At 71.4% G+C, this 56,466-nt stretch carries 48 protein-coding genes and 1 pseudogene (1 of these 49 only partly in view); 22 read left to right on the plus strand and 27 right to left on the minus strand.

Features of this window, described 5'->3' with window-relative positions; genetic code table 11:
• Nucleotides 1-94 precede the first annotated feature (94 nt).
• The 4 genes from ACTMTU_RS05450 to ACTMTU_RS05465 form a co-directional block, all read right to left on the minus strand.
• Nucleotides 95-343: a hypothetical protein gene (locus ACTMTU_RS05450; RefSeq protein WP_441262300.1), complete on the minus strand. Its 249-nt coding sequence runs from the start codon at nucleotides 341-343 to the stop codon at nucleotides 95-97.
• Between the two features lie 192 nt (nucleotides 344-535).
• Nucleotides 536-1,747: an acyltransferase family protein gene (locus ACTMTU_RS05455; protein ID WP_441262301.1), complete on the minus strand. Its 1,212-nt coding sequence runs from the start codon at nucleotides 1,745-1,747 to the stop codon at nucleotides 536-538.
• Nucleotides 1,748-1,906: 159 nt separating this feature from the next.
• The gene (locus ACTMTU_RS05460; RefSeq protein WP_441262302.1) at nucleotides 1,907-2,239 is read right to left on the minus strand and encodes a hypothetical protein; all 333 of its coding nucleotides are present in this window, start codon (nucleotides 2,237-2,239) and stop codon (nucleotides 1,907-1,909) included.
• 87 nt (nucleotides 2,240-2,326) lie between these two features.
• The gene (locus ACTMTU_RS05465) at nucleotides 2,327-3,526 is read right to left on the minus strand and encodes a hypothetical protein (protein ID WP_441262303.1); all 1,200 of its coding nucleotides are present in this window, start codon (nucleotides 3,524-3,526) and stop codon (nucleotides 2,327-2,329) included.
• Between the two features lie 287 nt (nucleotides 3,527-3,813).
• Between ACTMTU_RS05465 and ACTMTU_RS05470 the strand changes: the two genes are divergently transcribed.
• Nucleotides 3,814-4,932: a PP2C family protein-serine/threonine phosphatase gene (locus tag ACTMTU_RS05470; RefSeq protein WP_441262304.1), complete on the plus strand. Its 1,119-nt coding sequence runs from the start codon at nucleotides 3,814-3,816 to the stop codon at nucleotides 4,930-4,932.
• A gap of 49 nt (nucleotides 4,933-4,981) precedes the next feature.
• On the opposite strand, the gene ACTMTU_RS05475 is transcribed toward ACTMTU_RS05470, so the two are convergent.
• Nucleotides 4,982-5,284, minus strand: coding sequence for a hypothetical protein (locus ACTMTU_RS05475; RefSeq protein WP_441262305.1), 303 nt, complete (start codon nucleotides 5,282-5,284; stop codon nucleotides 4,982-4,984).
• A 288-nt stretch (nucleotides 5,285-5,572) separates the two neighbouring features.
• Between ACTMTU_RS05475 and ACTMTU_RS05480 the strand changes: the two genes are divergently transcribed.
• The 3 genes from ACTMTU_RS05480 to ACTMTU_RS05490 all read left to right on the plus strand — a co-directional run bounded on the left by ACTMTU_RS05480 (nucleotide 5,573) and on the right by ACTMTU_RS05490 (nucleotide 9,513).
• Entirely contained in the window at nucleotides 5,573-6,931 is a 1,359-nt protein-coding gene (locus ACTMTU_RS05480) for an alkaline phosphatase PhoX (RefSeq protein ID WP_441262306.1), read from the plus strand.
• Between the two features lie 393 nt (nucleotides 6,932-7,324).
• A complete protein-coding gene (locus ACTMTU_RS05485; RefSeq protein ID WP_441262307.1) occupies nucleotides 7,325-8,056 on the plus strand; it encodes a peptidoglycan recognition protein family protein in 732 nt (243 codons plus the stop codon).
• 299 nt (nucleotides 8,057-8,355) lie between these two features.
• A complete protein-coding gene (locus ACTMTU_RS05490) occupies nucleotides 8,356-9,513 on the plus strand; it encodes an FAD-dependent oxidoreductase (protein ID WP_441262308.1) in 1,158 nt (385 codons plus the stop codon).
• Between the two features lie 123 nt (nucleotides 9,514-9,636).
• Here ACTMTU_RS05490 and katG read toward each other — a convergent pair whose 3' ends face one another.
• Nucleotides 9,637-11,862 carry a catalase/peroxidase HPI gene (gene katG, locus ACTMTU_RS05495; protein WP_441262309.1) on the minus strand — a complete coding sequence of 742 codons (2,226 nt, stop codon included), beginning with the start codon at nucleotides 11,860-11,862 and terminating at the stop codon, nucleotides 9,637-9,639.
• Between the two features lie 358 nt (nucleotides 11,863-12,220).
• On the opposite strand from katG, the gene ACTMTU_RS05500 reads away from it, so the two are divergent.
• Nucleotides 12,221-12,631, plus strand: coding sequence for a Fur family transcriptional regulator (locus ACTMTU_RS05500; RefSeq protein ID WP_441262310.1), 411 nt, complete (start codon nucleotides 12,221-12,223; stop codon nucleotides 12,629-12,631).
• 195 nt (nucleotides 12,632-12,826) lie between these two features.
• Here the strand turns inward: ACTMTU_RS05500 and ACTMTU_RS05505 are convergent, their stop codons facing one another.
• Nucleotides 12,827-14,080: a cytochrome P450 gene (locus tag ACTMTU_RS05505; protein WP_441262311.1), complete on the minus strand. Its 1,254-nt coding sequence runs from the start codon at nucleotides 14,078-14,080 to the stop codon at nucleotides 12,827-12,829.
• 388 nt (nucleotides 14,081-14,468) lie between these two features.
• Here ACTMTU_RS05505 and ACTMTU_RS05510 point away from each other — a divergent pair, with 388 nt between their 5' ends.
• Nucleotides 14,469-15,656, plus strand: a complete 1,188-nt coding sequence (locus ACTMTU_RS05510; protein WP_441262312.1) for a barstar family protein — start codon at nucleotides 14,469-14,471, stop codon at nucleotides 15,654-15,656.
• Here ACTMTU_RS05510 and sigJ read toward each other — a convergent pair.
• Complete coding sequence (gene sigJ / locus ACTMTU_RS05515) at nucleotides 15,637-16,659, minus strand: RNA polymerase sigma factor SigJ (RefSeq protein ID WP_441262313.1); 1,023 nt, start codon at nucleotides 16,657-16,659, stop codon at nucleotides 15,637-15,639. The genes ACTMTU_RS05510 and sigJ overlap by 20 nt on opposite strands.
• A gap of 160 nt (nucleotides 16,660-16,819) precedes the next feature.
• Here sigJ and ACTMTU_RS05520 point away from each other — a divergent pair, with 160 nt between their 5' ends.
• Entirely contained in the window at nucleotides 16,820-17,920 is a 1,101-nt protein-coding gene (locus ACTMTU_RS05520; protein WP_441262314.1) for an LUD domain-containing protein, read from the plus strand.
• 57 nt (nucleotides 17,921-17,977) lie between these two features.
• Here ACTMTU_RS05520 and ACTMTU_RS05525 read toward each other — a convergent pair whose 3' ends face one another.
• Together ACTMTU_RS05525 and ACTMTU_RS05530 are read right to left on the minus strand one after the other, a co-directional pair.
• Nucleotides 17,978-20,098, minus strand: coding sequence for a SpoIIE family protein phosphatase (locus ACTMTU_RS05525; protein WP_441262315.1), 2,121 nt, complete (start codon nucleotides 20,096-20,098; stop codon nucleotides 17,978-17,980).
• 165 nt (nucleotides 20,099-20,263) lie between these two features.
• Nucleotides 20,264-20,602 carry a winged helix-turn-helix transcriptional regulator gene (locus tag ACTMTU_RS05530; RefSeq protein ID WP_441262595.1) on the minus strand — a complete coding sequence of 113 codons (339 nt, stop codon included), beginning with the start codon at nucleotides 20,600-20,602 and terminating at the stop codon, nucleotides 20,264-20,266.
• 2 nt (nucleotides 20,603-20,604) lie between these two features.
• Between ACTMTU_RS05530 and ACTMTU_RS05535 the strand changes: the two are divergent.
• A pseudogene (locus ACTMTU_RS05535) lies at nucleotides 20,605-20,724 on the plus strand (RidA family protein); the annotation flags it as partial.
• A gap of 61 nt (nucleotides 20,725-20,785) precedes the next feature.
• Here the strand turns inward: ACTMTU_RS05535 and ACTMTU_RS05540 are convergent.
• A complete protein-coding gene (locus ACTMTU_RS05540; protein WP_441262316.1) occupies nucleotides 20,786-21,289 on the minus strand; it encodes a GNAT family N-acetyltransferase in 504 nt (167 codons plus the stop codon).
• Between the two features lie 171 nt (nucleotides 21,290-21,460).
• Here ACTMTU_RS05540 and ACTMTU_RS05545 point away from each other — a divergent pair, with 171 nt between their 5' ends.
• Nucleotides 21,461-22,165, plus strand: coding sequence for a hypothetical protein (locus tag ACTMTU_RS05545; RefSeq protein ID WP_441262317.1), 705 nt, complete (start codon nucleotides 21,461-21,463; stop codon nucleotides 22,163-22,165).
• 66 nt (nucleotides 22,166-22,231) lie between these two features.
• Here ACTMTU_RS05545 and ACTMTU_RS05550 read toward each other — a convergent pair whose 3' ends face one another.
• The gene (locus tag ACTMTU_RS05550; RefSeq protein WP_441262318.1) at nucleotides 22,232-23,959 is read right to left on the minus strand and encodes a SpoIIE family protein phosphatase; all 1,728 of its coding nucleotides are present in this window, start codon (nucleotides 23,957-23,959) and stop codon (nucleotides 22,232-22,234) included.
• Between the two features lie 691 nt (nucleotides 23,960-24,650).
• Here ACTMTU_RS05550 and ACTMTU_RS05555 point away from each other — a divergent pair.
• The 4 genes from ACTMTU_RS05555 (at nucleotide 24,651) to ACTMTU_RS05570 (ending at nucleotide 29,437) form a co-directional block, all read left to right on the plus strand.
• Nucleotides 24,651-26,750, plus strand: a complete 2,100-nt coding sequence (locus ACTMTU_RS05555) for a SpoIIE family protein phosphatase (RefSeq protein WP_441262319.1) — start codon at nucleotides 24,651-24,653, stop codon at nucleotides 26,748-26,750.
• Between the two features lie 96 nt (nucleotides 26,751-26,846).
• Nucleotides 26,847-27,665 carry an isocitrate lyase/PEP mutase family protein gene (locus tag ACTMTU_RS05560; RefSeq protein ID WP_441262320.1) on the plus strand — a complete coding sequence of 273 codons (819 nt, stop codon included), beginning with the start codon at nucleotides 26,847-26,849 and terminating at the stop codon, nucleotides 27,663-27,665.
• Nucleotides 27,666-28,138: 473 nt separating this feature from the next.
• The gene (locus tag ACTMTU_RS05565; protein ID WP_441262321.1) at nucleotides 28,139-28,501 is read left to right on the plus strand and encodes a hypothetical protein; all 363 of its coding nucleotides are present in this window, start codon (nucleotides 28,139-28,141) and stop codon (nucleotides 28,499-28,501) included.
• A 243-nt stretch (nucleotides 28,502-28,744) separates the two neighbouring features.
• Entirely contained in the window at nucleotides 28,745-29,437 is a 693-nt protein-coding gene (locus ACTMTU_RS05570) for a ribonuclease H family protein (protein ID WP_441262322.1), read from the plus strand.
• A 278-nt stretch (nucleotides 29,438-29,715) separates the two neighbouring features.
• Here ACTMTU_RS05570 and ACTMTU_RS05575 read toward each other — a convergent pair whose 3' ends face one another.
• Nucleotides 29,716-30,759, minus strand: a complete 1,044-nt coding sequence (locus ACTMTU_RS05575) for a S66 family peptidase (RefSeq protein WP_441262323.1) — start codon at nucleotides 30,757-30,759, stop codon at nucleotides 29,716-29,718.
• 372 nt (nucleotides 30,760-31,131) lie between these two features.
• On the opposite strand from ACTMTU_RS05575, the gene ACTMTU_RS05580 reads away from it, so the two are divergent.
• A complete protein-coding gene (locus ACTMTU_RS05580; RefSeq protein WP_441262324.1) occupies nucleotides 31,132-31,989 on the plus strand; it encodes a universal stress protein in 858 nt (285 codons plus the stop codon).
• 145 nt (nucleotides 31,990-32,134) lie between these two features.
• Here ACTMTU_RS05580 and ACTMTU_RS05585 read toward each other — a convergent pair whose 3' ends face one another.
• Together ACTMTU_RS05585 and ACTMTU_RS05590 are read right to left on the minus strand one after the other, a co-directional pair.
• Nucleotides 32,135-32,683, minus strand: coding sequence for a hypothetical protein (locus ACTMTU_RS05585; protein ID WP_441262325.1), 549 nt, complete (start codon nucleotides 32,681-32,683; stop codon nucleotides 32,135-32,137).
• Nucleotides 32,684-32,871: 188 nt separating this feature from the next.
• A complete protein-coding gene (locus ACTMTU_RS05590; RefSeq protein WP_441262326.1) occupies nucleotides 32,872-33,429 on the minus strand; it encodes a M23 family metallopeptidase in 558 nt (185 codons plus the stop codon).
• 242 nt (nucleotides 33,430-33,671) lie between these two features.
• Here ACTMTU_RS05590 and ACTMTU_RS05595 point away from each other — a divergent pair, with 242 nt between their 5' ends.
• Entirely contained in the window at nucleotides 33,672-34,193 is a 522-nt protein-coding gene (locus tag ACTMTU_RS05595) for a nucleotide triphosphate diphosphatase NUDT15 (RefSeq protein WP_441262327.1), read from the plus strand.
• Nucleotides 34,194-34,315: 122 nt separating this feature from the next.
• Complete coding sequence (locus ACTMTU_RS05600; RefSeq protein WP_441262328.1) at nucleotides 34,316-34,891, plus strand: SMI1/KNR4 family protein; 576 nt, start codon at nucleotides 34,316-34,318, stop codon at nucleotides 34,889-34,891.
• A 50-nt stretch (nucleotides 34,892-34,941) separates the two neighbouring features.
• Here the strand turns inward: ACTMTU_RS05600 and ACTMTU_RS05605 are convergent, their stop codons facing one another.
• Both ACTMTU_RS05605 and ACTMTU_RS05610 read right to left on the minus strand, forming a co-directional pair.
• Entirely contained in the window at nucleotides 34,942-36,567 is a 1,626-nt protein-coding gene (locus tag ACTMTU_RS05605; RefSeq protein ID WP_441262329.1) for an amidohydrolase, read from the minus strand.
• A gap of 20 nt (nucleotides 36,568-36,587) precedes the next feature.
• Nucleotides 36,588-37,229, minus strand: a complete 642-nt coding sequence (locus ACTMTU_RS05610) for a TetR/AcrR family transcriptional regulator (protein WP_441262330.1) — start codon at nucleotides 37,227-37,229, stop codon at nucleotides 36,588-36,590.
• Nucleotides 37,230-37,297: 68 nt separating this feature from the next.
• Here ACTMTU_RS05610 and ACTMTU_RS05615 point away from each other — a divergent pair, with 68 nt between their 5' ends.
• A complete protein-coding gene (locus tag ACTMTU_RS05615; protein ID WP_441262331.1) occupies nucleotides 37,298-38,764 on the plus strand; it encodes a purine-cytosine permease family protein in 1,467 nt (488 codons plus the stop codon).
• A 125-nt stretch (nucleotides 38,765-38,889) separates the two neighbouring features.
• On the opposite strand, the gene ACTMTU_RS05620 is transcribed toward ACTMTU_RS05615, so the two are convergent.
• A complete protein-coding gene (locus ACTMTU_RS05620) occupies nucleotides 38,890-40,002 on the minus strand; it encodes a CapA family protein (RefSeq protein WP_441262332.1) in 1,113 nt (370 codons plus the stop codon).
• A gap of 126 nt (nucleotides 40,003-40,128) precedes the next feature.
• On the opposite strand from ACTMTU_RS05620, the gene ACTMTU_RS05625 reads away from it, so the two are divergent.
• Nucleotides 40,129-40,890: an SDR family NAD(P)-dependent oxidoreductase gene (locus tag ACTMTU_RS05625; RefSeq protein WP_441262333.1), complete on the plus strand. Its 762-nt coding sequence runs from the start codon at nucleotides 40,129-40,131 to the stop codon at nucleotides 40,888-40,890.
• 209 nt (nucleotides 40,891-41,099) lie between these two features.
• On the opposite strand, the gene ACTMTU_RS05630 is transcribed toward ACTMTU_RS05625, so the two are convergent.
• The gene (locus ACTMTU_RS05630; RefSeq protein ID WP_441262334.1) at nucleotides 41,100-41,924 is read right to left on the minus strand and encodes a nucleotidyltransferase domain-containing protein; all 825 of its coding nucleotides are present in this window, start codon (nucleotides 41,922-41,924) and stop codon (nucleotides 41,100-41,102) included.
• A gap of 379 nt (nucleotides 41,925-42,303) precedes the next feature.
• On the opposite strand from ACTMTU_RS05630, the gene ACTMTU_RS05635 reads away from it, so the two are divergent.
• Nucleotides 42,304-42,807: a nucleoside deaminase gene (locus tag ACTMTU_RS05635; RefSeq protein ID WP_441262335.1), complete on the plus strand. Its 504-nt coding sequence runs from the start codon at nucleotides 42,304-42,306 to the stop codon at nucleotides 42,805-42,807.
• A gap of 300 nt (nucleotides 42,808-43,107) precedes the next feature.
• Here ACTMTU_RS05635 and ACTMTU_RS05640 read toward each other — a convergent pair whose 3' ends face one another.
• The 8 genes from ACTMTU_RS05640 to ACTMTU_RS05675 form a co-directional block, all read right to left on the minus strand.
• Nucleotides 43,108-44,469: an LLM class flavin-dependent oxidoreductase gene (locus ACTMTU_RS05640; protein WP_441262336.1), complete on the minus strand. Its 1,362-nt coding sequence runs from the start codon at nucleotides 44,467-44,469 to the stop codon at nucleotides 43,108-43,110.
• Nucleotides 44,470-44,570: 101 nt separating this feature from the next.
• A complete protein-coding gene (locus ACTMTU_RS05645) occupies nucleotides 44,571-45,476 on the minus strand; it encodes an ABC transporter permease (RefSeq protein ID WP_441262337.1) in 906 nt (301 codons plus the stop codon).
• Entirely contained in the window at nucleotides 45,473-46,312 is an 840-nt protein-coding gene (locus tag ACTMTU_RS05650; protein WP_441262338.1) for an ABC transporter ATP-binding protein, read from the minus strand. The genes ACTMTU_RS05645 and ACTMTU_RS05650 overlap by 4 nt, the downstream gene beginning before the upstream one ends.
• A gap of 8 nt (nucleotides 46,313-46,320) precedes the next feature.
• Nucleotides 46,321-47,397, minus strand: coding sequence for an ABC transporter substrate-binding protein (locus ACTMTU_RS05655; RefSeq protein ID WP_441262339.1), 1,077 nt, complete (start codon nucleotides 47,395-47,397; stop codon nucleotides 46,321-46,323).
• A 77-nt stretch (nucleotides 47,398-47,474) separates the two neighbouring features.
• Entirely contained in the window at nucleotides 47,475-48,035 is a 561-nt protein-coding gene (ssuE, locus tag ACTMTU_RS05660; protein WP_441262340.1) for an NADPH-dependent FMN reductase, read from the minus strand.
• A 204-nt stretch (nucleotides 48,036-48,239) separates the two neighbouring features.
• The gene (locus ACTMTU_RS05665) at nucleotides 48,240-48,410 is read right to left on the minus strand and encodes a putative leader peptide (RefSeq protein WP_441262341.1); all 171 of its coding nucleotides are present in this window, start codon (nucleotides 48,408-48,410) and stop codon (nucleotides 48,240-48,242) included.
• A gap of 287 nt (nucleotides 48,411-48,697) precedes the next feature.
• On the minus strand, nucleotides 48,698-49,162 hold the full coding sequence (locus ACTMTU_RS05670; RefSeq protein WP_189476751.1) for an SRPBCC family protein: 465 nt from the start codon (nucleotides 49,160-49,162) through the stop codon (nucleotides 48,698-48,700).
• Between the two features lie 317 nt (nucleotides 49,163-49,479).
• Nucleotides 49,480-52,884: a CARDB domain-containing protein gene (locus tag ACTMTU_RS05675; protein ID WP_441262342.1), complete on the minus strand. Its 3,405-nt coding sequence runs from the start codon at nucleotides 52,882-52,884 to the stop codon at nucleotides 49,480-49,482.
• A gap of 369 nt (nucleotides 52,885-53,253) precedes the next feature.
• On the opposite strand from ACTMTU_RS05675, the gene ACTMTU_RS05680 reads away from it, so the two are divergent.
• The 3 genes from ACTMTU_RS05680 to ACTMTU_RS05690 all read left to right on the plus strand — a co-directional run.
• Nucleotides 53,254-54,669, plus strand: a complete 1,416-nt coding sequence (locus ACTMTU_RS05680; RefSeq protein ID WP_441262343.1) for an extracellular solute-binding protein — start codon at nucleotides 53,254-53,256, stop codon at nucleotides 54,667-54,669.
• A gap of 109 nt (nucleotides 54,670-54,778) precedes the next feature.
• Nucleotides 54,779-55,738, plus strand: a complete 960-nt coding sequence (locus tag ACTMTU_RS05685; protein ID WP_441262344.1) for a carbohydrate ABC transporter permease — start codon at nucleotides 54,779-54,781, stop codon at nucleotides 55,736-55,738.
• Nucleotides 55,739-55,753: 15 nt separating this feature from the next.
• Nucleotides 55,754-56,466: the 5' portion of a carbohydrate ABC transporter permease gene (locus tag ACTMTU_RS05690; protein ID WP_441262345.1), read on the plus strand. The gene runs 163 nt beyond the window's last position; 713 of the gene's 876 nt are visible here — the first part of the coding sequence; its start codon is at nucleotides 55,754-55,756; its stop codon lies beyond the right edge, outside the window.

Genomic DNA, 56,466 nt, shown 5'->3' on the forward strand with positions numbered 1-56,466 from the left:
CTTCCGCCGCAGCGCCGGCCCAAGCCGCACCCGCCCGGTTCACGCGGCGCCCGGGGCTTCGCCCCGTACGGAGGTCGTGGTGCGGTGAGTGTTCTCAGGCGCCGAGTTTGCCGACGGCGTCGCGCAATGACGCTGCTACGCGCGCCACGTCCTCCTGGGTGGGGGACGAGGTGCCCAGCCGGTCCACGAGCTCCGCGCGCGACAGGAGCACCGCTGCGCCGCGAAACGCGTCGCTGCCGAGGGCGGTCCGGTCGACCACCTGCGCCGTCCCTCCCAGCAGCACCAGGGCAGCGTCGTCATCGGTCGCATCCAACAGTTCGTGGACGACAGCTTCGTCGATCACCGCGTGTTCCCTTCCCGTGGTCCGCCCGGTCCGCAAGGCGCTCGTCCGGCACATGCTTCGCCCCCTCGGACGCGCCCGCGAGCGCACACGCCCGGGCGGGCGCAGCCGCGGCCCGAACGGCGCAGGCGGGGGTGGGCTCCGTGGGGGGCCCCGGGGCGGATGTCCTCCGGCCGAACATCGCGCTCGCGGAGCTCACCGAGAGGTGATCCCGGTCCCGCCGGGGGCGTTTCCGGGGCGCATGCCGAACAAGAACCGCGTCACCCGGGTCCTGCGCACCGCGTACTCGTACACGACGAGGATCATCGCCAGTGAACCCGCCACGATCACCGCGTACTTGACCAGCATCGGCGCGGGCCATCCGACCACCGCGTACGCGAAGGCGACCACGACCGGCTGGTGCAACACGTACAACGGCAGTGCGGCGAGCGTGAGATACCCCCACACCCGTCCGCCCCTGCCCGAGGAGAGGCCACCTTCACGCGGCCTGTCCAGCAGTCCCAGGATCGCCACGACCCAGCACCACCCTGCCGCCCCGAACAGCGCCCGGGTGGCCAGCGCGAGCGGGCTCCAGGCGGTGAACGGGTCGTCCCCCGCCACGAATCCGGGCGCGGACGCGGCGAACAGGGCGAGCCCGAGCAGGCCGACCGGTACGGCGAGGCGGCGCAGGGCGGCGCGGAACCGGACATCGTCGGCCAAGGCGTAGCCGCAGAGGAAGAACAGTAGGTAGGCCCAGCGGTTCCAGCCCGCGTAGTCCTCCTCCATGCCCAGCAGCGCGTTGAGCAGGGCCAGTGGCAGCGCGGGCAGCAGGAGCAGCACGGGCCGACGGGTCATCGCCGCCGCCGCGCGCCCGCCGGCGACCGCGACCACGCGCGCGATCGGCACGAGGAGCAGACAGAAGGCGAGGAGGAGTACGACGAACCACAGGTGCCCGGTCTCGAAGTAGCGGCCGTCGAGGACGAACGGGAAGTCACCGGGATCCGGGTGAACGGTGAGGAAGCGGGGCCAGAAACGCCAGTACGACTCGTGGTAGCCGGGGTCCGCCGCCCGCAGCCGCAGCCACTGCGGGAGGGGGTTGAGGACGAGGGAGGCAAGGACCAGCGGGACACCGAGGCGCAGCAGGCGTTCGCGGGCGAACCTGCCCGGGCCGCGGCGGCGCATCGAATGCCGGGTGCCGAGGCCGGCGACGAGGAACAGCATGGGCATCGCCCACACCACGCCGAACCCCGCGAGCACCGTGACGGCGTCGGCCGTCTCCGCGTTCTTGACGTAGAAGTCGTCGTCCGGCGCGAAGACGAGGGCGGCATGGAAGAAGACCAGGCCGAGAACGATCAGGGCGCGCAGCGCGTCCAGTTCGCGGCGCCGAGGAGCGGGCGCCTGTGGCTCGGTCTCCGTCTCCGCTGTCATGTCCCCCCTGCCCTCGGACCAGTATGGGAGAGGACGTGCACGGAGGACAGCGTTCCTCCGGGAGCGGCCCGGCCGCGGTCATCGTCCGACGACGGGCCGGAAGGCGTCCCGTACGTCGGACTTGGACTTGGCCGCTCCGGTGACCGGCCGCGGATGGGATCAGCGCGGTGCCGCAGCGTTCAGCAGGCACTCGCGGTCGTCCGCACTGATCAGTCCGGGCGGAAGGGTCTCGTCGTCCAGCAGCTCACGCAGCAGGGGCGCGTGGTGGAGGAACGCGGCCCCGCACTGTTCGCGTTCCGGGTGGTCCTCGTCCTTGCCGAGGAGCAGCACCGCGCGTTCGTCGTCCGCGTCGACGGGCTGAGAGAGGTCCGCGGCGACGACCACGAGGCCGAGCAGGCCGTCCCGCACCGCGATGCCCGGGTCGGCTGCGAGACGGATCAGGAACGGCAGGGCCGTCGGCATCGCCGCACTCGTGTGGAAGACGCTGTCCATCAAGCGCAGCAGGCCCGTATCGAGCGGAGAACCCCTCGCGTCCGGTTGCCGGCGGCGAGGGGTCCGCTGTTTCCGAGGGCGCATCCGCTACTTCTGAGGGTGCTGCCTCGACGTGTCCTTGAAGCGCCCCAGTGCCTTGATCAGGGCACTTCGCGGGGAGCCTGCGGGCCTGGCGGCCGTGCCGCCCGGGGCCGGGCGCGGCACGCTGTCGGAGCCGGTCGCCTCGGCCAGCGCGGCCTGCGCGAGTTCGGCTGCTTCCCGGTACAGGTCCCGGGACCTGGTCATGGCCTCGAGCGCCTCCGCGTACTTGGTGACGAGCCGGCGGGTGTGGGCCAACTCCTCCTCCATGGTGAGCAGGTGCCACCGGTGGCGCAGGCTGTCGAGGGCCTGTTCCGCCTCGGTGGTCAAGGTCCGCGGCAGCTCGGCGAAGGCGGTGACCTTGTCGACGAGTTCCGTCGGCTCCGAGCCGTCCAGGAAGACACTGCGGACGGCGAAGCGTTCCGCGTCGTACTCCGGGCCCGCCGACGCCGTGGGCAGGACCACCGCCCCGCCGCGTGGCAGCCGTACGTGCAGGTCCCTCATCGCCCAGTTGACGATCTGGAACTGTTCCGGCGATGCCCGGTGCTCCACCACCCGATGGCGCAGGCTCGGCGGCAGGAAGGGTGTCAGGGGCCGGCGGCCGGGCGCGTCGGGGGTCATCGCCTCGTGGACGACGATGTGGATGTTCCAGCTGACGCGGCTGCAGTCCTTGAGGAGACGGCGCATCTCCTTGTCGTCGTCCGGCAGCCGATTGCTGGTCCGCAGCCGCAGACCGGGGACGGTGTCGTGGTCCCAGTCGACGCGGTCGCTGTCCGGCCAGAACATCGTCGCTGGGGAGGGCCACCGCTGGTCCCAGGTCCGTTCCGCCTTCGCGGCCAGCACCCATCCGACCGCCTCGCCGTCACGTTGCCTGCCGTGGGGGTCGAAGCAGGTCAGCTGGGCGCGCACGGTCACATCGCCGTCCACGCGCCAGCGGGCCTCGAAGAGGCGGCGTGCGGCGGGGTCCGGCGGGGCGGCGCTCTCGTCCGTGCCGAGTGGGTGGGGGAGGCCACCGACGCCCGCACCGGCCGTGAAGGTGTCAGCGGCATCGGCGGGAGCGAGGTCGAGGAAGTCGTCTATGACCCCGGCGGCCTTGAGCGCGATGAGGTTGCGCCGGACGTCCTGCTCGGGCGTCGGCCCGAGGTGGCGCCCGTGCCCGAGCCACGTCGTGGCGGGGGCGGTGGTCGAGGAGGTACTGGTCTTCGGCATGGAGTCGTTCTGTCAGGGGGTCGCGGGCAGCTCCAGTATGGTCCCGTCGGCCAGCGGAAACACAGGAGGGTGAGGCCCGACACCCCTGGTTCATGGAGCGTTCTGTTCGTTTACGGGTCGCGGGAGGCTGCTGACGGCGGCCGGCTCAGGGTGGTCCACGCGGCGTGGGCGTCGACGATCCGCCGGCACGGTCAGCCGCGCCTCGCCACCCGTCGGAGCGGGTGACGCTGCTGTGTCGCCCGCCACCGAACGGCGTAGTCCCAGATGCCTTTTGCGCGGAACGGTCCATGCATGAACAGATGCGTGACCACAGCACTGCCCAAGACGATCTGTCGTGGAAGGCGGATGCCGGATACATCGTCGGCCGTCTTCTTCCGTTCCTGGTGATCGCCCTGTCCGTCGTGGCCGATGAGCTCACTTCCGACCGTGAACCCTTCGACCGTGTGCTCTTCGCGGCTCCGGCACTGGCGGCCGTGACCTGGGGAAGCCGTGGCACCGTGGTCGTCGGACTGCTGTCCATGGTGGCCTCGGCGGGACTGGCCGCACGGCGGGCCGAGGACGTGCCCGGCGTGCTGATCAACCTGACGGTGCTCCTGGCCGTGACGGTTGCCGCCGTATGGTCGAGCCGCCTCCGGCGGAACCGGGAGATGGAGCTCCGCCAGATGCACTCCGTCGCCGAAGCCGCGCAGACGGCCCTGCAGCGCCCGATGCCGTCACACCTGGGACCCGTCGACCTCCACCTCCTCTACGAGGCGTCAGCGGCGGGAGCACACGTCGGCGGGGACTTCTACAAAGCTCTCGAAGTGCGCGGCGCGGTACGGATCATGCTGGGAGACGTCCAGGGCAAAGGCCTTGGCGCGCTGGAGACGGCATCCATCCTCCTCGGCTCGTTCCGCGAGTCCGCCTATACGGCCCCCGACCTCGCCGTTGTGGCCGAGCGTCTGGAATTCAGCATGGCCCGCTACGCGGAGCGGACTCAGGACTCGGACGTGGCCAGCCGGTTCGCGACCGTGCTGCTCGCCGAGATCCCCCACGACGAACCGGTCGTCCGGATCCTCAGCTGTGGGCATCCGGCACCCGTCATCCAGCATCAGGATGTCCTGACCATGGCCGAGCTGCCCTCCCCGTCGCTCCCCGTCAACCTCTCCGGACTCGGGCTCGGGAACGGCGACTACGACGTCCAGGAAGTGCTCTTCGAGCCAGGGGACCGGCTCTTGATGTTCACGGACGGCGTGAGCGAGACCCGTGATCACACCGGGGCCTTCTACCCTCTGGAGGACCGGATGCGCGGCTGGATCGGGGAACCCGCGGACCGGATGATCAGCCTTCTGCGTGAGGACCTCGTCCGCTACAGCGGCCACGGCTTCGACGACGACACCGCAGCGGTACTCGTCGTCCGCCGCTGACGACGTGCCGCCGGCCCGGCCGGCAGCAGGCGTCACGCAGCCCGCTGCTTCAGTCGGACACCGGGTGGGGAGGGAGCTCGCCGTGGAGGAGCGCGGTGCCCAACGGGGTGAGCGTGTGGATCACTTGGGCGCGGGCGCGTTGGCTGTGCGCGAGGTCGGCCTCCCTCAGGGCGGTGATGTGTTCGCTCGCGGAGGAGGCGGAGATCTTCAGGCGTAGGGCGAGCTCTCCCGTGGTCGCGGTGGTGACCAGGGCCGCCGGCACGCGTGCGCGGGTACGGCCCAGCAGGGCGGCCAGCGCCTGGGGACGGCGGTCGCGGGTGACCGCCGGGGCCCAGGACGGGGGATGGGCCACCGGGTAGGCATTGAGCGCGGAGTTGCACTTCTTCGGGACGGTGAAGTGGCGGGGCGAATGCTGAGCCGTACGAACACGACCGTCTGATCCTCAGGGTCCCTCCTCGGGCCGCGATCGAAGCCGCGTCGCCCCGGACGCCGGGCAGGCAGGCCGGGGCGGCAGCAGTGGTCCCCGCTTCCGGAAGGAACGGTTCTCCCAACGCTCACTTCCTGTTGGGAAAAGGGCGCGGTGTTCGCTCCTAGGGTGACCGGTGCCGCTCCCCAGATCGTTGCATTCGAGAGGACTCCCATGACAGGCACGTCCGCAGGAAGACCGACCGGTCCCGGTTTCGAGCGACGCACCCTCTTGCGCGGGGCCGCCGTTGCCGCGGCGGCTTCCCTTCCCTTCCAGGCACTGGCCGCGCGGACGGCGGCAGCCGCGCCGGTCAAGCTCGGATCCGACGCCGGGTACGGCCCGCTCGGCCCGGTCAAGGACCAGGCGACGGGCCTGGAACTGCTCCAGCTGCCCCGGGGCTTCGAGTACATCTCCTACGGCTGGACCAACGACCTCATGGACGACGGCGTGCGCACCCCCGGTGCCCACGACGGCATGGCGGCCTTCCGCTACGGCGACAAGGTCCACCTCGTCCGCAACCACGAGCTCGGCGCCGGGCCCGCCTTCACCGCCCCGGCCTACAACCCAGCCGCCGGCGGCGGGACGACCACCCTGGTCTTCGACCCGGACGCCGGCCAGTGGCTGGAGTCCTACGGCAGCCTCGGCGGTACGATGCGCAACTGCGCCGGCGGGCCCACCCCGTGGAACACCTGGCTCACCTGCGAGGAGACCTTCTCCACGACGGCCGGCAAGCGTCACGGCTACATCTTCGAGGTGGCCTCGGAAGGCAAGGGCAACCCCGAGCCCTACAAGGCCATGGGCCGGTTCAACCACGAGGCCGTCGCCGTCGACCCGGCGACCGGCTACGTCTACGAGACCGAGGACCGCGGCGACGCGTCGCTGTACCGCTTCGTCCCGGCCGTGCCGGGCGACCTGTCCAAGGGCGGCCGGCTCGAGGCCCTGCGCATCGGAACGACGACGTACGACACCCGGTCCGACGGTGAGAAGGCGTACGGCACCGTCTCCTGGGTGCCCGTCGACGACGTCGACCCCGCGGCGGACACAGTACGAATCCAGGCACAGGCGAACGGCGCCGCGGTGTTCAGCCGCCTCGAGGGCGCCTGGTACGGCAACGACCGCATCTACGTCATCACGACCGACGGTGGACCCGCCCGCCAGGGCCAGGTGTTCGAACTCGACCCGGCCACCGACGACTTCCGGGTGCTCTTCGCCTCCCCCGGCTCCGAGGTGCTCAACGCGCCGGACAACATGTGCGTCAGTCCCCGCGGCGGTCTGGTGCTGTGCGAGGACGGTGGCGGCACCGAGTACGTCCACGGGCTGACCCCGGACGGCGAGATCTTCCGCTTCGCCGCCAACGACGTGGATCTCCGCGGCGGGACGGCGGGCAAGAACGTCCCGGCGGCCGACCACAGGGGTTCGGAGTGGGCCGGCTCGGTGTTCGAACCGAAGAACGGGAACTGGCTGTTCGTGAACATCCAGACTCCGGGTATCACGTTCGCGATCACCGGCCCCTGGCGCCGGGGCGCGCTCTGATCCGTCGGCAGGGCCGCGGTGCCGTGCTGCCGCCGTGCCCTGCCGCCGCCGCGTCGCGGACGCTTCCGGCCGGGCGCTGCTCCGGCTGAACCGGCCCGCCGCGATCCGGCCGCCGGGCCGACCCGTCGCCAGGCACTGTCCTGACGGCGGGTCGGCCGGCGTCCACCGCCCGCGCTGAGTCGGTGCGCGTCCGGGCGCCGGTTTCCGTCGTCCGGCCCGGCACCGACCTGCCCGGTCGGCGTCGGCGGGCCTTCCGTTCCGGCAGGCCGCTGAAGTCGGGCAGCCTGGCGCGTCCCTTCACCCGTGCACCTCGTTCGATCACGGACTCCGCCGCGTTCACTCGAATGGCTTGCTCACCTGTGAGAGTGGAGGGCCGGGGCGCAGGGTGGTCCCATGTGGTCCCGTCGGATCGTCCTGGGTGCCGGGGTCGTGGCGCTGGCTCTGCTCGTGCCGCGGGACGCCCCGTTCCGGCCCGCCCGGCCCGAGCCCGTGGCGGTCGGCCCGGTGGTCCCGCGACCCCCGATCGTGAGCCGGGAGGCGTGGCGGGCGGACGAGGGGATGGTCAGGGAGCGGGCGACGTACACGGGCGCCGTGAGCGCGGTCTTCCTCCACCACACCGGTCATCTGAACGGTTACGACTGCGCCGACGTCCCCCGCATGTTGCGGGAGATGCAGAGGGACCACGTCGAGAGCGACGGTTGGGACGACATCGGCTACAACTTCGTGGTGGACCGCTGCGGAACCATCTACGAAGGCCGGGCCGGCGGCGTCGGGCGTCCCGTACAAGGGGCGCACACCAAGGGCTTCAACGGCGACAGCATCGGCATCGCGGCGCTCGGCACCTTCGGTCCGGGTGCGACGGTCCCGCAGGCGCTCGAGGCCGGGATCGTGAAAGTGGCCGCCTGGAAGCTCCGGCCGGGAGCCGATCCCCGTGGCACCGTTCGGCTCGTCTCGACGAACGACGAGAGCACCTACAAGAAGGGCGAAGTGGCCCGGCTCCACGTCGTCTCGGGCCATCGCGACGCCTTCCGCACTGACTGCCCCGGCGACGTGCTGTACGAGCGGTTGCCGGTGATCAGGGAGGCCGTGGCCCGGCTGCGCAAGAGCGCGGAGTCCGTTCGGTAGACCGTCCGTACGCACCACGGTCCAGGCCCCGACGGGTGCCGCCCTGTGCGCCCCCCGCGCAGCGTCCGCCGGTGCCGATCGGTGTGCCGGCCGTGGAGGCACTGGGTCGCACGTCTGCGCACGAGCCGCTCGATGGCGGACCCGTCTTGCCGTTCCTATCGAATATCGATAGATTTCCATCGTCATTCGACCGGTTTCCGGCGGTGCCCCGCCGGTCTGCGCCCTCGCAGCATTGCCGACGGCCGGCGTCCACCCGCGTACCGGTGTGACCGATGACGGACCCTCATGAGGAGCAGAGCATGACGACAGCCGATCACCCCTACCGCCTCCCGGCCACGGACAGTGCCGACGTACTGGTGGTCGGCGGCGGACTGGCCGGGCTGCACACCGCCACGCTGCTCGCCCGCCGGGGTCATGACGTCCTCCTGGTGGAACGGCGAGCCGGTCTCGCCGGCGCGATCCGCACCACGGGGATCTTCGTACGGAAGACGCTCGACGACTTTCCCCTGCCTCCCGAATGTCTCGGGCCGCCCATCCGGCGCGTGGTGCTCTACCCGCCGAACCTCCGCCGCCCCGTCGACCTGGTCAGTCCGCGCGACGAGTACCGCGTGGGCGACATGGGGCCGCTCTACGAAGCGTCGGCCGCCTCCGCCGCCGACGCCGGCGTGCGGATAGCGCTGGGCACCCGTTACCACGGCCGGCACGGCGACACCTTCCACCTGGCCGGACGCGACGGGACGACGACGGTCCGCGCGCGGTTCGTCGTCGGCGCCGACGGCGCACGGTCGAGAGTCGCCCGCGACCTCGGCCTCGACCGCAACCACCATCTGCTCGTCGGTGCCGAGGAGGTCTTCGAGCTGCCCGGGAGCGACGAGCCGCCGACCTTCCACTGCGTGCTCGACCCCTCGCTCGCCCCCGGATACCTGGCCTGGGTCGTCAACGACGGGCAGCACGCCCATGTCGGCGTCGCCGGCTATGCCGACCGCTATCCGGAGGGCCTTCGCCGGGCGGTGGCGCAGTTCAGCGCATCAGCGCCCGGGCTGGCGGGAGTCGACCGTCCGGAGGCCGTGGAGCGGCGCGGGGGCCTCATTCCCGTCGGTGGCCTGCTGCGTCGGATCAGCTGCCCCGACGGTCTTCTCGTGGGGGACGCGGCAGGCGCGGTCTCTCCCCTCACCGCCGGCGGCCTGGACCCCTGCCTTCGGCAGTCCGAGCTCGCGGCCGAGGTCCTCGACGACGCGCTGCGGGCCGGGAAGCCGGACGCGATGCGCACCTACGACGGGGCCGCTCTGCGCCCCCACTTCAGGGGACGGCTCATGCTGCGCAGGGGACTTGCCCAGGTACGGACGCCGGCTGCAGCGGCGGCGGCGTTCACGCTGCTGCGCACACCGTTCGGCCGGGCCGCGGCCGGCCGGGTCCTGTTCGGCGACAGATCCTTCCCCGACGCGGTACGCGGGTGAGTCCGCCCCACCGACGCCTCGCTGCCCCGGGTGCGCGGATGTCCGGGCCGGCCGGTTCGGCCGGCCCGGACATCACGGTCGGGCCAGGGAGGTCGCGTCGGACGTCAGATCCCGGGGATAACGTCAGGCGATGTCGAACCGGTCGAGGTTCATGACCTTGTCCCACGCCGCGACGAAGTCCTTCACGAACTTCTCCTTCGCGTCGTCGCTCGCGTACACCTCCGCGAGCGCGCGCAGCTCGGAGTTCGAGCCGAAGACGAGGTCGGCACGGCTGCCGGCCCACTTCACCTCGCCCGTGGCGGCGTCGCGGCCCTCGAAGGTCGTCTGGTCCTCGGACGTCGCCTTCCACGTCGTGCCCAGGTCGAGCAGGTTGACGAAGAAGTCGTTCGTCAGCGTCCCGGGCGTCGTGGTGAGGACGCCGAGCTGCGACTGCTGGTGGTTCGCGCCCAGCACACGCAATCCACCGACGAGGACGGTCATCTCGGGGGCGCTGAGGCTGAGCAGATTCGCCCTGTCGAGCAGCAGGTACTCGGCCGGCAGGCGGTTGCCCTTGCCGAGGTAGTTGCGGAACCCGTCGGCGGTCGGCTCGAGCGCGGCGAACGACTCCGCGTCGGTCTGCTCCTGCGAGGCGTCCACCCGGCCGGGCGTGAAGGGCACCTCGACCGGGAAACCGGCCTCCTTGGCGGCCCGCTCGACGGCCGCGACGCCGCCGAGCACGATCAGGTCGGCCAGGGAGACCTTCTTGGCGCCGGAGTTGAACTCCTGCTGGATCCCCTCGAGGGTGCGCAGCACCGTGGCGAGCTGGTCGGGGTCGTTGACCTCCCACGTGCGCTGCGGCTCCAGGCGGATGCGGGCGCCGTTGGCACCGCCGCGCTTGTCACTGGCGCGGAACGTCGAGGCCGACGCCCACGCGGTGGACACCAGCTGAGAGACGGACAGCCCCGAGTGGAGGAGCTTGGCCTTGAGGGCCGCGATGTCCTCGGCGTCGACGGCCTCGCCCTCGGCCTCCGGCAGCGGGTCCTGCCACAGCAGGGTCTCCTCCGGGACCTCCGGGCCGAGGTACAGCGACTTCGGGCCCATGTCACGGTGGGTCAGTTTGTACCAGGCGCGGGCGAAGGCGTCCGCGAACTGGTCGGGGTTCTCCAGGAAACGACGCGAGATCTGCTCGTAGACCGGGTCGAACCGGAGCGCGAGGTCCGTAGTCAGCATCTGCGGGGCGTGGGTCTTCGACGCGTCGTGCGCGTCGGGGACCGTGCCTGCCCCGGCACCGTCCTTCGGCCGCCACTGGTGGGCGCCGGCGGGGCTCTTGGTCAGCTCCCACTCGTAGCCGAAGAGGATCTCGAAGAAGCTGTTGTCCCAGGTGGTCGGGGTGTTCGTCCACGTCACCTCGAGACCGCTGGTGATCGTGTCGCCGCCCTTGCCGGTGCCGTAGGTGTTCTTCCAGCCGAGGCCCTGCTCCTCCAGCGAGGCGGCCTCGGGGTCGTCGCCGACGTTGTCCGCCGGGCCCGCGCCGTGGGTCTTGCCGAAGGTGTGACCGCCCGCGATCAGGGCGACCGTCTCCTCGTCGTTCATCGCCATCCGGTGGAACGTCTCACGGATGTCACGGGCCGCGGCGAGCGGGTCCGGGTTGCCGTTGGGGCCCTCCGGGTTGACGTAGATGAGGCCCATCTGGACCGCGCCGAGGGGGTTCTCCAGCTCACGGTCGCCGGTGTAGCGCCGGTCGTCGAGCCAGGTGGTCTCGGGACCCCAGTACACGTCCTCCTCGGGCTCCCAGACGTCCTCACGGCCGCCGCCGAAGCCGAAGGTCTCGAAGCCCATCTGCTCCAGTGCGACGTTGCCCGTGAGGATCATGAGGTCGGCCCAGGAGATGGACTGGCCGTACTTCTTCTTGACCGGCCACAGCAGTCGGCGGGCCTTGTCGAGGTTGGCGTTGTCCGGCCAGCTGTTGAGCGGCGCGAAGCGCTGCTGACCGGCCCCGGCGCCGCCGCGGCCGTCGCTGATCCGGTAGGTGCCCGCGCTGTGCCAGGCCATACGGATCATCAGCGGGCCGTAGTTGCCGAAGTCGGCGGGCCACCAGTCCTGCGAGGTGGTCAGCACCTCGGCGATGTCCTGCTTCACGGCCGCGAGGTCGAGGTTCTTGAACGCCTCGGCGTAGTCGAACTCCTCACCGAGCGGGTTCGCCACGGCCGGGTTCTTGGCGAGGATCTTCAAGTTGAGCCGCTCCGACCACCACTGGCGGTTTCCGCCGCCTTGGGTCGGGTGCGGGGCGCGCCCGTGCGCTACCGGGCAGCCGCCGCCTTGGCCCTCCGTCTTCGGGTCTGTGACGATTGCATCCGGGTTCTCGGACATGGGAATCCTTTCGGGCGGAGCGGGATCGTGGTGCTCGTGAAGTGCCGGCGGCGGAAGGTCGGGGCACATGTGTCCCTGTGAAGGGGCCGGACTGCCGGGACGGCACGGCAGCGCGGCACGACGTGAAAGGCCCGTCAGCCGCGGTCCGGCAGCACTCTGCGGCCGCTCGGCGGTGGTCCCGTCATGTCTCAGTCTCCTGCCGTAACCGGAGGTGCCGGCTCCCTTGGCTGATGCCGGAACCGATCCTACGATGGACGCTGTCCAGGTCAAGAAGTTTGCGCGTTTCATATCCCATCGGGTTCCGGACACCTGCCGGTAAACTACGGGTATTCCGCCAAGCCTGAATAGGTGAACCGATATGAGTGACCTGCTGGAACGGCTGCGAGGACGCGGCTGGCGGGTGACCTCCCAGCGGCGTGTCGTCGCGGAGGTCCTCGACGGCGACCACGTGCATCTCACCGCCGACGAGGTCCACGCCCGCGCGGCACAGCGACTGCCCGAGATCTCACGGGCGACCGTGTACAACACGCTGGGCGAACTGGTCTCCCTCGGTGAGGTGCTGGAGGTCTCCACCGACGGGCGCGCCAAGCGCTACGACCCCAACGCGCACCGCCCGCACCAGCACCTGGTCTGCTCCCGCTGCGGCGCCATCCGCGACGTCCACCCCACCGGCGATCCGCTGGCGGACCTCCCGACGGAGGAGCGGTTCGGGTTCACGGTGTCCGAGGTCGAGGTCACCTACCGGGGCGTGTGCCCCTCCTGCACCTGACCTTCGGCCTTCAACAGACGGACTCCCGGGCCGGCTTCCCCTGAACAGCCTGCGCGCGCCACCGTGTGGGGCGGTGGCGCGCGTGGGCGCCGGGTGCGGTCGGACCCGGAAGTGCCCGGTGGGTGACGGGAGTTCCCGCCCGCCCGGACGGTGCGCGGGCCGCCGGTGGTCGTCCGTCGGCCGTGGCCGGGGGCGTCAGCGACCGGGCCGGCGCTCCACCATGACCTCCAGGGGAGCCCGGAAGGACAACAGACCCAGCATCGGCGGGCGTGCCCCTTCCGGCGCGAGCCGGATCTCCGGCAGACGGCGTGCCACCGCCCGCAGGGCGATCGCCGCCTCCGTGCGTGCGAGGGACGCGCCCGGACAGCGGTGGCGTCCGGCGCCGAACGCCAGGTGGTGGCGGACGTTCTCGCGATGCGGACACATACGCTCCGGCTCCGCGAACACGGCCGGGTCGGAGCCGCTGCCCATCAGCATGAGCAGCAGCTGTGCTCCCGCCGGGAGTCGCGTACCCGCCAGTTCCACCGGCCGCGCGGTGACCCGGCGCCAGGTGGTCACCGGCGGCTCGCGCCGCAGCACCTCTTCCACCCAGGCCTCGGCCAGGCCGGCTTCCGGCACCAGCCGCGGCCAGAGCCCCGGTTCGCCGAGCGCCCGGCGCAGCACGGTGGCGATCAGCTGGCCGGTGGTGGACTGCCCGGCGATGAAGATGAAGAAGCAGGCGCTGACCGCGGTCGCCGTGTCCAGCGGTTCCCCTTCGGGGAGGAGGTGGCGGGACAGCGCTCCGATGAACGACTCGGCCCGAACGTCCGGCGACGATGTGGCACCGCGTACGGTGTCGGTCAGCCATCGGTGGAACTCACCCACCAGCTCTGCCAGTTCCAGCCGGCGTTCGGCCGAGGGCCTGCCCCAGAACAGCTCCAGCGACGCGTCGCTCCAGCGGATCAGTGTGCCGGGCGTGACGCCCCGTACGCCGAGCAGTTCCATGAGCACCCGGCACGGCAGGATCTGGGCGTAGGAGGCGAACAGGTCCTCGTGACCGTCGGCGTCGATCCTGGCCTGCGCCGCGTCCAGCAACTCCTCTGCGCAGCGCTCGATCACGGGGACGGCGGCCGCCACCTGCCGGGCGTTGAAGAACCGGTTGACCAGCCTGCGCAGCCCGGCATGGCTGCTGGTGCCGTTGTTGGCCAGCGCGGGGGGCAGGGTGAAACCTGCCTTCGCGAGCCTCCGCAGCGCGGCAACCGGCAGCGGGGCGACCGCGTGCTGGGCGTTGTCGGGCAGGAAGACCGACGCGTCGGACAGCACCCGCCGCACGTCCTGGTGGCGGCTGACCAGCCACAGACCCGTCGCCTCGTCGTGGTGCACGGGCGCCTCGGCGCGCAGAAGGTCCAGCCACGGGTAGGGGTCGCGTACGAAGTCCGCACCGAACAGGTCGAGTCGATCGCCCGGCACCGGAACCTCCCAGGCCCGCGCCGACGGCGCCGCGGCTCTGGGACCAGGCACGCCGTAAGCCTCGGGCTCCGCGGTCGCGGTTCCCGAGGTCGAAGCGTCCCTGGCCGGAAAAGTCACGCGCGGACGCTAACACGCACCGTGACCGTCCTCGGCGGCCTGTGCGCGGTATCACTCATCCGGGCATACGGTCCGACCTGCCACCGTCGCCGTTCGCGCCCGGACCCGCCGCATCGATGCCACCCCGCCGACGGCATCGTGCGCGTCGCCGGTGTCGCCGCGGCGGGCCGATCACACGTCACGTGGTCCTCGACGCCGTGGCCGGACCGTTCCGGGCGGTACCGTGCCTATGATCGACCCGGCCGTGGGAGGCCGGAGGGGGCAAGGCACCGTGGACGAGGACGGTTCGCTGCGTGAGGTCGTCTGGGGGCGGGATCTGCCTCTGCGCTTCGCGCTCGTCAGCGAGGAGTGGGACGGGGAGCAGACGGTGTGGGCGCGGTGCGTCGATGCCGACGGGCTGTTCATGGACCGGGCCGCGTTCCGGGAGCGGCTGACCCTCCTCGGCTGCGCCCCCACCGGCAGGCTCCGCAAGGCCGCCGAACGGTGCGCGCGGAACACGCCTGTTCCCTTCGGCGAGCTGCACTTCACGGTGCACGACGTGGACACCGAGGATCCGTACACCTACGACTACTGCGCGCTCGACGACGTCGTCCTCATCGACGGCAGGCCGTGTGCGGAGGACCCGGCGTTGCTCGACCTCGTGCTCGAAGGCGTGGTCACCGAGGGGCCGCCCTACTCCCGCAAGGAGCCCGCGAGGACGGATGTCGCCCTCCTGAACGGCACCAGCGGCGGCCCGCTCGGGCACTGCCGCCGGGTGGAGGGCGTGTACGGTGACCGGCCCGACCCGGCCCGTCGCCCCGTACGCCTCATCGGGTGCGAGCCCGCGCCGAACCTGGTGCGCCGGTTGGTCCACCCCGGCGGCGGGGGCGACCACATGAAACTCTGGCTCCTCGACCGTACGGGCCGGCCGACCGCGGTCGAGGAGCACATCACGGCGGATGTCGACGAGTGCCGCCCCTCGGCGCTGGGCGGTGCGCTGATCGACGTGACGCTCAAGAGGGGACTCTTCCGCCGCAGTCCCTTCCCGCCCGCGGCCCGGCCCGTGTGGGACGCCTGGTACGAGGGTCCGCCCCGGGAACGCAACGCATGGGCACGGTTCCCGACCGACGGACGCAGCGAGTGGCTGCGGTTCACGGAGGTGTGCGGGGGACCCGAGCAGCCCGGTGCGGTGTTCGAGATGGACGGGCGGCACGCCACCGACATCCCGGGCCTGCACTGCGCGATCGGCGAGGCGATCGGCGGCCCGGGGCAGCGGTGGCACCAGTGCTGGAACGCGCTGCGCGGCTGCCAGTGCCACGGCGAGGCGCCGCCCGCGCCCTTCACCCTCGTCTGGCACGACGCGGACGTAGCCCGGCAGCACTTGGCGGGCGTCAGTGTGGACACGGACGGCGAGACGGGCTATTTCGACGCGGTGGTGCCGTTCCTGGAGCGGATGGGTGTCACCGTGGTGCTGCGCTAGGTCGTGTTCGGGACATGGGCCGTGACGGCCGCGGTCCGAGAGCCGGGGTGTCCCGGACCGCTCCTCGGCCGATCCGCCAGGGACGGAGCTTCTCGGGGTTTCTCACCGCCCAGATACGCCTGATGCGATCGCCCGCGAACTCGAAGGCGAACACGGTCGAGAGGTTGCCGTCCTGCTGCGCCACCAAGCCCGGCAGGCCGTTGACCGTGCACTCCAGGAACGTGGTGCGGTCGCCCGACACACGGGCGATCTCGGCGTAGGCGCGGGCGATCTGCTCACTGCCCACGATCGGGTGCGGGTGGGTGACGGCCAGTCCGCCGCCGTCGGCGGTCGCGACGGCGTGGGGGTCGAGCAGGCCGATCAGGGCGCCGATGTCCCTGGCCTCCCACGCCGTTCTGAACTCCTTGACGATGCCGGCCTGCCCGGCACTCGGGCCCGCCGGGCTCTGCGCGGTCCGGATGCGCCGGCGGGCGGACGAGGCGAGTTGGCGGCACGCCGCCGGAGTGCGGCCGACGATCTCGGCCACCTCGCCGAAGGGAAAGCGGAAGACGTCGTGCAGGACGAACGCCACGCGCTCGGCCGGGGTCATCGCATCGAGGACGACCAGGAAGGCCATCGTCACCGACTCGTCGACGGTGACCTGGTCGGCCGGGTCGGTCCCGCCGGCGCCTGAGCGCCCGCCGTGCCACTCCGTGGGTTCGGGCAGCGGTTCCGGGATCCAGTCGCCCACGTACGTCTCCCGCCTGGCCCGCGCCGAACCGAGCACGTTCAGGCAGATGCGGCCGGCGACCGTCATCAGCCAGGCGCCGGGCGACTCGATGGCCTGCCGCTCCTGTTCGGACATGGCGTACCAGCGGGCGTAGGTCTCCTGCACGACGTCCTCGGCGTCGGCAAGGGACCCGAGGAGTCGATAGCCGAGGTTGATCAGCCGACGCCGCTCACCCGTGATCGCGCTGAGGCCCGGATCGCTCTGATCGTCGCCGGTCTCGGCTCTCGTGGTCATGGTCCGACCGTCTCCTTCGCTCGCTTCTGTGCCGCTACCCGTTACGACAGTGCGGCGCTCCGGAATGTGAGGCGACGCGCCGCCTCACATTCCGGAGCGCCGCACTGTCGTAACGGTGTCGAACCGGTGAGGGCGACAACAAGACGGAGAGGGAGATTTGATGAACGGCTTCCGGACCACCGTGGACCGCGTCGAGATCGAGGCACTGCGCGGCGAGTTCACCGACGCGGTGATGATGCGCGACCGACCTCGCCTGGCGTCGCTGTTCACAACGGACGGTGTCTTGCGCATGCCCGACATCCCCGCCGAGCAGATCGGCCGCGAGGAGATCCTCGCCGGGGGCGAGCGGCTGCAGAGCCAGTGGGACTTCTTCGTACAGAACACACACCCCGGCACGATCCAGCTCGAGGGCGACACCGCGACCGGCCGCGCCTACATCCAGGAACTCGCACGCACCCTCGACGGACGCCAGGGCCTGAACTACGCCGTCTACCACGACCGTTACCGGCGCACCGAGGAAGGCTGGAAGTTCGCCGAGCGGGTGTACGAGATCAGGTACCTCGACACCTCACCGCTGGCCGGCACGGCGCTCCACGCGGCGAAGGGCTCCCGGACCGACCCGGCACATGCCACGGCCACCCCGGCTCCGGCCGCCTCCTTCACCGAACCGGCAACGGCCGAACAACTGGAGCGGGTGGCCGCCGCGCTGCGTGCGGGCGGCTTCGCCGCCGAGATCCTCGACGACGCCGCGGAAGCGCGCGTCCGCATCAAGGACCTGCTTCCCGAGGGCGCCGCCGTGCTCACCGGAGCCAGCGAGACGCTCCGGCTGTCAGGCATCGACGAGGACATCAACGCCGGCGGCCGGTACGACGCCATCAGGCCGCGCGTCCTGGCCATGGACCGGGCCACCGATGCCGACGAGATCCGAAGGCTGCTCGCCGGCCCCGAATTCGTCGTCAACAGCGTCGCCGCGGTCACCGAGACCGGCTCGCTCGTCCTCGCGTCGGGCAGCGGCAGCCAACTTCCCGCCAACGCGGGCGGCGCCGCCCACGCGGTCTGGATCGTCGGCGCACAGAAGGTGGTGCCCGACCTGAGCACAGCGCTGCGCCGAGTCGAGGAGCACGCCCTCCCGTTGGAGAACGTCCGCGCCCAGGCGGTGTACGGGAGGCCCAGCGCCGTCAACCGCCTGCTCGTCCTCAACGCGGAACCGCGCCCAGGGCGCGGGACCGTGCTGCTTCTCCGAGAGGCCATCGGCTACTGACCCGGCCGGCGGACGCGAGGACGGCCGGGGTCCCGGGACTCGGGCGGCCCGAGCCGTTCACCGTCCAGGGCCGGTGACCACCCGGAGCAGGAGGAGCGCGATGTCGTCCGTGTTCTGCCGGGTGGGGCGGACCTCTTCCAGCAGGTCGTCGATGACCACGTCCAGGTCAAGGCCGTCGGCGCGGTCGAGGCAGTGCGCGAGTCGTGCGACGGAGTCGTCGAGGTCGACGCCCGGTGACTCCACGAGGCCGTCGGTGTAGAGGGCCAGCATCAGACCCGCGGTGAGGGGGATCTCGGTGACGGGATAGGTGGCATCGGGATCGACACCGAGGAGCGGACCGGGGGAGACGTCCATGGGGACGGTGTGCCGGTCCGGCAGGCGCAGGAGCGGCGGGGGATGGCCGGCGGTGGCGACGCACAGGCGTCCGCGGGCGAAGTCGAGGTGGGCGTAGAGACAGCTGGTGAACAGGCCCGGGTCGAGGTCGGTGAGGAGCCGGTTGGTCCGCGAGAGCACCTGGTCGGGCGAGGTGCCGAGGGTGGCGTGGGCATGGACACCGGTGCGAACCTGCCCCATCAGCGCTGCGGCGGCGACGTTGTGTCCCTGAACGTCACCGATCACCGCTGCCGCGGCGGCGTCGCCGAGGCGGAGCAGGTCGTAGAAGTCGCCGCCGATGTCCATACCGCGGGTCGCGGGCAGATAGCGGGCCGCGACCCGCAGGCCGTCGACCGCGGGAAGGCTGTGCGGCAGCAGGGACTGCTGGAGGCCGTGGGCGAGCTGCTGCTTCGTGTCGTACAGGCGGGCGCGGTCGAGGGCCTGTGCGACGAGGCCGGCGAGCGAGGTCAGCACGGCGCGTTCCTCCGCCTTGAACGCATGGGGGTGGTCGTAGGACAGGACGCAGCAGCCGACGGGCCGGCCGGAGATGATCAGCGGCAGGAAGGCCCAGGCCTGCTTACCGCTGATCACCGGGGCCTCGGGGTAGATCCGCCGCATCTGCTCGGGGTCGGAGAAGAACGAGGGGATGCCGGTGGTGAGGGTCTGACCGGCGGGGGTGAAGGAGGTGTCCAGCGGCAGGCCGTCGAGGCGTTCGACGACGTGGGACGGATAGCCGCGATGCCCGGTGATCCGCAGCCGCCCGGCTTCGGCCGCGGACAGGACCAGGCCCTGGGCGCCGAAGGCCGGCATGATCTGGTCGGCGATGAGGTCGACGACGTCCTGGACGCCCACGACCTCCGTGAGGGCGGCGGCCAGGTGCACGAGCTGGTACAGCTGGCCGGCGCGGGCCGGTGAGGCGGAGTTCAGGGACTGCCGGGACGGCGCGGGGGACGACCCGGCATCGGCGGGAACGATGCGCACGCTGATGCCGCTCGCGTCGGGGTAGAGCTGGAAGTCCAGCCACCTGTCCGGTGGGCGGCATGCGGTGAAGGCGACAGGCTCGCGGCTGATCACCGCGGCACGGTAGCGGTGCTCGTACGTGGGGTCGTCGAGCCAGGGCAGCGACTGCCACGGCAGCGTACCCAGCAGTTGACCGGCGTCGCGGCCCAGCAGCTCGGCGGCCCCCGAGCTCAGATAGGTGATGCGCCCTTCCAGGTCGAGGGAGCAGGAACCGCCGGGCAGACGCTCGGCGAAGTCGGCGGCGGCCATTGCCGGCGTCGCGTCCGGCCGCCCGGCAACGACGGGCAGGATGCGGGGCTCGCTGCGGTGGACCGGAGTGCCGGATTCGGCGGCCTCCTCGAGCAGCCGGGCCAGATTCCGGCAGGCCGAAGTGATGTGGGCCCGCTCCCGCCGGTTCATCCGCGGCGGGCGGGTGGCGGGCCACATCAGCAGGAGCGAGCCCCACCGCAGGACGCCGGTGACAGGTGCGGCGGCCAGCGCCAGTGGGTAGGGGAGCGCGACCGCCGTGCGGGGATAGGAGCGGGCCATCTCGTCCTGGCTGCCCACCCAGATCAGGCGGTCGTCGCGGAGGGCGTCCGCAACCGGGGCCGGAGCGGCGACCGGCACTCTCGTCCAGGGGGCGGCGAACTCGGCCGGCGCACCGCACAACACCTCGAGATGCAGCACCTGTCGGTCCGGTGCGAGCAGATAGAGAGCACCGATCGCGGCACCAGTGCGCCGCACCGTCTCCGCGAGCGCGGCATCCACCGCACCGACGTCGACGGCCGGGTCGCCCGTGCTGGTCACGAGGCACCTCCAGCGTCGCCTATACGGGACGTTACGCCGACCCGCAGGGCATGGCACATTCGCCTGCGCCGGGGCAAGGGCCGGCTCCGCCGGTGGGTGGCGCCACGGCGTACGGGCCTGTCGGCACTCGAGCGGGACGACCCCCGCTGTGCGGCCGGGGCTCCGTCAGGTCTCGAAGCGGCGGCGGGAGGCCTCGATATGGCCGAGGTACCGGTGGTTCCAGCCGCACATGGCGCTGACCGTCGCGCGCAGGGCCTGGCCCGGTTCGGTGAGGGTGTACTCGACGCGTGGCGGCACGGTGGGGTGCACGTCCCGTTCGACCAGGCCGTTGCGCTCCAGCATGCGCAGGTTCTGGGTGAGCATCTTGTGGCTGATGCCCTCGATCTCGTTCCGCAACTCGCTGAAGCGCAGGGTGCGTTCACCGAGGGACTCGATGATCAGGAACGCCCACTTGTTGGCGACGTCCGAGAAGATCTCCCGGGCCAGGGAGTCCGCGCGCGTCAGGTGCTCGGGCCGCGGCGAAGCTGGGGGTCACGCCGGTACCGCCCGGCACGCAGCTGGGGGTTGCGGCACTGGACGTACCGGACCATCTGGTCGAGGTCGAAGCCACCGCGGTCCTCGACTGAACAGGCTCCTCGCCGAGGGACTGCACCTCGACGGACGTCCCTCGGCCGGAGCGCTCTCGTGTCACGGCAACGTACGTGTCAGCCAGGCCACTTCACCGTTGTCCTCCGTGGAGACGTGATCCCGCTCGAACCCGAGCTTCTCAAGGACACGGAGCGACGGTGTGTTCCACGTGCCGACGGTCGACCAGAGCCGTTTCCGCCCGGTCGCGATCGCGGCATCGAGCACTGCCCCGGCCGCCTCGGTGGCGTAGCCGCGCCCATGCGCACGCTGGAACAACTCGTACGCGATTTCAGGCTCCTCCAGGGTGGAGCGGCCGATGATCAGCCCGCAATAGCCGATGAAGTCGCCTTCGTCGCGGCGCTGGATGGGCAACAGGGCGATCCCCGTGGTCGCCGTCGCGGCGAGCAGCTCCGCGATGGACGTACGGATGTGCTCGACCGTAGGGGTCCCCTTGCCGCGTTCGGCGAGGAGGGCGCAGAACTCAGCGGCGTCCGACTCGGACCACGGCCGCAGTATCAGCCGCTCGGTCTCAAGGTGGAACGACATCGTCTCGTACGTAGTCATGCCCCCACTCTGCCCCACCGATCATCACGAACCACAGCTGGAGCACCAGTCGTAGGTGGGGACGGCAGTGCCTGGTACATGACGTCCGCAACCGGGGGGAATTCAGGCGCGTCTCCGACCGTGCCGGCCGCGCTCGCGGTCCGGTGTGCGGACAAATCGGGGGGACCTGCGGTGAACGGAACCAGAGGCCTGACAAGACGGGGATCGTGGCTGATCGCCTCGCTCGTCCTGGCATCAGTGGCAGTGGGGTGCCAGGACACGGACGGCGGCAACGGCAAGGGCCCGGGAGCCAAGTCGCCCGACCGGGGCCGTTCTTCGCAGTCGCCCGGCGGCGGTGCGGGCCACGACGACGGCAAGGAATCCGCCAAGCCCTCGCCCCGCCCGTCGGACAGGCCGGCCGATGGGCTGACCTGCGACCGGCTCCGCAACGCGGAACTGCAGAACTCCGAGCTGCGGCTGCCGGACGCCCCCGCGGGATCCATCTCGTTCACCGACGGGCGGTGGGAGGGCGACGGCATCGTCATCGAGCTCCAGCCGCAGTGCGACATCGGCGACATGACCGGCGACGCGGCGCCGGACGCCGTGGCGCCCATCAAGGTGACGACGGAGGGCACGGGCAGGTTCTACGCCCTGGTCACCTGGCGCAACGACGCAGGCACGCCGGTACCCGCCGCAGCGGTCTCGCTCGGGGACAGGACGCCCGTGGAGTCCGTCGAGATCTCCACGGCGCCCCCGAGGCAGGCCACCGTCGTCCACCTCACCCGCGGTGACGCCGACCCTGCCGCTGTGGTGACGATCAGGCGGACCGCCGTCTACCGGGTGGCGGGCCCCGTCATGGCCGAGCTCCACCACAGCGACGCCCCATACAGCCCCTGAGCCCACCGAGAAGGCCGCCGCCGGCTGCCGGCGTACGGTGCCGGGGGCGGCCCGCACGGACGGGGTTCAGCCAGGGATCCGCACGGCCAGCAGCGCCACGTCGTCCTCGTTCTGCGGCGGGCGGGACCGCTCGAGCAGACGGTCGGTGAAGGGCTCCAGAGGTCGGTGGGCCAGGGACGCGGCGTTCCGGCGCAGCCGCTCCAGCCCCTCGTCCAGGGAATGACCCGAGGCCTCGATCAGGCCGTCGGTGTACAGCACGAGGGTCGACCCCGGCGGCAGAGTCACGGTCGCGTCGACGCGGCCCTTCGGCACCCCGTGGGCGGCCGCGATGCCCAGGAGGAGGCCGTGGCCGCCGGTGAGGTAGTCGGCCACGCCGTCGTGCGTGACCAGCAGAGGCGGCGGGTGGCCGGCGTTGGTCCAGGTCAGCTCGGGCTGCCCGTCGTCGGCCACCGTCATCCGGGCGTAGATGAGGGTGGCCATGGAGGCTTCGGCGATGTGCAATGACGCGTCGTCGAGCCACTCGACGATCTTGCTCGGCGGTTCGTGCTGCGCCCAGGCGTAGGCGCGGAGCATGTTGCGCAGCTGCGCCATGCCGGCGGCGGCGTCCAGGTCGTGGCCGACGACGTCACCGATGGCCAGGGCCGTGGCACCGTCGCTCAGGGCAAACGCGTCGTACCAGTCGCCGCCGACCTGCGAGGCGTTGGGCGCGGGAAGGTAGCGGGCGGTCATCTCCAGCCCCGGCACGCTCGGCAATTGGGGCAGCAGATGACGTTGCATGGTCTCTGCGACCTTGCGCTGCCGCTGGTAGAGGCCGGCGTTCGCCAGGGCCAGGCCCGCCCGGCGCGCGATGTCCTCGAGCAGCGCGACGTCCGCCGCGGTGAACGGCTCCGGCCGCTCGGAGCGGCCCAGGGTGACGGCCCCGAGGATCTCCCGCACGCCGCGGATGGGCGCGATGACCGCCGAGTGCATGCCGGTCGCGTCGAACAGGCGGCGCTGCTCCACCGCGATGCCCGAGTCCGGCGGGCCCTGGTAGGTCTCAGGCCCGGCCAGCGCGGACGACACGCCGCGCAGGGCCCGGGACAGGGGCATCGGGGAACCTTCCGGTACCGGCGGCATCGGCCCCTGGAGTTCCTCCCTGTGCACCAGCGCCTCGTCCTCCACGTGCACGACGGCGCGGCGCCACACCTCGTCGCGCTCGGTAATCAGGTCGACGACGGCCCAGTCCGCGAGGCGGGGCAGCACCAGGTTCACGAGTCTTCGCAGCGCCTCGTCGACGTCCAGCGTGGAGGTGAGAGTCGTGGTCGTCTCGGCCAGCAGCGCCAGCCGCTCGAGCTCCGAGAGCGACGCGGTGGGCCGGTCCGGGAGCGCAGCGGCCGGACCCGGGACGTCGCGGGGATGGAAGATCACAAGGGTGGCGGTGGTCCGTTCATCGAGTTCGCAGGGCGTGGACAGCCACGACACCGGCAGCATCGAGCCGTCCCCACGCACCATCCACTCGCCCGTTCCCTGCGCCGTGCCTCCGGCGAAGACGGCCTGCCGCACCGGGCACTGGGCCCGAGCGATGGGCTCGCCGTGGCGGGTGCGGTGCAGCATGTCGTGGGCGTCCTGACCGAGGAGCTCCGCCGCGGTCCGGTCCAGAAGCTGCTCGGCCCCGGAGTTGACGCCGATGATGCATCCCTCGTCGTCCGTCAGATAGGCGCCGGTACGCAGGGCGTCCAACGCCATGGTCAGCGTCTCCAGCGCCTTCTCCGGAGACCGGCGGTCGACCGGCTCCACCGTCTTGGGGTCCGTCATGTTGTGGTTGCCTCCCCTGGCCGAAGGGCCCATTCCGCCGTCCGTCGTCCGTCCCTGCTGTCTCTCCACATGCCCCGACGGGCGGATGTGACGCTCGCGGCTCCACCGGGCCCCGGTGCCTTGCACCGGATTCGACGGGTTCGCCCTGACCTGGTGACGCCATGACCGGCAGGCCGGAGAGGACGACGTCCACGGTATTCGACGCAGAGGCCCGCCGAGCCGCCGGCGGTGCGCCCGAGCCCGCTCCGGAGCTCGCGCCCGTCGCCGTCAGCGGGCGTCGGTGACCACGGTCTTCCACGGCTGCCGGCGTCAGCCGCTGGCCGTGGTCCCCACCCGCGCCGACCGGGTCGAGGCGTTCCGCGGGACGGCGGAGGAATCCGGTGAAACCGGGCCCGGCCGGGACGACGCCCCTGGCACGGTCGGCCAGGTCGTGGACGACCGCGCCGGGTCTCCCGCCGTTGGGCACCGGGCGGCCGCCCTCGGGCGGCGTCGGGGGACGCCTCGTCCGAGGGACGCCCGGTCCCGTGCGGCCAGGGCGCTCCGGCCGGGCCGTCCGCCGCTGTCAAGGTGCGGAGGCCGGGGGTCGGCGGTGCCGCGGCACCGCCCTGGCGAGGGGGTGAGCGCGGGAGCATGCTGGAGGAGAGCCGGCTCGGCGGGGCGGTCGTACGGCGAAGGGCGAGTGAAGGTCCCCATGGACGAAGACGTGAGCGGCCGGCCGGGCCCCGGCGGGGACGGCCCCGCCGGCCTGCCGTGGTGGATCATCGAGCAGCTGCCCGTGCCCGTGGTGTTCTTCGACCGGCGGGCCCGGCTCGTGTCCGCCAATCGGGCCACCCTGGAGTCGGTGACCATAACCCTGGAGCAGCTCATCGGTCTGAAGCCGGGCGAAGTGGAACCGGGTGTCGTGATCAAGGGTGCGGAGGGCCTGGAAGCCGCGGTCGAAGAGGTGATCGCCACCGGCAAGGGCCGAAGCTACGAAACCCTCCTCCGCCCCGACCTCGGCCGCGAGGGCGTGTGGACGGCGGTCATCTCACCGGTCAAGGACGGCTCCGGACATGTGCACGGCTGCTGCGTGGTGACCCTCGACACCACCGAGCAGTATCGCGCCCGCACACGCATGACCGTCCTCAACGAGGCCAGCATGCGCATCGGGAGCACACTGGACGTGGGCCGTACCGCCGAGGAACTGGCCGAGATGGCCACGGAGAGCTTCGCGGACTTCGTCACCGTGGACCTCCTCGCCCCCGTACTCGCGGGCGACGAACCCGGCGCCCCGGAGCCGGGAGCCACCATCGTGTTCCACCGGGCCGCTCAGCACTCGGTCCTGGAGGGCTGCCCCGAGTCCGTGCTGCCCGTCGGCGCGCGGCACTCCTTCGCGCGGGAGTCGGCGATGGGGCGCGTGCTCGTCCGGGGAGAGGCCGCGCGCTTCGCCGTCGACGAGGAGGAACTGCGGCTGTGGGAGGCGGACGACCCCGATCGCGTGCGCAGCATCCGCGAACACGGCATCCACTCCATGGTGGTCGCTCCGCTCACCGCGCGACGCATCACCCTGGGGCTCGCCGTGTTCTCCCGCCACCGCACGCCCGAACCCTTCGACGACGACGACCTGCTGCTCGCCGGGGAACTCGCCGCGCGGGCCGCCGTGGCCGTCGACAACGCCCGCCGCTACACCCGTGAACACGCCACCGCCCTCGCGCTGCAGCGCAGCCTGCTGCCCCGGCGGACGGCCCGGCAGCATGCCGTCGAGGTCGCCTCCCGCTACGTGCCCAACACCGCGGGCGCGGGGATCGGCGGAGACTGGTTCGACGTCATCGCCCTGTCGGGCGCCCGGGTCGCCCTGGTCGTCGGCGACGTCGTCGGGCACGGCGTCCAGGCATCGGCGACCATGGGCCGGCTGCGTACCGCCGTGCGCACGCTCGCCGACGTGGACCTCGCCCCCGACGAACTGCTCACCCAGCTCGACGACATCGTGCTGAAACTGGACCGGGAGGAGTCGGTGGACCCCGCGGGCGGCTCCGCCGTCTCCGGCGCGACCTGTCTGTACGCCGTGTACGACCCCGTCTCCGGGCGATGCACCATGGCCCGAGCAGGTCACCCGGAGCCGGTGCTCGTCCGTCCCGACGGCAGCTCCGCCCACATCCCGCTGCCCGGCGGCCCGCCACTCGGGGTGGGCGGACTGCCGTTCGAAGCAGCGGATTTCGACTTGCCGGAGCACAGCATCCTCGCGTTGTACACCGACGGCCTGATCGAGTCCCCCGGACGGGACATCGACGCCGCGCTCGCCGTGCTGCGCGAGACGCTCACCCGTCCCGCCGGATCGCTGGAGGACACCTGCGACGCCGTGATGGCGGCCCTGATGCCGGAGCGGCCCGGCGACGACATCGCGCTCCTTCTCGCGCGCGCGGGCCGCCTCGGCGCGGATCACCACGTCTCGTGGGACCTGCCCCCGGACCCGTCCATCGTCTCGCAGGCGCGCAAGCACGTCGCCGCCCAGCTGGAGCAATGGGGCCTGGACGACGCCGTGTTCACCACGGAAGTGGTCGTCAGCGAACTGGTCACCAACGCCATCCGCTACGGCGGTGCCCCCATCCGGCTGCGCCTCATCCGCGGCACCGCCCTCATCTGCGAGGTGTCCGACGGCAGCAGCACCGCCCCCCATCTGCGCCGCGCCCGCGCCTTCGACGAGGGCGGCCGGGGACTGCTGCTCGTCGCGAGCCTCACCGAATGCTGGGGCACCCGGTACGGCCCCACAGGCAAGACCATCTGGGCGGAGCAGGCCCTGCCGGGCGCATGACGCCCCGTCACACGCCCGGCAGGAAGCCCATTCCGTCCGACGTCGATGTCGGATTCCTGCCGGACAGCGCCGACCGGGCGGTGTTTGACTGCCCGCATGTTCACCACCCGGCCGGACCAGGCCCGCCGCTTCCGCTCCCTGCACACCTCGTCGCGACCCTTGGCACTGGCCAACGCCTGGGACGTCGCGAGCGCCCGCGTCATCGAGGCCGCGGGCGCCCCCGCGATCGCCACCACCAGCGCCGGCGTCGCCTGGTCGCTGGGCTCGCCGGACGGTGACGCCCTCACCCGCGAGCGGGCACTGGAACTGATCTCCCGGATCGCCGCCGCCGTCGCGGTCCCGGTCACCGCCGACATCGAGGGCGGGTACGGCCAGGACGCGGCCGACGTCGCGGAGACAGTCACCGGCGTGCTCGCGGCGGGCGCCGTCGGCGTCAACATCGAGGACGGCGCCCGGCCCCCCGGCGAACTCGCGGCACGGCTGGCCGCCGCCCGGCAGGCCGCCGACCGGGCCGGTGCGGACCTCTTCCTCAACGCCCGCATCGACACCTACCTCTTCGCCCTCGGCGACCCGGACACCCGGCTCGCCGAAACCCTTGACAGGGCACGCACGTACGTCGACGCCGGCGCTGACGGCATCTTCGTCCCCGGTGTCACCGACACCGCCACGATCGCGGCCCTGGCCCGAGACATCTCCGTACCGCTGAACGTCATGGCCGGCCCGGGCGCACCGAAGGTCGCCGAGCTCGGCGACCTCGGCGTGGCCCGTGTCAGCCTCGGATCGGGCGTGGCGCAGGCCGCTTACGCCGCCGCCCGCCGAGCCGCGCAGGAACTCCTCGACACCGGCGGCTACGGCTCCCTCGCCGACGGCATCGCCTTCCCCGAGCTCAACGGGCTGCTCTCCGGGCCCCGCTGACCGGCCCGCCCGCCCGCGCGCGGCGGTCGAGGACCTGGCCGCCCGCAGCCGACCTCGCAGGTAAGTTCAGGACGGTCCCCCGGCGTGACAATCACGGCGTCCGCAGAGGGGACGGCGGCGCGGAGCCGGGCAGTACGGTGCGGTGGCTGCGACCAACGCCGGACCCTTACGGGGATGCCGGCGCGGGGCGCGGTGCCCGTGTCGGTCCGGACGCCTTGTGCCGCCGTGTCGCGCGGGCGACGATCCGGACCGATCGGTATCCGTGCGACAGGAATTGGCGTAGCCGGTGAAATCGGACCTGATTCGATCTCCGTGTAACGCTTCATCCATGCATGGCGCAGTTCCCGGCAGGGGCGCAAAAAAGAGCGACCCTCTGCGGTCCGGGCCGGGATTTCTCCGCTGTGGTTCTCTCTCTGTTCGCTGACCGCGTTTCCGTGCCGTCGAGGCTGTCTATGCGCCAGATTGGGAATCCAGTGAGCAATACCGAACCCCTGCCGGACCACCGGCAGTACGACCCCACCCAGGGCAGCGGTCACCGTTCCGTACGCGGCGGGGACGGGTCCGGCACGCGTCGGGCAGCCCTGATCACCCACACGATCGCCGACATCGCCGCGGCGTTCCTCGGGCTGTGGGTCCTGCTCCACCTGCTCGAGGCGAACCGGTCCAACATCTTTGTCGAGTTCGTGCACGGAATGGCCGACCTGCTCGCCTGGTGGTCACAGGATATTTTCACGATGGACACGGAAGGCCTCCGTGTTCTGCTCAATTACGGGCTGCCCGCAGTGATTTATCTGCTGATCGGGCACGGTGCGGCGTCGCGGCTGCGGCGCCTCTGAAAGAATTCACGGGACGTTCAGGTCTGTGAAGAAACGGCAATTGTGCGGCGGAGATATGAAGCATTTCCGCACCGCACCGCACCCGGGCCGTTCGCCCGGCCGGGGGCGGCGTGCCTCGGACGCCGCCGCCCCCGCCGCGAGCCCGCGGGTCCTCACCCGCACGGCTCGCTGCGCGGAGCCGCCGCGCCCGGGGACGGCCGGGCCGTGCGGACCCCGTGCGCGGGGCGTGACAGCATCGGGTGCATGGTGGAACGGATCATCGCCGCGTGTGACGGGGCGTCGAAGGGTAATCCCGGGCCGGCGGCCTGGGCGTGGGTCGTTGCCGGTAAGGACGGCCAGGTGGCTTCCTGGGAGGCGGGCCCGCTGGGGAGGGCCACGAACAACGTGGCGGAGCTGACCGCGCTGCGCGAGCTGCTCCAGGCGACCGACCCGGTCGTTCCGCTCGAGGTGCGCATGGACTCGCAGTACGCCATGAAGGCGGTCACGACCTGGCTGCCGGGCTGGCGCCGCAAGGGCTGGAAGACGGCCGCCGGCACGCCGGTGGCCAACCGGGACCTGGTGGTCGCCATAGACACGCTGCTGACCGGCCGGGACGTCACCTTCGTGTACACCCCCGCGCATCAGGTCGACGGGGACGCCCTGAACGCGGCCGCCGACGCCGCCGCGAGCCACACGGCCCGCTCCCAGGAGCCGGCCGGGTCGGCCGCCGGCTCCGCCCTGCCCCCGCCGGAGCCGGTGTCACGGCCCGCGACCTCGGGACGCAACAGGCGGCCCGCGGAACGGCGCTCATCGGCGGCGGGCTCCTCCTCCCGTGGTTCGGTCGCGGCGAAGTTCCCCGGCCGGTGCCGCTGCGGCCGGCCCTACGCCAAGGGAGAGACGATCGCGAAGAACCCCGACGGCTGGGGCCACCCGGCCTGCGCCACGGACGGCGGCTGAACTCCGGCGCGCCGGCGCCCACCCCGCCCCCAGAGGCGCGCGGCGGCGGCGGCGTCGAGGTCGCCGGCGTCCGTGTCGTCCACTGCGTCACCGCGCTCGCGCCGTCACGCTGATGGTCCTGCACTGAGGTGCCGCCCCCTGTGCCGTAGTCCCGGACAGGGAGCGCTCTCCGTGCGTGTGGCAGGCGCTCCCCGGCGCGAGCGGCTGTGCCCGTCGTTCCCGGCGGGGAAGACCTGGCCGCCACCGGCCGCAGGGCCACGCCGTGGACGGGCTGCGGCTCAGTAGGTGACGTGGATGCGGCGCGCCGGGCCGTCGACCCGGATCCGTCCTCCGACGGGGACGACGAGTTGCGGGTCGGTGTGGCCGAAGTCGACGTCGAACACCGCCATGGTGTCGGGGGCGTACCGGTCGAGAGCCCGTAGGACGGCCTCGCGCTGCTCCCGGCGGTAGCGCGCCCGGGCCTGCGGTTCGAGCGGGTTCTCGAACGACCAGCTCTTCGCCCTGGCCATCAACAGCGCGGGGAACTGCCGCAGCAGCCCGCGTTCGCCCATGCTCCTGAGGATGAAGAAGACGTCCTGGGCACGCGGCATCTCCTCCGAGGTCTCCAGGAAGAGCACGTTGCCGGCGTACGGGTCGACCGGTTCCCTGAAGCTGCCCGCCATCAGCAGCCAGGACAGGATCTCCAGGTTGCCGCCCCAGCCGGCTCCTTCGACCACCCGGTCGCCGTTGTGCCAGAACCAGCCTTCGGAAGGCTCCGTCTCCGGTTCGGTCTCGAAGGTCCGCGGGTCGTCCCAGGGCCGGTTGACGTCGCCGTACGTGGGCGAGGGAGTGAGCTCGAACTCGCCCGACGTGAACAGCGCCGCCCGGAGCGACTCCGCCGTCAGCGGGTGCATCGCGCCGGGTCGGCCGAGTTCGACCATCACCGAACCGCCGTGGTAAGCGACCATGCCCAGATCGCGCAGGTACAGCAGCAGGTTGGTGTTGTCGCTGTAGCCGAAGAAGGGCTTCGGGTTGGCGCGGACAAGGTCGCCGTCGAGGTGAGGGAGGACGGTGATCTGGTCGTCGCCGCCGATGCTCGCGATGACCGCCTTGATGTCGGGGTCCGCGAAGGCCGCGTGGATGTCGGCGGCCCTCTCCTCGGGCGTCGCGCCCATCTTCCGGGTCGTCGGGTACTCCACCGCCTTCAGCCCGAAGTCCTCCTGGAGCCTGCGCACCCCCAACTCATAGGGAAGGGGAAGGTGTCCAGGCAGACCGGAGGAAGGGGACAGCACCGCGACCCGGTCTCCGGGGCGGGGCTTGGCGGGGTACAGGGAAGCCGTCATCTCGTGATCGTAGGACCGGGCGGACCCGCGGCCGAAACGATTTGCTCGGCGGTGTCCCGCACGCTCACCCCTCCGTTCGCGGACGGCACGCGGTCCAGGAGGGCATGTGGTCGGGCCGGGCAGGGTCGAGGAAGGCGCCGGCTCGTGACGGGGCGTGCGGTTGCCGGCCGGCGCGCGGTTGCGACGGGCACCGGTCGTGGAGCGGCACGACGGGCCGCGGCCGGGAAGTGGCGTCGGCCGGCCGCGCGTCGGGCACCGGATCGTGGGCGTCGGGGCCCATGGTTGTGGTCGTTGCCGCGTCGCGCCGCCGAGCGCGCCGGCGCGGGAGGCTGGAAGGTGGCCGCAGACAGCGATCCGAAGGAGGAAGCCACCATGACCGGGCATGTGACCGTCGGTCTGGACAACTCGCCCGAGAGTCTCGCGGCGGCGCACTGGGCGGCCCGGGAGGCCGCTCTGCGCGGTGCGGACCTGCTTCTGGTGCACGTGGAGGAGTGGCCGCTGCCGGTGGCCGTGGCCATGCCGACCGTCACTCGTGACGACCACCGCGACTGGGCGGACCGGCTGCTGGAAGTCGCGGTTGACGAGCTGCGGCTCGCCCACCCGGAGCTTCGGATCTCCGGGCGCCGGATGTCGGGGCGGCCCGCGGGCGCACTCGCAGTCGAGGCCGCGGACGCGGACCTGCTGGTGCTCGGATCACGCGGGCTGGGGACCGTGATGGGCGCTCTCATGGGCTCGGTCGGGCTGGCGACCGTCGCCGCCACGACGGCACCGGTCGTCGTCGTACGCGCCGACGGCAGCGAACAGGGCCACGGACCGGACAAGGAGGTCGTGGTCGGGGTGGACCTCCACCGGCCCGCCGGTCCGGTCCTCGCCTTCGCCTTCGAGGAGGCGGCCCGGCGCCGATGCACCCTGCGCGCCGTGCACGGCTGGAAGCTGCCCCTGATGTTCGTCCACTCCGACGAGGCCCGGGCAGAGGCCGGACGCGAGGCGGCGACGGCCCTCGGCGAGGCACTGCTGCCCTGGCGGCAGGAGCACCCGTCGGTGGCCGTGGTGGAACGGTCCATGATGGGCGCCGGCGCGCAAGTGCTGGTCGCCGAGGCCGCCGACGCGGGACTCGTGGTGGTCGGCCGGCACATCCGCCGCGCGCCCCTGGTCCCGCACATCGGCCACGTCGCGCATGCCGCGATGCACCACTGCGGGGCACCGGTCGCGGTGGTCGCGCACGAGTGACAGCGAGGCGGGGTCACTCCGGGGAGCGGCTACGCGACGTGGGCAGCGCCGCCCGCGCCGCCGGCGTGCGTACGGGATTCCGGGCGGTCCGGCGCCATCGGATCGTGTGGCGGCGCCGCGGGCCTCGTCGCGGCGTCCGGGGTGGTCAGGACCGGTCGTCGGCGAGTTGCCGGGGGAGCTGGACCAGCAGGAGACGGGCGTCCGCCCGCACGTTGCACTCGCTTATGGTCCGGCGGACCTCCACGGTGAGGCCGCTCCTCGTCAGGAGACGCAGTGCCACCGTCACTTCGCCGAGCCCCTGCCGTGGGCCGTCCTGTTGCTCGAGCTGCCGGTAGAGAGTGTTCGGCCAGCGGTCGGGGTCGGTGTCCTGCCAGAGCCGGGGCCCGTCGGTACTGAAGCGGCAGTGCTGGCCGCCGTGCGGTTCCTGGAGCAGCGAGTGACTGACCGGCACGGTGCTGAACAGGGGCCCGAGCCTGACCCGCAGATCGTCGTTCTCGACCAGGCGTTGCTGCTGCCAGTGCCGGTTGCCGGAGACGGCCATCCGCAGCGCGGCGAGCACGTACGGGTGCCCGCCGGGTGCCATGACGGGGTACTCGTCCTGCCACTGGGGCCAGGACGCCGGCGGGTGTGCCGCCGGCAGCGCGCCCGGCCGGTGCGTGCTGCCGCGCAGGGGCACCACATGGTCGTTGTCCACGGCGGGATTATCACCCGAGTGCGGGGTCCGCGTCGTCACGACGTCCATTTCGGCGCGACCTCGTCCGGTCCCGCGCCGGACGGCCCGCACACGACCGGACCCGCCGCGGACCTGTGGCGGGGCGTGTCCGGTCGTGTTCTCCGGCGAGGCCGGAAGAGCCAGGAGGGTCGGAGCAGCCAAGTGCCGTGTCAGGCGCGGGTGTTCACGCTGACCGGCCAGGAGCCGGTGTTCGGCGTCCAGCCCTGAAGCGTGGCGGGAATGCCCACGCGGGTGTTGCAGTCGATCACCTGGAAGTGCAGGTGGGGCGCCGTGGAGGCGCCGGTGTTCCCGGACCAGCCGATGATGCGGCCCTGGGGCACCCAGTCGCCGGTGTTGTAGATCGCCCGGTTCAGGTGGGCATAGTGGGTGCAACGGCCGTTCGAGTGGCGGATGATCACCTCGATGCCGTTCTGCCAGTACGGCGACCAGTCCGAGACGAGCACAGTGCCCGCCTGCGCGGCGGACACCTCGTAGTTCTCCGGCAGTCCGAAGTCCCAGGCGTACTCGTTGTACGGGCCGGTGTGCGAGAACGTGCCTTCCGGCCCCTGGGTCACCCTGTACGACTCACCTGCCGGGTAGGGCAGTTCGTAGTAGTAGTCGGCCGCGGCGGCGGGTGGTGCCGCCGCCAGCGCGATGCCCGCGACGGCGAGCACCGCGCTCGCCACCGCGGCCGCCTTGCGCAGCACCGTTCTCGTTCTCTTCACCATGCGTCTCCGTCCTGGAACCGATCGGGATCTGGGCGTGCGCGTGCTGGAATTGATGTGTGCGGTGCTTCAACTGCCCCTGTTATGCAGGGTTGTTGCTGAACCATGCCCAGGGAACACCCGTAACAACCGGACCGGTTGACGACACCCGCACCAGCCGTCGCTCCAGAGTCGTACTGTTCGGTGCGAGGATGAGGAGTGGTGCCGGGCGTGACCGCCCGAGCGACGCGACACCAGGAGATCCCGTGCACGACGACCACCGGACGGCGGAACGTCCTGAGCGGGCGTTCCCCACGCCCAACAGCCTCACCGGGGTCGGTGTCGTCGTCCTCGACGAGGGCGGACGGCGGGTGCTGCTCGGGCTCGGCCACGACGGACGATGGGAGCTGCCCGGCGGGAAGGTCGACCCCGGGGAGGGGTTCGAGCAGGCCGCGGCGCGGGAGTTGGCGGAGGAGACGGGTCTGCGGGTGGAGCCGGCGGCAGTACGCATCGGGGCCGTGCTGGTGGACGGGGAGCGCGGGCTCACGCGGGTGACGGGCGCCGCCCTCGTCACGCGGGCGGCCGGTACACCGCGGGTGCGGGAGCCGGACAAGATCGTGCGGTGGGAGTGGTTCCCGCCGGAGGCCGTGCCGGAGCCGCTGTTCGCGCCGTCCGCCGCGGTGCTGCGGAGTTGGCGAACGGGGCCGACGGCCGCGGCCGATGACCGGTTCCGTCGCTATCCCGTCTTCGGTGAGCCGGGAGGCGGCGGCTCGGAGGGCATGTCGTAGGCGGATCCCGGGCCCGCCGATGCGGGCCACTCGACGTCGATCGCATCCGGAGCTCGCTGCCGGCCGGCGCCGGCGGCCGTCCCGTGGGTGCACACGACCGGATCCGCCCTAGGCTCGGCGCCATGCAGCATCCGCACGTACCCCCGCCGCTGACCGAGGTCGAGCTGGCCATGGCCGAGAGCGAGCTCGGCGTCTCCTTCCCGCAGGCCTACCGCGTGTATCTGATGGAGGCGAAGCCCGCCAAGCGGGTTCTCAGGCCGTGCCGGAAGGAGTGGGGCTGGGACTGGGGCGCCGGCTCTCCGGCGCCGGCGGAGCTGCTGGGACTGCCCTTCCCGCACCCCGACTCGTACGTGACGGCGGACGCGGAGCTGGACGCGCGTGAGCCCCGGCCGGAGGATTTCGCCGACGAGCAGGCACACGAGGAGGCCTGGCAGGCGTGGGACGACGAGTGCGGGGACTTCGAGGACCGCAAGACCGCCGGAGCCGTGGTCCTGCAGGAGCACGGCTGCGGCTTCTCCACGTTGTTGGCGGTCACCGGTCCTCTCGCCGGCACGGTGTGGTGGGACGGCCGTGCCACCTGCGATCTGATCGTCCCGCTGTCCCTCGACCATGCGGGCAGCGCCCGCCCGGCGACGTTCGACGAGTGGCTCCGCCACGATTCCTGGGACATGCTGCCGCCGGGCTGGGGGCGCGACTGACCCGCTGCAGCCGCTCGCGGGTCCACAGCCCGGCCGGCGCGCCGGAGGTGTCACATGCTCGGGGCACGATGCGTGGGGCCGCCGTCGAGGACGGTGAGCAGCACGGGAACGTCCGGCAGCTCGGTGGCGGCCGTGCTGAGCGGGTCGGCGGCGAAGGCCGTCAGGTCGGCGCGGTGGCCCACCGCGAGCCGGCCGGCCTCCCGTGTCTCACCCGCGGCCCAAGCGGCGTTGACGGTCATTCCCTGGAGCGCCTCCAGCGCGGTGAGCGCCTGCTGGGGTCCGTGCGGGGGCCGGGTGAGGTCCCGGCCGGGCCGGCGGTGGCGGGCGCCTGCCATGACACCCAGCGGAGGGTAGGGGGCGATGGGCCAGTCGGAGCCGAGCACGACGGTCGCGCCGGAGTCCCACAGGTCGCGGCAGCGCCAGGCGCGTGAGGCGCGTTCCTCGCCGAGGCGGCGCGACCAGTTGTCGGTGTGGTCGGCGCGGGTGAAGTCACAGCAGTGGGTGGGCTGCATGGAGGCCGCGACGCCGAGCGCGGCGAAGCGGCGCAGCGTGTCGTCGGGCACGGTCTCGATGTGCTCGATCCGGTGCCGCACCTCCCGTCCGCCCTCGGCCTGCGCCTTCTCGACGGAGTCGAGGGCGTGCCGGACGGCCGCGTCGCCGATGGCGTGCGTAGCGGTGGGCACCCCGGCCCGGTGGAGCCGGCCGATGACTCGGGTGTACTCGGCGGGGTCGGGCCAGAAGGCGTGGGTGGACTCTCCGTGGCAGTCGGGCCGCTCCAGCCACGCGGTGCCGTTGTCGATGGTGCCGTCCATGAAGAGCTTCACGCCCTCGGTCCGCCACAGCGCGCCGCCGGTGCCCTGCTGTTCGATCAGCGCCTGCAGCGCGTCGGCGTCGATGCCGGGCTGGCACCAGGGCGCGACCCGTAGCCGTACCGGCAGTTCCCCGGCGGCGTCGAGTTCGGCGTAGAGCTCCAGGCTGTCGCCGTTCGCGTCCATGGCGTGGCCGCCGGTGAGCCCGGAGGCGGCCATGGCGCGCAGGGCGGCGGCGAGCCGGTCGCGGCGTTCGGCGCGGGTGGGCTGCGGGGCGGTGCGCTCGACGAGCTCGCAGGCGGCGTCCTCGAGCAGCAGACCGGTGGGCCGGCCCGCCTCGTCGCAGACGACCTCGGCCGAGGCCTGGTCGAAGCTGCGCGGCCCGTCGACGCCGGCGAGTTCCAGGGCCCGCCGGCTGGCGAGCATGGAGTGGGCGTCGAAGAGCAGGAGGAGGGCGGGAACCCCTTCCAGCACGACGTCGAAAGGAGCGGTCGACACGGGCCCGTCCGCGAACACGTTGGGGTCGAGGCCCCAGCCGTGCAGCCACGCCCCGGGCGCGAGGCCCGCCGCCTCGCGGGCCAGCGCCCGGCGCACGTCGTCGAGATCGGCGCAGCCCGACAGGTCGAGACCGTGGGTGAGTTCGGCGCCGGTGACGGGATGCAGGTGCCCGTCCACGAGACCGGGGGTCACCACGGCGCCCTTGAGGTCGATCACCGTCGTCGAGGGGTCGGCGAGCGCACGGATCTCCCGGTCGTCGCCGATGGCGGTTATCCGGCCGCCGGCCGCGGCGAGCGCGGTCCCGGACAGGAACGAGCCGGAGGCCGGGTCGAGGAGACGGGCAGAGAGCAGGACGAGCGAGGTGCGCACAAGGAGCTCCTTGGAAAAGGTCAGTTCGAAGTGACGGCAGCGGTCAACGTTCCGGCGGGCAGGCCCAGTTCGCGTTCCGCGGTGGTGACGGCCATGCGTACGACGGCGGGCGGGCGGTCGCCGGTGCCGCTGTTGGCGTGGACGCCGAGACCGTCGATGACGACGAGGATCTGAATGGCCGTCACCGCCGGGTCGGCGGTGCGGAACTCGCCCTGGTCGACCCCGTCACGGATGAGACCGCCGAGCCGGTCGCGCCACGCGGCCTCCTGTACGGCGACACGCTCGCGCAGGGCGGGCCGGTAGCGGCTGAGGTGCCGGGCGTTGAGCCAGAGCCGGCTGATGTCGTCGTACTCCGGTCCCGTCGCGCGGGCGAAGAACCGCGCCAAGTGGTGCGTGGGCGTGGCCCCTGCCCGGTCGGCCGGGAGGAGGCCGTCGAGCTCGGAACCGGCGGCGGTGCCGTACGCCTCGGCCACCAGGTCCTCCACCGCGGGGAAGTAGTGACTGATCAGTCCCGGGCGGACGTCGAGCTCCTCCGCGATGCGCCGGAGCGTGATGCATTCCAGCCCCTCGGTCAGGGCGACCATCGCGGCCGCCGCAACGATTTCCGCACGTCTATCGGCCGGAGACTTGCGGATTCGTTTGTTCTGAGTGCTTGACGACATGGAATCGATGCTATTGAGTTTGCGACCAACAAACAAGCAGGTGGGTAGACCAGCACCCGGAGGGGCCCATGGCGTCCACGATTCCCGACCACCCGCGTCCCGGCACGCACGCCACGCCCGACGGGGCCTCCCAGCCGCCGGAGGACCGCCCGGTCCGCGTCGAGGCGCACGGCATCGACCACATCCCCGACCACGAGCGCCATGGCCGGCCACGCCGGCTCTTCTCCGTCTGGGCGGCGGCCAACGTCAACTACCTCAGCCTGGTCGTCGGCGGAGCCCTGGTCCTCATGGGCCTGAGCCTGTGGCAGGCCCTCGCCGTGATCGTGGTGGGCAACCTGTTCTGGGTCCTCACCGGGCTGCTCTCCGTCTCCGGCCCGGCCGCCGGCGCGCCCAGCGAGGTGATCACACGGGCGATGTACGGGATCAGGGGCAACCGCGTGAACAACGCGATCGTCGGCTGGATGATCTCCGTCTGCTACTTCGCCCTCAACCTGGCCGCCGCCGCGACCGCCGCCTTCGCCCTCGTGGAGAAGGCCGGCATCACGGCGGACACCGGCGTCAAGGTCGCCGTGGTGGTGGTCGTCGCCGCCCTCACCCTGGCCATCGGCGTCTACGGCCACGGCATGATCATGAAGCTGTACCTCCCGATCACGCTGGCCCTCACGGCAGCCTTCGCCGTCGTGGCCGTCGCCGTCGTCCGGCACACCGACTTCGGCTACACGCCGGCCGAGCCGCTGACCGGCGTCGACCTGTGGACGGTCCTTCTCGCCGGTGTCACCCTCGTCGGATCCGGCCCGCTCTCGTACACCACCAGCGCCGACTTCTCCCGCTATCTGCCCCGCACTACGTCGGCGAAGGCGGTCATCGGCTGGACCGCTCTGGGTGGCTTCGTGCCGAGCGTCGTCGTCAGCTCACTCGGCGCCTTCGCCGCGACCGCGGTCGACATGACCGACCCGCAGACCGGACTCGAGACGATCCTTCCCGGCTGGTTCCACCCGGTGTTCCTGCTCGCGCTGATCGTCGGCACCATCGCCATCAACGCCCTGACCGCCTACAGCGCCGGCCTCGCCCTCCAGGCCGTCGGCCTCCGCATCCGCCGCTCCCGCAGCGTGCTCGTCGACGGGGCCGCCGCCGTCTCGCTCACCCTGTACGGGCTCCTCGTCTCCAACTTCCTCGACACCGTCAGCAACGTCCTCCAGTTGACCGTCGTCCTCCTCGGTCCCGCCATGGCCGTCTACGCCACCGACATCCTGATACGCCGTAACCGCTACGACGGGCCCGTGCTCATGGACGAGACCACCGGCAGCCCCTTCTGGTACACCGCCGGCGTCAACCCGGCGGGCGCCGTCGCCCTCGTCTCCGGCGTCGCCGCGGCGGCCCTCAGCGTGAACACGCTCTACACGGGGCCCGTGGCGCGTGCCCTGGGCGGAGTGGACCTCGCCCTGCCCGTCGGCATGATCGTCGCCGCATGCGTCTACGCGCTCATGATGCGGAACTCCGACGACGTGCGCGCCTCGCGGAGCCCGACCGCGTGAGCGAGCCGGACCCTGTGCCGTGTCCGGTCCGTACCGGCGCCGACCACCTACAAGGTGCCGTCGTCGACCACCGCGGCTACCTGCCGGTGGGTGCCGGCGGTCAGGTACCGGGCCGGGAAGGGCCCTCAGGTCGGCCGGGCCGTGATCGAGCCGTCCGGCTCGGCCTGCACGCGGACGCCCAGGCCGTGGCTGATCCGGCCCAGGACATCGTGCACGAGACGGCAGTCGGACGCGGAGGCGTGCGTCAGCCGCAGCCGCCGCGCCTGCAGGGGAACGATCCTGACCTCGTGGAGAGCGCCGGTGGCGGGATCGACCGAGGCGAGGTGCAGCAGACGCAGGTCGTCCCGGTACCGCTCGTAGCCGCCGATGCCCTCGTAGTCGTTGATCAGGTCCCCGCAGCCGTAGAGGACGAGTCGGCCGCGGTACACCTCCACGGGCCGCGGATGGTGGGACGAGTGCCCGTGCACGATGTCCGCGCCGCCGTCGATCAGCGCGTGGGCGAAACGCACTTCGCCGCGCGGGACCTGGTAACCCCAGTTGGATCCCATGTGCACGGACACGACCGTCACGTCGCCCGGCCGCCTCACCTCGCGCAGCCGAGCCGTCACGTCCGCCGCGACGGCGGGCGACGGGTCGGCGGCGAAGTGGACCCCGCTGCGCCGTGCGGTGGCCGCCCACTCCGGCGGGACACCGCTGGACTCCGTGCCGAGTGAGACGACGAGCACCCGCCGGCCGCCGTCCAGCGGGAGGCTCGCGCACCGCCGGGCGGCCGCCAGGTCCCGTCCCGCGCCGGCCGTGCGCAGGCCCGCGTCCGCGAGGACCGCGAGTGTCTCCTCCAGCCCTCGGCGGCCGTAGTCCAGGACATGGTTGTTGGCGAGGACGCAGACATCGGGACGGGCCGCCGTCAGGCAGGGCAGATTCGCAGGGTTCATCCGGTAGAGGACCTCCTTGCCGTCGGTCGCGTCGTCGCTCCGCGTCACTGAGGTCTCGAGATTCAGCACCCGCACGTCGGGCCCGGCTTCGTCGAGCACCGGCAGCGCGTCGCCCCAGGGCCAGGAGAAGGGGACCGGGCGGGGAACCTTGCCGTTCACCGCCTCCGCCATCTCGACGTAGGCACGCGCGTCGCGGACGTAGGGCTCGGACAGGGCCGGATCGCCGGGGTGCGGAAGGATCTGGTCCACGCCGCGGCCGAGCATCACGTCACCGCTGAGGAACAGGGTGACGAGGCCACTGCCCATGGCTCCACGGTAGTCCGCTCCGTCACGGTGCCGTCCCGGCCGCTTCTGCCGTCACCCACGGGCGGATCGGGCCGGCTCGCGACGACCGGCTACCGTCGGGCGGATGCCGAAGCTGAAGGAGAACCGATGAGGCGGGTACTGGTCACCGGAGCGTCGCGGGGGATCGGCCGCGCCGTCGCGGTGGCGTTCGCGGAACAGGGCGACGCCGTGGCGGTCCATTACGCGGCCCGGCGCGAGGACGCCGAGGAGACACTGCGGCGGTTGCCCGGCCACGGCCACACTCTTGTCGCCGGCGACATCAGCGATCCGGCCGTGGCGCGACGCATCGTCGACGATGCCGTGGCGACGCTGGGCGGGGTCGAGGTCCTGGTCAACAACGCCGCCGTCGCGCCCTCCGCCGAGAACCGGCACTGCGTGGCCGACGTCTCCTACGAGGATTGGCAGCGGTCCTGGCAGCGCATGATCGACGTCAATCTGCTCGGCGCGGCGAACCTGACGTACGGCGTCGCCAGGCACCTCGTCGACCGGGGCGCGACGGGCAGCATCGTCAACGTCGGCTCCCGCGGCGCGTTCCGGGGAGAGCCCGACTTCCCCGCGTACGGCGCGAGCAAGGCCGCGCTGCACGCGTTCGGGCAGTCGATGGCCGTCGCACTGGCGCCGCACGGGATCTCGGTGACGTCCGTGGCCCCGGGCTTCGTCGCGACGGAACGGCAGGCCGAGAAGCTGGCGGGGCAGGGCGGCGAGGCGCTGCGTGGCGAAAGCCCCTTCGGGCGGGTCGGGACGGCCGAGGAGGTGGCAGAGGCCGTGCTCTACCTCGCCTCACCCGGGGCCGTCTGGTCGTCCGGGGCGGTGCTCGACCTCAATGGCGCGTCCCACCTGCGCACTTGAGGGTGAGGCGCGAGGGGACGCCGGGCGGTCGCGGACGATGACAGGCCCCGGCGCGCGGGGCTCGCCGCAGCCGGGGGCCGTGCGGGGCCGCGCAGGGCCGACGGGCCCGGGAGGGTGGTGGTCGCCGTGCCCGGCCCGACACACCGCCGACCCGGCTCGAACGTCATCGGCTCCCCTCCACCACACCGTCCCCGCCCCCGTTCCCGGTGTTACGTCGCCAGCAGGCCGCTGATCTCCTCATGCAGCCCGCTCGGCACACGGACGTTCCAGCGTTCGGCGGCCTCGGCGACCAGGTCCCGGCTCCAGCGCCAGCCGTTGCGGGCCGCCGTGCGTACCTCCTCCTCGCGGGCGGCGGCGGTGCCGGCCGTGTAGCGGGCGCGGTCGGCGGCGGGCAGATCCTGTTCCAAAGCCCGGCTGGGGGTCAGCCAGTGGGCGGTGCTGTCGCGCAGGAGACGGCAGAGCTGCAGTTGCTGCGGCGCGACGACCGAGTGCAGCAGGGCGTGGGCGCGGGCCACTTCGCCGCGGGCCAGGACGTGGGCCAGCATGAGCGTCCAATTGGTCAGCTCGTCGGTGAGCTGCTGGGCGGTGCCGGCGGGCTCCGGCGGCCGGAACGCAGCGAGGCGCCGGGCGGCCCGCGTCAGACGGCCGGTGCGGTCCAGCAGGACAGCGGCCTCGGGACGGGGAAGGTGCACCGTCCCCTCCCAGGTGGGGACTTCGTCGATGCCGGCGCCGGCGGGCGTGATGTGGAACTCGCCGCGCATCAGGTCGTCGAAGACGACGGCGAGGATCCCGTACATGTTGGTGTACGCCAGCTCGAGCGGGGCGAGTTGTTCCAGGAACGCCCGGCCGTCGAAGTCACCGACGTGCTCGTCGTCGACGTACAGGTATGCCTCGATGTCGGAGTGTGCGTCGGCCTCGCCGAGGGTCCAGGACCCGTAGAGCAGAATGCCTTCCAGACGCTCTTCGGACCGGGCGATCTCCCGGAGCCGGGCGATGCGGGCGTCGAGTGCGGGGCAGGCGGAGCGAGAGGACATGATGGTGGCGGTCTCCTGAGTGAGCGCGCGGGCACGCGTGCGGACGCCCGGCACACTGCCGGGCGCGGATGGCTGTGGCCGTGACGGCCGGCTCAGGAGACGCCCATGGGGCGGGATTCTAGCGGCGCGGTGGGTCCGGGCGGGTCGGGCCCGCCGAGCGGGAGCCGGCCCCTGCCGCAGGTCCGACCGGATCTCGTAGAAATCTACGGACAGCCTGCGGCCGCTTTCATGTCTTTTACTCCTGGCACCTTCCACTCGGGTGGCTGTGTACTCCTCAACAAGTTGCAAGGAAGCAAGAGATGAGTGCCGTGGATTCCCTCCGGCCTGCCGCGGGGGGAGCACCGCCGTTGAGGCCGGCATCGGGAAATGAGGAGCGACCGTGACCGCACACACCCAGGAAACGAGTATCCAGGAACTCGAGCGCGGCTGGATGGACGAGGCGATCAGATCGGCATGCAACAGCGTGACGAACGGCGGCGGTCCGTTCGGCGCACTGGTCGCCAAGGGCGGCGAGATCGTCGCGATCAGCAACAACCAGGTCACAGCGACCCTGGACCCGACGGCGCACGCCGAGGTGAGCGCGATGCGCGCCGCCTGCAAGCAACTGGCCACCTTCTCGCTCGAGGGCTGCGTCCTGGTCACCTCGTGCGAGCCGTGTCCGATGTGCCTCTCCTCCGCGCTGTGGGCGCGCGTCGACCGTATCGTCTACGCCGCCGACCGGCACGATGCCGCGGTGGCCGGCTTCGACGACCGCAGGTTCTACGACCTGTTCGACAAGAAGCCCGCGTCGATGTGGCCGATGCCGGTCGAGCGGCTGGACCTGCCGAACCGTACGGCGCCGTTCGACGCGTGGCTGGCCAAGTCCGACCGCATCGACTACTGACACGGAAGTTCTCTCGGAGATCCGGTGGAAGCACACGTCGCACGCCACCATGGGACTCCTCGCCGCCGCACAGGCCACCGTCCGGGCCGAGGCCGGTGACCCCGCGAAGTGGTGAAGATCGTGTCCGGACCCGTTGTGCAGCCGGCCGCCCGGGCGTGAAGGACGGACGCCCCGGGCGGCGGGGGACGGAACCGACGCAGGTGCCGGTGGACGGGCCGACGCCCTGGGCACCGTCCACCGGCAGTGGCTGCGGCCAGGCCTCACACCGGACAGCGGGAGCGAACGGTTCGGCCGTCCCGGTCAGGCGGGCTGCCGCGCCGGGACCGCTGCGGGCAGACCGGCACGGGAGCCGACCGGCCTAGAAAGCCCGTAGTGGTCGCGCAGCGTGCTGCCGGTGTATTCGGTGCGGAACAGGCCGCGAGCCTGGAGGACCGGCACGACCTGGTCGACGAAGTGGTCGAGCCCGCCAGGGAAGTACGGCGGCATGATGTTGAAACCGTCGGCAGCTCCCTCGGTGAACCACTGCTGGAGGTGGTCGGCGATCTGCTCCGCGGTGCCGGCGATCACATGGTGACCACGACCGCCGCCGAGCCGGGCGATCAGCTCCCGCAGGGTGAGCCCCTCCCGCCGGGCCAGTTCGGCGACGAGCCTGAAGCGGCTCTTGTTGCCGTTGATGTCCCGCTCGTCCGGGAGTTCCGGCAGCGGCCCGTCCAGGGGCAGACCCGTCAGGTCGGTCCCGAGCATCCCGGAGAGCTGGGCCACGCCGTACTCGGGCACCTGGAGGTCCGTGAGCTGCTGTGCCAGGGCCCGGGCCTCCGCCTCGGTCGAACCGATCACCGGGCAGACGCCGGGCAGGATCCTCACGTCCTCCTCCGCGCGACCGTGGCGTGCCGCCCGGCTCTTGAGGTCCTTGTAGAACTCCTGCGCGTCGGCCAGGGTCTGCTGCGCGGTGAACACCGCTTCCGCGTACCGGGCGGCGAACTCCCTGCCCGCCTCCGACGATCCCGCCTGCACCAGCAGCGGGCGCCCCTGCGGAGAGCGGGGCACATTCAAGGGGCCGCGCACCTGGAAGTGCGTTCCCCGGTGGTCGATCGGCCGGACCTTGTCGGTGTCGGCGTAGACGCCGTTCGCTCGGTCGAGGACGATCGCGTCGTCCTCCCAGCTGTCCCACAGCTTCACGGCGACGTCGACGAACTCCCGCGCCCGCTCGTAGCGGAGGCCGTGCTCGAGGTGTTCGTCCCGCCCGAAGTTCCGGGCCTCGTCGACGTTTCCGGAGGTCACGATGTTCCATCCGGCCCGGCCGCCGCTCAGGTGGTCGAGGGAGGCGAACGCGCGGGCCGTGGTGAACGGTTCGTTGAACGTGGTCGAGACGGTGGCGATGAGCCCGATGTGCTCGGTGACGGCGGCCAGCGCCGACAGGAGCGTGAGCGGCTCGAAGCCGCCCAGGGCGTTGTGGCGGACATTGCCCGGCAGGGTCAGCCCGTCGGCGAGGAACACCGAGTCGAGCAGGCCCCGTTCGGCGGTCCTCGCCAGCTGCTGGAAGTACGTCAGGTCGGTGACGCGTTCCGGTTCGGTGAGGGGATGCCGCCAGGCGGCGTCGTGGTGGCCCGCGTTCATCAGAAAGGCGTTGAGGTGCAGGTGGCGAGGTGGCGAGGAAGGCATGGCGAAGTCCTTGGCGGTGAGGGAGGGGAAGACAGGGAGGGGGCGGAAGCGGCGGCAGCCGGCAGGAGCGGGAACGGGATCAGGCAGCAGAAGGGGCCGGTTCAGCCGTTCGCGGGGACCCGCCAGGAGCTGAGGCGCCGCTCCAAGGCGACAAGGAGCTGGTTGAACGCCACGCCGATCGCGGAGATCGTGATGATCCCGGCGTACATCTGCGGGATGGCGAAGTTGTACTGGGAGCTGTTGATCAGATGGCCGAGCCCCGCCTTGGCGCCGATCATCTCCGCCGCGACCAGCACCAGGATGGACACCGCCCCGGCGAGCCTGATCCCCGTGAAGACGGCCGGCACGGACGCCGGGAGGATCACCTTCTGGAACAGCCGGACGGGGGACAGGTCCAGCGACCGGGCGAGCCTCAGCAGCGTCGGATCCACGGAGCGCACCGCGCTGATCGTGCTCAGCAGCACCGGCCAGGTGCAGGCGTACACGACGATCGAGATCTTGGACGTCTCCCCGATGCCCAGCAACAGCACGAACACGGGCAGCAGGGCGAGGGCGGCGGTGTTGCGGAACACTTCCAGCAGCGGCCCGAGGAGGTCCGCCACCGGCCGGTACCAGCCGATCAGCAGCCCGAGAGGGACGGCGAGCGCCACCGCGATCCCGAAGCCGCTGAGTGAACGGGTGAGGCTGGCGCTCGCGTTGTCGGAGAGCTGTCCGTCGAGGGCGAGTTGCCACCACGCCTGGGCGACCTCACTGAACGGGGGCAGGAACGTCCGGTCGACCAGCCCGAAGCGGGGCGCCGCCTCCCACAGCAGGACCAGCGCCACGACCGCCACCGATTTGGTGCCGGCCCTGAGGAGGCCGTGCGCCGACCGCCGGGCGGCCCGGCGGAACCGCTTGCGGCGGGGCGGGGGAGCGGCCGGGACGGCCACCGGCTGCGGAGCGGCACCCTGGGGGCGCGCCACGGGATGCGGGGCGAGGCCGGTGCCTGCTTCGGTCACGGGACTCATACGGCGACTCCTTCTCTTTCCTCCTGCTGGGCCCTGGACACCTCATCGCGCAGCAGCGACCAGATCCGGTGCCGGTACCGGGCGAACTCGGGACTGGAGCGCGGATCGTCGCTGCTGGTGCGGGCGGGCAGGTCGATCGGTACGACTTCCTTGATCCGGCCGGGCCGGGAGGTCATGACGGCCACGCGCTGTCCCAGGTGGACGGCTTCGTCGATGCCGTGCGTGATGAACACGACCGTCTTTCCGGTGCGCCGCCAGATGCGCAGCAGTTCGTCCTGGAGGGACTCCCTGGTCTGGGCGTCCAGCGCCGCGAACGGCTCGTCCATCAGCAGTACGTCCGGGTCGTACGCGAGGCTCCGCGCGATCGCGACCCGTTGCCGCATGCCGCCCGACAGCTCGTGCGGATGACGGCCCTCGAACCCGCTCAGCCCCACCAGGTCCAGGAACTCCCTGGCGCGGGCGGTGCGTTCACGTCTCGGTACGCCGGTGGCCTCCAGACCGAACTCGACGTTGCCCTGGGCGGTGCGCCAGGGCAGCAGCGCGTACTGCTGGAACACGATGCCCCGGTCCAGACCGGGACCGGTGACCGGTGAGCCGTCGAGCAGGATGCTGCCCGAGGTGGGCCGGGACAGGCCGCCGAGCAGATCCAGCAGGGACGACTTGCCGCAGCCGCTGGGGCCCACCACGACGATGAACTCGCCGGCTCCCACCGTGAGGTCGATGCCGTCCAGGGCGGTGACCGCGGACCGTTCGCCGTCCCTGCCCTTGACGGGGAACTCCTTGCGCACACCGTCGAAGACGATCTTGGCCGTGTGCCCGTTCACGGAATCAGCCACGGTGCCCCTCACCTCCCGCTCGTCGCCGTCGCCGTCGCCGTCGGCGCCGAAGGCGACGGCGACGGCGACGGCGCGACGTTGTAGTCGTTGCTGTAGAGCGCGTCGAGCCGGACCCGGTCCCGGTCGATGTCGCCGCGCTCGGCCAGCCAGTCGATCCAGAGCCGGAATTCGTCACCGGCGATGCGACCGCCGGGCCGTGCGACGCCGAACGACCTCCAATAGCGCAGCGTGGCGACGTCCTCGTTCCGTCCACGCTTCTTGACGATCTCCGTCATGCGCGCGACGACCTCGTCGCGGGGCGTGGTGCGCGACCAGTCGAGCGCGCGCCCCACGCCGGTGACGAACGTCCGTACCGTGTCGGGGTTCTGCTCGATGAACCGCTCGGTCATGACATACGTCCCGGCGCTGAAGGAACCGAGGAGCTGGTGGTCGGTGAAGAGCGGCCGCAGGCCGCCGTTCGCGAGCGCCTTGTCCCGGAGCACGCCGCTCAGCACGGCGACGTCGATCTGTTTCTGGCGCAGGGACTGCTCGGTGTTGACCGGCGGTACGACGAGCGACTCGACCCGGGCGGCGTCCGCGGCGGAGACGCCGCCGCGCTGGAGGTATATGGCCAGCATGGCTTCCGAGTGCGCGCCAAGGGTGTTCATGCCGACCCTCTTGCCGATGAGGTCGCGTGCGGAGCGGATCGGGCTGTCGGCGAGTACGTAATAGCCGCTGTAGGCATCCTTGTCGGAGCCGTAGTAGCTGATGACGGCCTTGACCGGGGTGCCGTTGGCCGCGAGCTTGACCACCGCGCCGTTGAACGCGCCGCCGAAGTCGGTCTGGCCCGTGGCCGCCGACTGGATGTCCTGAGGGCCGCTGATGGTGTTGCCGACCCACTCCAGCTTCACGTCCTCCAGATGCCCGAGGTCCTGCGCGAGTTCTGCGGGGGTGACCTGGCCGGTCCAGCCCTGGTAGCGAAGGGTCCTGGTCCTGCCCTTGCCGGAGGACCCGCCCCCCACGGCCCTGCCGCAGCCGACCGCGACCGCCGAGAGACCGAGCAGGGCGAGGAACCGGCGTCGGTCCGCCGGGGGCAACGTACTCATGGGGAACTTCCTGTTCAGGGAGAGATGGGGAGACATGGTGAGAGAGCGGAGAGAGCGGGAAAGGAGGCGTACGGAGCTCAGGCGCTTGTGGTGAGGGTGAGTGACTCCCGGCCGGTGAGCGCACGGGTGAACCCGTCCACTGCCTCCAGCAGCCGCAGCTCCGCCGCCGGGTCGACCCGGCACGCGTCCGCCCCCAGACGCTCGATCGCCGAATCCAGCAGGAACGCACCGGGCACCACATGGCGGGCGCCCAGCGCCGACAGCACCGGGCGCAGGGCGTAGTCCATCGCGAGCATGTGCGCGAGGCTGCCGCCGGTAACGAGCGGCAGCACCGTTTTCCCGGCCAGCCCGGCCTGCGGCAGCAGATCGAGGAACACCTTCACAAGACCGCTGTACGAGGCCTTGTAAACAGGCGTGGCCACGACAACGCCCTCGGCGCCGGCCACAGCCTCCAGCGCCTGCACCAGCGCGGGGTGCGCGAGCGACCCCCTGAGCAGTTCCTGCGCGGGCAGGTCTCGTACGACGATGTGGTCCGCGCCCCGCCCACCGGCAGCGAGCCGGTGGAGCACATGATGGACCACGCGAGCGGTCCGGGAATCGGCGGACGGGCTTCCGGAAATGGCGACGACGGACGGCAAAGCAGCCTCCTGGACGAAATACGGCAGCCCGGCAGAATCGCAGCGGGGGAATGCCGAAAAGCAGGGCGGAGAACGGCGTGAAGAAAGGACGACTACCGGAGAAGGCCCAATCCGGGCCCGGCCGGGCCGCGAGCGCGGACGGGGCGAGGCCCGCGGACGGGCACCCCGCGGATCAGGCGAGGAGCGACCCGCCGGAGGGGCCGCCTAGCGGCCGCGGCGGCAGAACAGACAGAGGGCGCTTGCGTGCCGTCGAAGATCGACGTGCCGCCGCGCGGTGAAGTTCGCTGACTGGCTCACGCCCATGAGGCTGGCAGCGCGAATCGGCCACGTCAATGCGGGAAACGACCCCGTCTCACATGCCGAATATCTGGCCATGCGCCTGAAGTCCGCCGTTCACAAACCGCATTCGCAGCGCCGGGAGGCGGTGAATCGCCCGCAGCTGCGACGTGGGGGACGCGGCCGCTCGGAACCCGCGGGCACCGGACCCCGGACACAGCTGACCGGCCGGCGCGCAGTGCGCGCCGGCCGGTCACGAGGCACCCGTGTGCAGCGGGCCACAGGTCTACGGGGAAGCAGACCCGCGTGGCGAAACGGTGCAGCGGCCGTGCCTCGACATCGTCGGGCGGGTCGGGCCGCGGGTCCCGTTCGCCACGCGAAGGACGTCACATGTCGCCCGGTGCGATCCGGCCGCGCCAGCCGCCGGACTCGCCGCCCTGCTTCTCGATGTAGTCCTTGAACCTCCGCATGTCTGCCTTGACGCGCCGGTCGATGGTGCCGGTGACATCGGCGACCTTCTCCGCCGGACCGGACGGTTCGATGTCCATGACCAGCTCCACCCGTGTGTGCGTGTCATCCAGACGCTCGAAGCGGACGGTGCCCTTCTGCTGTGTGTCGCCACTGACGGTCCGCCAGGCGATCCGCTCGTCGGGGAACTGGTCGACGATCTCCGTGTCGAACTCGCGACGCACGCCGCCGATCTTGGTCGTCCAGTGGTTGTGGCGGTCGTCGATCTGCCGGATCTCCTCGACCCCCTCCATGAACCGGGGGAACTCCTCGAACATGGTCCACTGGTTGTACGCGGTCCGCACCGGAACCTCGACCTCGACGGCTTCCTTCACGGTGCTCATCAGTGCCTCCTTCTGTTCTGCGGCGATCCCTCTTTCAGCACGGCGACGGGCCGGTGTCGTGCCCGGACCGCCCGTGCTGATCCCCGGGTACCCAGTTCCGCCCGCTCCTCACGTCGCTCTTCTCCGCGCCCGGGCGCGACCGCCCGAATCGCCGCATCTGGCGGCCGCCGGAGCACGGCTCGTGGTCCCGGCTCCGGCGGTGTGCGGGTACGACTGCGTCTCGGCCGGGACCACGATCGGTCCCGGCCGGGACGCGGACCACGACGGGTCCCCTGGGATGTGCTCCCGCGATGATCAGTCCCGGGCCGGCCGCCCGGTCATCGTGTCCTCCTCCCCGACGTCCCGGCGGGCGCGTCGTTGATCACGAACTGTGAGCCCGGTTCGATGACCACATCGCCTTCGGCCGAGTTCGTGACGGTCACGTCCGTCAGCGTCGCGCTGCCACGGGCGCCGCCGTGCGCCAGGATGCCCGAGCCGTTGTTGGACCTGTCGATGAGGACGTTCTGGATCCGCACTCCCGGCACGGCGCCACCGCCCGACTTGAACTGGATTCCGTCGTACGTGGAGTCGCGGATCTCGGTGTCCCGGATGGTGACGCCGGGGATGTCCTGCCCAGCCGCGAAGAGCGTGATGGCGCCGAACTCCTGCGCCTCGCCCCAGAAGGCGCCGCCCGTGCGGTGCAGCGCGTTGCCGGCGATGAGGGTCCGGCCCGAGAAGGGAAGCGGATCGTGGTCGGTCGCCAGCATGATGCCGGGGTAGTTCATCGTGTCGGAGACCAGGTTGTTCTCGATGGTGTTTCCGTAGCCGCCGTAGATCGCGATGCCGTTGGCCCGCCAGGGCAGTTGGACGGTGTTGTTGCGGAAGTGGTTGTCGTGGCCGATGTCGGTGGCGGGGTCCTTGACGTACCGGCTTGCCCACACCGCGAGGGAGTCGTCACCGGTGTTGCGGAACGAGGAGTTGAACACCGTCGAGTTGCGCGTGCCGTTGGCGAAGTTGATGCCGTCGGCGTACGTGTTCCTGATGCGCATCCCGGTGAACTCGAGACCGTCTCCCGGACCCCACAGCTCGGGGATGTTGGAGTAGTCGCGGCCGACCCAGGCACCGACGTTGGCGTGCTCGATCCACACGTGGGAGATCTTGGTGTTCTGGCCGAACCGGCCGTTGAGAGCGACACCGCCCTCGGCGTTGCCGTCCCCGCCGCGGATGGTGCCCGAGCCGAAGATAGCGATGTCGGAGATCTTGGTGTTGTCGTCGATGTCGAAGCCGAAGTTGCCCTCGTGCGGGTGGTTGATGCCGCCCGCCTCGTGGGGCGGGGTCAGCGTGTAGAGCTGGGAGTGCCACATGCCCGCGCCGCGGATGGTGACGTTCCTGATGCCGACCTGGTTGTGGGTGCCACGGTCGAGCGGGTCGTCGGTGAGGATCTTCTGCTCCTGGCGCCACTGCCCCGCCGGGATCCACACGCAGCCGATGTCGCCTGCCTGGTCGGCGGTGACCGCACGCTGGATGGCGTCCGTGTCGTCGATGCCGTCGTTCGGCACCGCTCCGTAGGACGTGATCGAGGTGCACCCGTCCGGCCGGCCCGCCGGTGGGGCGACCTGCTCGAGGTCGATCAGGTCGATGATGTAGAAGGCCGCTGAGTCGCCCGCGTCGCGCTGGAGCCGGAACTTCGTTCCGGCCGGATGGGTCTGCGACAGCAGCGCGTGGGTCTCGTCGAACAGCCGCCTGGCATCGGCCTGCGGGGTGTTGGTCAGCCCTTCGGGGCTGTCGGTGTTGCCGTACAGCCAGCTGTGCTTGGACGAGAGGGTCAGCTTCCGCACGAAGGTGTTGTCGGCGTAGAGACTGATGGTGGCTTCCGCGCCTCCGCCGCCGGGCGCGTCGGGGACGGAGTTGCGCACGACGATCGAGTTGGACGCGTTGGTGGAGGTGAACTCGACGAATTGGCCGGTGGAGTTCAGCCGGACCGACATGCGGCCGGAGGACTCGGTGGCGAAGTTGGTGTGCCCGAACGTGCGCTTCTGGTCGGCGGTGAGCAGGGTGCCCTCGTAACGGGCGTCCTCCGCCTCGTACTCGGTGTACGGCACCGCGGCCCCCCGGCCGACGACCACGGAACGCGCGAACACGTTGTTGTTCTCGTCGGTCTCCGCGATCAGGCCCGTCGCGTCGGCGGTGGCCGTGAGCGTCGCTCCGCCGCTGGTGGCGGTCCAGCTGCCGCCGATGGGTACGTCGACCGTCCCGCCGGCGGGGACCTGGCCGGTCGTGCCCTGGAGTGTGGTGCTGCCCGCGACCAGGCGGGTGACGGTGCCGGTGCCGACGGCGGTGGTGCCGCGGTTGTGCACCGCCACGGTGAAGGTCACCGGGGCTCCGACGGCGGGGTTCGCCGGGTTGGTGGTGATGCCGCGGACCTCCAGGTCGGGTCCGGGGCTCTGGCCGACGACCAGCGGGGAGGCGGCCGTGCGGCTGTTGTTGGTGTCGTCGGTCTCCACGATCGTGTCGGTCGGGTCGACCACGGTCGTGACGGTGTACCTGCCCATGGGGCGTCTGCCGACGTCGACCGCGACGGTGGCCGTGGCGCCCGCGGCGAGGGCGCTCACCGGGGCGCTGCCCGCGACGATGCCTTCCAGGCTGACGTCGAGTGTGGTCGCGCCGGCCGGCGCCGTACCGGCGTTGCGTACCGTCGCGTTCACGGTCACGGCGTCCCTCTCGGAGGGAGAGGCCGGTGACCACGTCAGCTCCGTGAGCGTGAGGTCGGGGTTGGGCGCTGCCGTGCCGAGGACCTGGAACTCGGCCACCTGCCCGCCGGGGGCCCCGGTGTTGCCGAAGAACTTCAGCTGCACGTCGGCGTAGCGGCCGCTGACCGGAATGGACACCGTGTTCTGGTTGGTGGAGGGGGAGAAGCCGTAGTCGGCGCGGTCCTTCAGCGAGGTGAAGCCGGTCGCGGACTGCGCGCGGCCGAGCACCTGGATGCTCTGGGTCCGGGGACCCCATATCGGGTCGGGGTTCAGCTTGACCACGACGGCCTCGACGTCCGCGTCGGCGCCGAGCTTCACCGTCAGCGTCGAGGGATGGCCGCCGGCTTCCCAGTAGGTGGTGACACGGTCGTCGTTGGCGTTGGCGGCGACATACGACTGGGTCGTCGAGGACGCCTCGATCGGTTTGCCGCGGGCCAGATCGGCGCCGTCCACGGGCGGGTTGCCGGTGTCACCGAGCTCACCGTAGACCTCGATCTCGGAGAGCTGCGCGGCGTTCCAGCCGGTGTTGGCGGTGACGTGCACACGGATGTAGCGGATGTCGTCGGCGGTGACGTCTATGGCCACCGTGTTCGTCCGCGACGGGCTGAACGACCGGGCCGTGGCCGCGGAGAGCGTGCTGAAGGCGCCGCCGTCGCCGCTGCCCTGGATGCTCAGCGTCTCGGTGCGCGCCTCCCAGGTGGAGGGCAGTTTCAGCACCACCCGGTCCACGTCCGTTCTGCCCCCGAGGTCGACCTGGACCCATTGCGGGAAGCTGCCCGCAGGGCCCTCCCAGTACGAATGCCGGCTGCCGTCGGTGGTGTTGGCGGCGGGGTAGGACCCGTGGGAGCCGCCTGCGGTCGCGGTCCTGCCGAGGGCGAGGTTGGGGCTCGGATCAGCCGCGTGAGCAGTGCTGACGGGCAGCAGCCCGGCGGCGACCAGGCCGGCTACGAGTGTTCCCGGCAGTAGTCGCCATCTGAACAGTCTGCGTCTCATGGTGTCCTCGGTTCCGTAGGAGACGGCGGGCCCCGGAGCCGGTGCAGCGCTCCCGGGACGGAATTTGAGTGATTCAGTCGAATGTTTGCGCTGAGTGCGCTGACAGGTTTCTAGTGCCCGGTGCGTTTGTCAACGGCTCTTGCGTACCGGTCGCTCGAGGGTGCGAGGCTCTGTCGGCGCGCGCTGCCGCGATCCCGCGCGCAGGGGGAGTCTTCGGGCGCGCCTGCCCCGTCCTGCAACCAACTGTCAATCAATTACGGAACAAGCGCGAGATATTGCGTTCACCTGATGGTGATGATTGAGTGTGCGACGCCCGCCTCGCATCGACGGTGGGACGCCTTCCACGTTCATGCCCGAGGGGGACCATCCATGAGAAGTGCTCGGTTCCGTCGTTCACGCCGCGCCGGCGCGGTCACGTTCGTCTCCGCGCTCACGCTCACCGTGCTCGCCGCCTGCGGCACGAGCAGCAGCAGCGACAACAGCGGCGGATCCGGCAGCGGCGGCAACTCCGACCCCGCCGCTCCGCTGGACCCGAAGACGAAACTGACGCTCACGATCGACTGCATGCCGCCGGCCGCCAAGGCCGCCGAGCTCAAGCAGTGGAAGGAAGACGTCGCCGAGTTCAACAAGACGTATCCGAACATCACGATCGAGGGCCGCTCCACGCCCGGGCAGTGCCTGGAACCGCCGCGCTTCACCGCCATGCTGAAGGCGAAGTCCCAGCCGGACGTCTTCTACACGTACTTCACCGATCTGCCGCAGGTGCTGGACAACGACGGCGCCGCGGACATCACCGCGTACGTCACCGACAAGACCGTCCCGCTGCTGGGGGACATCGACCCGGACGTCCTGAACTCCCTCAAGCACGAAGGCAAGCTGTACGGCCTGCCCACCAGCAACTACACGATGGGCCTGCTCATCAACCGCAAGCTCTTCCAGCAGGCGGGCCTCGACCCGGACAACCCGCCCCGTACCTGGGCCGAGGTCCGAACGGCCGCGAAGAAGATCGCCGGCCTCGGCAACGGCATCGCCGGCTTCGGCGAGTACAGCGCCGGCAACACCGGCGGCTGGCACTTCACCGCACAGATGTACAGCCTCGGTGGCGACATCGTCGACGCGAGCGGAAAGAAGGCCGCCTTCAACAACGACATCGGCAAGCAGGTCGCGGCGAACCTCCACGCCATGCGCTGGCAGGACAGGAGCATGGGACAGACCCAGCTGCTGAAGTGGGGCGACCTCCAGAAGCAGATCGCCTCCGACAAGCTCGGGATGTTCCTGGCCGCCCCCGACGACATCACCTACATGGTCCAGCAACTCGGCGCCTCGTACGAGAACTTCGGCATGGGGCCGATACCCGGTGAGCGCAGCACACTGGCCGGCGGCAACAACTACATGATCAAGAAGGGGATCTCCGCCGACAAGATCAAGGCTGCCGTCGCCTGGCTCAACTTCAAGAACCTCACCGTCGGCAAGGGACAGTTCGACTGGGCGCGCAGCAAGGCGGACAAGCTGCCGGTCGGACTCCCGCAGCCCAACTTCTGGCTCGACGGATCCAAGAGCAAGGACGACGCGGCCCGCACCCGGCACGCCACCATGCCCGTCGCCAACTTCAAGACCTTCATGGACAACCCGGTCCCGGGCAAGGCAGAACCGCCCAAGGCCCAGGAGATCTACAAGGTCCTCGACAACGTGATGTCCGGCATCCTCACCAACGAGGACGCCGACATCGACAAGCTCCTCACGACCGCGGCGTCACAGGTCGATCAGGTGCTCGCCACCGGGTGACCACCAGGGGGACCGGGCCCGCCCGGCCCCGTGCACCCCGCCGACGCGCCGGCCGCGAGAGCCGGCGCGCCGGCACCGTCACGTCGGCACGACGCACCAAGGAGCAACCATGTCGGCCCCCACCATGACCACGGACAAGGCGGCCGGGCCCCGCCGCTCGCAGCACCGCGGGGACGTCCCGCGGCCCGGCGGCGGAAGCTTCGCCAAGGCCCTTCGCCGCAATCTCACGGCCCACGGATTCCTGATCGGCGCCGTGCTCTGCTTCTCGTTCTTCTCCTGGTACCCGATGGTCAGGGAGTTCCTCCTCGCCTTCCAGAAGACCGAGGGCGGACAGACCACCTGGGCCGGCTGGTCCAACCTCACCACCGTCTTCAACGACCCGGCCTTCTGGCAGGCATGGCGCAACACCGCACTGTTCACGGTCCTGGCGCTGCTCCTCGGCTTCGCCGTGCCGTTCGTCGTCGCCGTCGTGCTCAACGAGTTCCGCCACGCCCAGGGCTACCTGCGCATGCTGGTCTACCTGCCGGTGATGCTGCCGCCGGTCGCGTCGGTGCTGCTGTTCAAGTACCTCTACGATCCGGGCTACGGACTCTTCAACGAGATCCTCGGATTCTTCGGCCTGCCCGCCCAGCAGTGGCTCCAGGACCCCGACACCTCCATGCTCTCCGTCGTCATCGCGGCGACCTGGATGAACATGGGCGGCGCCACCCTGATCTACCTGGCGGCGCTCCAGGGCATCCCGGGGGAGCTCTACGAAGCGGCCGAACTCGACGGCGCCGGCGTCCTCCGGAAGATCTGGCACGTCACCGTCCCGCAGACCCGCCTCATCCTCTCGCTGATGCTGCTCATGCAGGTCATCGCGACCATGCAGGTGTTCGTGGAGCCCTTCCTGCTCACCGGCGGCGCGGGCCCGGAGGGCTCGACCACCACCGTCGTGTATCTCATCTACCAGTACGCCTTCAACTTCAACAACTACGGCGCCGCGGCGGCGCTCGGCCTGGTGCTGCTCGTGCTGCTCGCCGGATTCTCGGCCGTGTACGTGAAGCTCAGCCGCGCCGAGGACGAGTAGGACGGGAACCGACAGATGACCACACGCACTCTCATCTCGCCGGCCCAGCTGGCAAGGCCCCGCGGCAAGGTCCTCTACTGGGTCACCTTCACCCTGGTCGTCGTCCTGTTCACACTGGTCTTCCTGGGCCCGCTGTACTGGATGGTCTCCGGCGGACTGAAGACCACCCAGGAAGTCGTCCAGACCCCGCCGACCCTCGTACCGGACGCCCTCCATCCGGAGAACTACTCACGCGCCTGGGAGGTCATGGACCTGGCCCGGCTGCTGTTCAACACCCTCTACTACGCCTTCGGGGCCCTCGCCTTCCAGCTGGTCCTCGACGTGGCCGCGGCCTACTCGCTGTCCCGGCTCAGACCCGTCTTCGGCAAGGCGATCCTCGGCATGATGCTCGCCACGCTCATGATCCCGGCGACCGTGCTCGTCGTGCCCCAGTATCTGACCGTGCTCGACGTGCCGGTCTTCGAACGCAACCTGCTCAACTCGCCCTGGGCGATCTGGCTGCCGTCCGTCACCAACGCCTTCAACATCTTCCTGCTGAAGCGCTTCTTCGACTCCATCCCGAAGGAGCTCCTCGACGCGGCCTCCATGGACGGCGCCAGTCCCCTGCGCACGCTCCGGTCGATCGTGCTGCCCATCTCACGGCCCATTCTGGGAGTCGTGTCCATCTTCGCGGTGGTCGGCGTCTGGAAGGACTTCCTCTGGCCGATGCTCACCCTGCCCGACCCGAC

The sequence above is a fragment of the Streptomyces sp. OZ13 genome (assembly GCF_052068155.1).
Classification (GTDB): Bacteria; Actinomycetota; Actinomycetes; order Streptomycetales; family Streptomycetaceae; genus Streptomyces.

What these genes read in the sequence shown, in the direction of transcription:
- ACTMTU_RS05455 (WP_441262301.1), bottom strand. Translation starts at nt 1,747, where the DNA reads ATGACAGCGGAGACGGAGACCGAGCCACAGGCGCCCGCTCCTCGGCGC.
- ACTMTU_RS05460 (WP_441262302.1), bottom strand. Translation starts at nt 2,239, where the DNA reads ATGGACAGCGTCTTCCACACGAGTGCGGCGATGCCGACGGCCCTGCCG.
- ACTMTU_RS05465 (WP_441262303.1), bottom strand. Translation starts at nt 3,526, where the DNA reads ATGCCGAAGACCAGTACCTCCTCGACCACCGCCCCCGCCACGACGTGG.
- ACTMTU_RS05470 (WP_441262304.1), top strand. Translation starts at nt 3,814, where the DNA reads ATGCATGAACAGATGCGTGACCACAGCACTGCCCAAGACGATCTGTCG.
- ACTMTU_RS05480 (WP_441262306.1), top strand. Translation starts at nt 5,573, where the DNA reads ATGACAGGCACGTCCGCAGGAAGACCGACCGGTCCCGGTTTCGAGCGA.
- ACTMTU_RS05485 (WP_441262307.1), top strand. Translation starts at nt 7,325, where the DNA reads ATGTGGTCCCGTCGGATCGTCCTGGGTGCCGGGGTCGTGGCGCTGGCT.
- ACTMTU_RS05490 (WP_441262308.1), top strand. Translation starts at nt 8,356, where the DNA reads ATGACGACAGCCGATCACCCCTACCGCCTCCCGGCCACGGACAGTGCC.
- katG (WP_441262309.1), bottom strand. Translation starts at nt 11,862, where the DNA reads ATGTCCGAGAACCCGGATGCAATCGTCACAGACCCGAAGACGGAGGGC.
- ACTMTU_RS05500 (WP_441262310.1), top strand. Translation starts at nt 12,221, where the DNA reads ATGAGTGACCTGCTGGAACGGCTGCGAGGACGCGGCTGGCGGGTGACC.
- sigJ (WP_441262313.1), bottom strand. Translation starts at nt 16,659, where the DNA reads ATGACCACGAGAGCCGAGACCGGCGACGATCAGAGCGATCCGGGCCTC.
- ACTMTU_RS05520 (WP_441262314.1), top strand. Translation starts at nt 16,820, where the DNA reads ATGAACGGCTTCCGGACCACCGTGGACCGCGTCGAGATCGAGGCACTG.
- ACTMTU_RS05540 (WP_441262316.1), bottom strand. Translation starts at nt 21,289, where the DNA reads ATGACTACGTACGAGACGATGTCGTTCCACCTTGAGACCGAGCGGCTG.
- ACTMTU_RS05550 (WP_441262318.1), bottom strand. Translation starts at nt 23,959, where the DNA reads ATGACGGACCCCAAGACGGTGGAGCCGGTCGACCGCCGGTCTCCGGAG.
- ACTMTU_RS05555 (WP_441262319.1), top strand. Translation starts at nt 24,651, where the DNA reads ATGGACGAAGACGTGAGCGGCCGGCCGGGCCCCGGCGGGGACGGCCCC.
- ACTMTU_RS05560 (WP_441262320.1), top strand. Translation starts at nt 26,847, where the DNA reads ATGTTCACCACCCGGCCGGACCAGGCCCGCCGCTTCCGCTCCCTGCAC.
- ACTMTU_RS05570 (WP_441262322.1), top strand. Translation starts at nt 28,745, where the DNA reads ATGGTGGAACGGATCATCGCCGCGTGTGACGGGGCGTCGAAGGGTAAT.
- ACTMTU_RS05575 (WP_441262323.1), bottom strand. Translation starts at nt 30,759, where the DNA reads ATGACGGCTTCCCTGTACCCCGCCAAGCCCCGCCCCGGAGACCGGGTC.
- ACTMTU_RS05580 (WP_441262324.1), top strand. Translation starts at nt 31,132, where the DNA reads ATGACCGGGCATGTGACCGTCGGTCTGGACAACTCGCCCGAGAGTCTC.
- ACTMTU_RS05590 (WP_441262326.1), bottom strand. Translation starts at nt 33,429, where the DNA reads ATGGTGAAGAGAACGAGAACGGTGCTGCGCAAGGCGGCCGCGGTGGCG.
- ACTMTU_RS05600 (WP_441262328.1), top strand. Translation starts at nt 34,316, where the DNA reads ATGCAGCATCCGCACGTACCCCCGCCGCTGACCGAGGTCGAGCTGGCC.
- ACTMTU_RS05610 (WP_441262330.1), bottom strand. Translation starts at nt 37,229, where the DNA reads ATGTCGTCAAGCACTCAGAACAAACGAATCCGCAAGTCTCCGGCCGAT.
- ACTMTU_RS05615 (WP_441262331.1), top strand. Translation starts at nt 37,298, where the DNA reads ATGGCGTCCACGATTCCCGACCACCCGCGTCCCGGCACGCACGCCACG.
- ACTMTU_RS05620 (WP_441262332.1), bottom strand. Translation starts at nt 40,002, where the DNA reads ATGGGCAGTGGCCTCGTCACCCTGTTCCTCAGCGGTGACGTGATGCTC.
- ACTMTU_RS05625 (WP_441262333.1), top strand. Translation starts at nt 40,129, where the DNA reads ATGAGGCGGGTACTGGTCACCGGAGCGTCGCGGGGGATCGGCCGCGCC.
- ACTMTU_RS05630 (WP_441262334.1), bottom strand. Translation starts at nt 41,924, where the DNA reads ATGTCCTCTCGCTCCGCCTGCCCCGCACTCGACGCCCGCATCGCCCGG.
- ACTMTU_RS05640 (WP_441262336.1), bottom strand. Translation starts at nt 44,469, where the DNA reads ATGCCTTCCTCGCCACCTCGCCACCTGCACCTCAACGCCTTTCTGATG.
- ACTMTU_RS05645 (WP_441262337.1), bottom strand. Translation starts at nt 45,476, where the DNA reads ATGAGTCCCGTGACCGAAGCAGGCACCGGCCTCGCCCCGCATCCCGTG.
- ACTMTU_RS05655 (WP_441262339.1), bottom strand. Translation starts at nt 47,397, where the DNA reads ATGAGTACGTTGCCCCCGGCGGACCGACGCCGGTTCCTCGCCCTGCTC.
- ACTMTU_RS05665 (WP_441262341.1), bottom strand. Translation starts at nt 48,410, where the DNA reads ATGGCCAGATATTCGGCATGTGAGACGGGGTCGTTTCCCGCATTGACG.
- ACTMTU_RS05670 (WP_189476751.1), bottom strand. Translation starts at nt 49,162, where the DNA reads ATGAGCACCGTGAAGGAAGCCGTCGAGGTCGAGGTTCCGGTGCGGACC.
- ACTMTU_RS05675 (WP_441262342.1), bottom strand. Translation starts at nt 52,884, where the DNA reads ATGAGACGCAGACTGTTCAGATGGCGACTACTGCCGGGAACACTCGTA.
- ACTMTU_RS05680 (WP_441262343.1), top strand. Translation starts at nt 53,254, where the DNA reads ATGAGAAGTGCTCGGTTCCGTCGTTCACGCCGCGCCGGCGCGGTCACG.
- ACTMTU_RS05685 (WP_441262344.1), top strand. Translation starts at nt 54,779, where the DNA reads ATGTCGGCCCCCACCATGACCACGGACAAGGCGGCCGGGCCCCGCCGC.